General features: G+C 46.7%; 45 protein-coding genes. 34 read left to right on the plus strand and 11 right to left on the minus strand.

The genetic code is table 11. From position 1 onward, the window contains the following. Positions 1–27: 27 nt before the first annotated feature. The 10 genes from DXD02_RS11310 to DXD02_RS11360 all read left to right on the plus strand — a co-directional run bounded on the left by DXD02_RS11310 (position 28) and on the right by DXD02_RS11360 (position 10,893). Entirely contained in the window at positions 28–1,992 is a 1,965-nt protein-coding gene (locus DXD02_RS11310; protein ID WP_118666857.1) for an ABC-F family ATP-binding cassette domain-containing protein, read from the plus strand. A 449-nt stretch (positions 1,993–2,441) separates the two neighbouring features. Further along, a complete protein-coding gene (locus tag DXD02_RS11315) occupies positions 2,442–3,443 on the plus strand; it encodes a calcium/sodium antiporter (RefSeq protein ID WP_117510557.1) in 1,002 nt (333 codons plus the stop codon). 12 nt (positions 3,444–3,455) lie between these two features. Then, positions 3,456–4,145: a TMEM165/GDT1 family protein gene (locus tag DXD02_RS11320; RefSeq protein WP_055225810.1), complete on the plus strand. Its 690-nt coding sequence runs from the start codon at positions 3,456–3,458 to the stop codon at positions 4,143–4,145. 463 nt (positions 4,146–4,608) lie between these two features. Next, the gene (locus DXD02_RS11325) at positions 4,609–6,195 is read left to right on the plus strand and encodes an AAA family ATPase (protein ID WP_055225808.1); all 1,587 of its coding nucleotides are present in this window, start codon (positions 4,609–4,611) and stop codon (positions 6,193–6,195) included. Positions 6,196–6,233: 38 nt separating this feature from the next. Further along, positions 6,234–6,716 carry a prolyl-tRNA synthetase associated domain-containing protein gene (locus DXD02_RS11330; RefSeq protein ID WP_055268132.1) on the plus strand — a complete coding sequence of 161 codons (483 nt, stop codon included), beginning with the start codon at positions 6,234–6,236 and terminating at the stop codon, positions 6,714–6,716. Between the two features lie 250 nt (positions 6,717–6,966). Further along, positions 6,967–7,176, plus strand: a complete 210-nt coding sequence (locus DXD02_RS16425; protein WP_055225802.1) for a hypothetical protein — start codon at positions 6,967–6,969, stop codon at positions 7,174–7,176. 85 nt (positions 7,177–7,261) lie between these two features. After that, positions 7,262–8,011 (plus strand): nucleoside phosphorylase, encoded by a 750-nt coding sequence (locus DXD02_RS11340; protein ID WP_117802692.1) that lies wholly within the window; start codon positions 7,262–7,264, stop codon positions 8,009–8,011. 80 nt (positions 8,012–8,091) lie between these two features. Beyond that, a complete protein-coding gene (locus DXD02_RS11350) occupies positions 8,092–8,631 on the plus strand; it encodes a kinase (protein WP_226906354.1) in 540 nt (179 codons plus the stop codon). A 113-nt stretch (positions 8,632–8,744) separates the two neighbouring features. Next, positions 8,745–10,433, plus strand: coding sequence for an AAA family ATPase (locus DXD02_RS11355; protein ID WP_055225796.1), 1,689 nt, complete (start codon positions 8,745–8,747; stop codon positions 10,431–10,433). A 13-nt stretch (positions 10,434–10,446) separates the two neighbouring features. After that, positions 10,447–10,893 carry a GNAT family N-acetyltransferase gene (locus tag DXD02_RS11360; protein ID WP_118601473.1) on the plus strand — a complete coding sequence of 149 codons (447 nt, stop codon included), beginning with the start codon at positions 10,447–10,449 and terminating at the stop codon, positions 10,891–10,893. A 107-nt stretch (positions 10,894–11,000) separates the two neighbouring features. Here the strand turns inward: DXD02_RS11360 and DXD02_RS11365 are convergent, their stop codons facing one another. Then, complete coding sequence (locus DXD02_RS11365; protein ID WP_118666858.1) at positions 11,001–12,137, minus strand: glycerate kinase family protein; 1,137 nt, start codon at positions 12,135–12,137, stop codon at positions 11,001–11,003. Further along, positions 12,137–13,735, minus strand: a complete 1,599-nt coding sequence (locus tag DXD02_RS11370; protein ID WP_118666859.1) for an AAA family ATPase — start codon at positions 13,733–13,735, stop codon at positions 12,137–12,139. The genes DXD02_RS11365 and DXD02_RS11370 overlap by 1 nt, the downstream gene beginning before the upstream one ends. A 490-nt stretch (positions 13,736–14,225) precedes the next feature. Here DXD02_RS11370 and ileS point away from each other — a divergent pair, with 490 nt between their 5' ends. The 4 genes from ileS (at position 14,226) to rsmA (ending at position 23,906) form a co-directional block, all read left to right on the plus strand. Then, positions 14,226–17,345 (plus strand): isoleucine--tRNA ligase, encoded by a 3,120-nt coding sequence (gene ileS / locus DXD02_RS11375; protein ID WP_055222021.1) that lies wholly within the window; start codon positions 14,226–14,228, stop codon positions 17,343–17,345. Positions 17,346–17,453: 108 nt separating this feature from the next. Beyond that, positions 17,454–19,916 carry a glycogen/starch/alpha-glucan phosphorylase gene (locus DXD02_RS11380; protein ID WP_118666860.1) on the plus strand — a complete coding sequence of 821 codons (2,463 nt, stop codon included), beginning with the start codon at positions 17,454–17,456 and terminating at the stop codon, positions 19,914–19,916. 207 nt (positions 19,917–20,123) lie between these two features. After that, complete coding sequence (locus tag DXD02_RS11385; protein WP_118666861.1) at positions 20,124–23,018, plus strand: hypothetical protein; 2,895 nt, start codon at positions 20,124–20,126, stop codon at positions 23,016–23,018. A 15-nt stretch (positions 23,019–23,033) separates the two neighbouring features. Then, complete coding sequence (gene rsmA / locus DXD02_RS11390) at positions 23,034–23,906, plus strand: 16S rRNA (adenine(1518)-N(6)/adenine(1519)-N(6))-dimethyltransferase RsmA (protein WP_022461748.1); 873 nt, start codon at positions 23,034–23,036, stop codon at positions 23,904–23,906. 726 nt (positions 23,907–24,632) lie between these two features. Here rsmA and DXD02_RS11395 read toward each other — a convergent pair. Beyond that, on the minus strand, positions 24,633–25,784 hold the full coding sequence (locus DXD02_RS11395) for an ROK family transcriptional regulator (protein ID WP_118666862.1): 1,152 nt from the start codon (positions 25,782–25,784) through the stop codon (positions 24,633–24,635). Positions 25,785–26,297: 513 nt separating this feature from the next. Between DXD02_RS11395 and DXD02_RS11400 the strand changes: the two genes are divergently transcribed. The 3 genes from DXD02_RS11400 to DXD02_RS11410 all read left to right on the plus strand — a co-directional run bounded on the left by DXD02_RS11400 (position 26,298) and on the right by DXD02_RS11410 (position 28,086). Then, a complete protein-coding gene (locus DXD02_RS11400; RefSeq protein ID WP_022462913.1) occupies positions 26,298–26,696 on the plus strand; it encodes a Fur family transcriptional regulator in 399 nt (132 codons plus the stop codon). Positions 26,697–26,866: 170 nt separating this feature from the next. Then, positions 26,867–27,412 (plus strand): NADH peroxidase, encoded by a 546-nt coding sequence (locus DXD02_RS11405; RefSeq protein ID WP_022462914.1) that lies wholly within the window; start codon positions 26,867–26,869, stop codon positions 27,410–27,412. 140 nt (positions 27,413–27,552) lie between these two features. Continuing rightward, positions 27,553–28,086, plus strand: coding sequence for a cob(I)yrinic acid a,c-diamide adenosyltransferase (locus tag DXD02_RS11410; RefSeq protein ID WP_022462915.1), 534 nt, complete (start codon positions 27,553–27,555; stop codon positions 28,084–28,086). A 179-nt stretch (positions 28,087–28,265) separates the two neighbouring features. On the opposite strand, the gene DXD02_RS11415 is transcribed toward DXD02_RS11410, so the two are convergent. Genes DXD02_RS11415 through DXD02_RS11430 form a run of 4 tightly spaced genes read right to left on the minus strand, consistent with a single transcriptional unit; the run spans position 28,266 to position 31,296 of the window. Beyond that, a complete protein-coding gene (locus DXD02_RS11415; protein ID WP_118666863.1) occupies positions 28,266–29,618 on the minus strand; it encodes an MATE family efflux transporter in 1,353 nt (450 codons plus the stop codon). An 18-nt stretch (positions 29,619–29,636) separates the two neighbouring features. Next, complete coding sequence (locus tag DXD02_RS11420; protein WP_022462917.1) at positions 29,637–30,035, minus strand: DUF4234 domain-containing protein; 399 nt, start codon at positions 30,033–30,035, stop codon at positions 29,637–29,639. Between the two features lie 15 nt (positions 30,036–30,050). Next, positions 30,051–30,515 (minus strand): DUF2752 domain-containing protein, encoded by a 465-nt coding sequence (locus tag DXD02_RS11425; RefSeq protein WP_118595655.1) that lies wholly within the window; start codon positions 30,513–30,515, stop codon positions 30,051–30,053. Then, the gene (locus DXD02_RS11430) at positions 30,481–31,296 is read right to left on the minus strand and encodes a MurR/RpiR family transcriptional regulator (RefSeq protein ID WP_022462919.1); all 816 of its coding nucleotides are present in this window, start codon (positions 31,294–31,296) and stop codon (positions 30,481–30,483) included. Before DXD02_RS11430 ends, DXD02_RS11425 begins: the two co-directional genes overlap by 35 nt. A gap of 242 nt (positions 31,297–31,538) precedes the next feature. Between DXD02_RS11430 and nagA the strand changes: the two genes are divergently transcribed. The 10 genes from nagA to DXD02_RS11480 all read left to right on the plus strand — a co-directional run bounded on the left by nagA (position 31,539) and on the right by DXD02_RS11480 (position 44,064). Continuing rightward, entirely contained in the window at positions 31,539–32,648 is a 1,110-nt protein-coding gene (gene nagA / locus DXD02_RS11435) for an N-acetylglucosamine-6-phosphate deacetylase (RefSeq protein WP_055220960.1), read from the plus strand. A 34-nt stretch (positions 32,649–32,682) separates the two neighbouring features. Continuing rightward, complete coding sequence (gene nagB / locus DXD02_RS11440) at positions 32,683–33,423, plus strand: glucosamine-6-phosphate deaminase (RefSeq protein WP_118666864.1); 741 nt, start codon at positions 32,683–32,685, stop codon at positions 33,421–33,423. A gap of 539 nt (positions 33,424–33,962) precedes the next feature. Continuing rightward, on the plus strand, positions 33,963–35,945 hold the full coding sequence (gene metG, locus DXD02_RS11445; protein ID WP_117761350.1) for a methionine--tRNA ligase: 1,983 nt from the start codon (positions 33,963–33,965) through the stop codon (positions 35,943–35,945). A gap of 68 nt (positions 35,946–36,013) precedes the next feature. Continuing rightward, positions 36,014–36,799 carry a hypothetical protein gene (locus tag DXD02_RS11450; protein WP_147399115.1) on the plus strand — a complete coding sequence of 262 codons (786 nt, stop codon included), beginning with the start codon at positions 36,014–36,016 and terminating at the stop codon, positions 36,797–36,799. 614 nt (positions 36,800–37,413) lie between these two features. Beyond that, a complete protein-coding gene (locus tag DXD02_RS11455) occupies positions 37,414–38,061 on the plus strand; it encodes a helix-turn-helix domain-containing protein (RefSeq protein WP_022461187.1) in 648 nt (215 codons plus the stop codon). A gap of 224 nt (positions 38,062–38,285) precedes the next feature. Beyond that, positions 38,286–39,191: a hypothetical protein gene (locus DXD02_RS11460; protein ID WP_022461188.1), complete on the plus strand. Its 906-nt coding sequence runs from the start codon at positions 38,286–38,288 to the stop codon at positions 39,189–39,191. Positions 39,192–39,339: 148 nt separating this feature from the next. Continuing rightward, the gene (locus DXD02_RS11465) at positions 39,340–39,573 is read left to right on the plus strand and encodes a hypothetical protein (protein ID WP_022461189.1); all 234 of its coding nucleotides are present in this window, start codon (positions 39,340–39,342) and stop codon (positions 39,571–39,573) included. A gap of 573 nt (positions 39,574–40,146) precedes the next feature. Then, complete coding sequence (locus tag DXD02_RS11470) at positions 40,147–41,934, plus strand: helix-turn-helix domain-containing protein (RefSeq protein WP_158576357.1); 1,788 nt, start codon at positions 40,147–40,149, stop codon at positions 41,932–41,934. Positions 41,935–42,344: 410 nt separating this feature from the next. Beyond that, on the plus strand, positions 42,345–43,085 hold the full coding sequence (locus DXD02_RS11475; RefSeq protein WP_022461191.1) for a hypothetical protein: 741 nt from the start codon (positions 42,345–42,347) through the stop codon (positions 43,083–43,085). Positions 43,086–43,353: 268 nt separating this feature from the next. Beyond that, positions 43,354–44,064, plus strand: a complete 711-nt coding sequence (locus DXD02_RS11480) for a hypothetical protein (protein ID WP_118666867.1) — start codon at positions 43,354–43,356, stop codon at positions 44,062–44,064. Between the two features lie 488 nt (positions 44,065–44,552). Here DXD02_RS11480 and DXD02_RS11485 read toward each other — a convergent pair whose 3' ends face one another. Then, on the minus strand, positions 44,553–45,338 hold the full coding sequence (locus DXD02_RS11485) for a type III pantothenate kinase (protein WP_055220943.1): 786 nt from the start codon (positions 45,336–45,338) through the stop codon (positions 44,553–44,555). 166 nt (positions 45,339–45,504) lie between these two features. On the opposite strand from DXD02_RS11485, the gene coaBC reads away from it, so the two are divergent. The 3 genes from coaBC (at position 45,505) to DXD02_RS11500 (ending at position 49,769) form a co-directional block, all read left to right on the plus strand. Continuing rightward, positions 45,505–46,701, plus strand: coding sequence for a bifunctional phosphopantothenoylcysteine decarboxylase/phosphopantothenate--cysteine ligase CoaBC (coaBC, locus tag DXD02_RS11490; RefSeq protein ID WP_117813435.1), 1,197 nt, complete (start codon positions 45,505–45,507; stop codon positions 46,699–46,701). A gap of 205 nt (positions 46,702–46,906) precedes the next feature. Then, entirely contained in the window at positions 46,907–47,677 is a 771-nt protein-coding gene (locus tag DXD02_RS11495; RefSeq protein ID WP_117813433.1) for a TatD family hydrolase, read from the plus strand. Between the two features lie 88 nt (positions 47,678–47,765). Beyond that, positions 47,766–49,769: an NlpC/P60 family protein gene (locus DXD02_RS11500; protein WP_118666868.1), complete on the plus strand. Its 2,004-nt coding sequence runs from the start codon at positions 47,766–47,768 to the stop codon at positions 49,767–49,769. On the opposite strand, the gene DXD02_RS11505 is transcribed toward DXD02_RS11500, so the two are convergent. After that, the gene (locus tag DXD02_RS11505; RefSeq protein WP_118666869.1) at positions 49,751–50,599 is read right to left on the minus strand and encodes an LD-carboxypeptidase; all 849 of its coding nucleotides are present in this window, start codon (positions 50,597–50,599) and stop codon (positions 49,751–49,753) included. The genes DXD02_RS11500 and DXD02_RS11505 overlap by 19 nt on opposite strands. 132 nt (positions 50,600–50,731) lie before the next feature. Next, a complete protein-coding gene (locus DXD02_RS11510; protein WP_118666870.1) occupies positions 50,732–51,766 on the minus strand; it encodes a threonine aldolase family protein in 1,035 nt (344 codons plus the stop codon). 604 nt (positions 51,767–52,370) lie between these two features. Between DXD02_RS11510 and DXD02_RS11515 the strand changes: the two genes are divergently transcribed. From DXD02_RS11515 to DXD02_RS11530, 4 genes are all read left to right on the plus strand, one after another. Next, complete coding sequence (locus tag DXD02_RS11515) at positions 52,371–52,952, plus strand: TetR/AcrR family transcriptional regulator (RefSeq protein ID WP_022461597.1); 582 nt, start codon at positions 52,371–52,373, stop codon at positions 52,950–52,952. 25 nt (positions 52,953–52,977) lie between these two features. Further along, the gene (locus DXD02_RS11520; RefSeq protein WP_117761335.1) at positions 52,978–54,339 is read left to right on the plus strand and encodes an alpha-amylase family glycosyl hydrolase; all 1,362 of its coding nucleotides are present in this window, start codon (positions 52,978–52,980) and stop codon (positions 54,337–54,339) included. A 14-nt stretch (positions 54,340–54,353) separates the two neighbouring features. Continuing rightward, the gene (gene glgB, locus DXD02_RS11525; protein WP_117761333.1) at positions 54,354–56,324 is read left to right on the plus strand and encodes a 1,4-alpha-glucan branching protein GlgB; all 1,971 of its coding nucleotides are present in this window, start codon (positions 54,354–54,356) and stop codon (positions 56,322–56,324) included. 113 nt (positions 56,325–56,437) lie between these two features. Further along, on the plus strand, positions 56,438–57,103 hold the full coding sequence (locus DXD02_RS11530) for an MBL fold metallo-hydrolase (protein WP_179973072.1): 666 nt from the start codon (positions 56,438–56,440) through the stop codon (positions 57,101–57,103). Positions 57,104–57,125: 22 nt separating this feature from the next. On the opposite strand, the gene DXD02_RS11535 is transcribed toward DXD02_RS11530, so the two are convergent. Next, positions 57,126–57,587 (minus strand): hypothetical protein, encoded by a 462-nt coding sequence (locus DXD02_RS11535; protein WP_117761331.1) that lies wholly within the window; start codon positions 57,585–57,587, stop codon positions 57,126–57,128. Positions 57,588–57,671: the final 84 nt, after the last annotated feature.

Genomic DNA, 57,671 nt, shown 5'->3' on the forward strand with positions numbered 1-57,671 from the left:
GTTCACACAACAGAAAAGGTATAAAACATGAGATATCAGATCAGAAATGCAAAAGTACAGTTTGGCGCGGATACGATTTTAAACAGTGTGAATTTCGAAATTCACGATACAGAAAAAATTGCAATTGTCGGTAGAAACGGCTGTGGAAAAACGACGCTGCTGCGGCTGATTGCTGGGGATATTGAGATGAGTAATCTGGACAGCGACGAGACCTGCGGGATTACAATGAGCGGAAAACAGAACATCGGTTTTCTGCGCCAGATTAATTTTACCGATGGAGATGTGCCGGTAAAAGAGGAGCTGGAGAAGGCTTTCTCAGAAGTCTTTGCGTGCGAGGCACGAAAAAAGGAAATCGAAAAGCTGCTCGCCGAGACGGAAGATCACAAAAAGCTGCTGGCGGAGTACGATTTTCTGGAGCGGAGAATCGAGAGTCTGCACGGGTACAGCTGGAAAAAAGATATGGAAACGATGTTCCAGAAATTTGGTTTTGCGCTCGAAGATCTGGAAAAACCGATCGGTGAATTTTCGGGCGGACAGCAGACAAAAATTGCCCTAATTCAGCTCCTCTTACAGCGCCCGGACATCCTGCTTCTGGACGAGCCGACCAACCACCTCGACATCGCTGCAGTGGAGTGGTTGGAAAATTATCTGAAAAGCTACGAAAATGCCGTTATCATTGTATCACATGACCGCATGTTTCTGGACCGCGTGATTGATGTGACGTATGAAATCGAATACGGTGACATCAAACGGTATCCGGGAAATTATTCGGCATTTGTGAAACAAAAAGAAGAAGCACAGATCAAACAGGAAAAAGACTATGAAGCGCAGCAGAAGGAAATCGAGCGTCTGACGGCGTGGATTGAAAAATGGAAAAATACACCGACAAAAGTTGCGGCCACCCGTTCGAAACGAATGGCGATCGAGCACATGGTAAAAATTGAGAAACCGCGGCGGTTTGACACGAGGACATTCCACGCCTTATTCCATCCGGTACGCGAAAGCTATACGGATGTGCTCACGATGAAGAAACTGAAAATCGGATACGATACCGTCCTGAGCGAGGTTTCGGCCGTCATCAAAAAAGCAGAACGGATTGTGATCATCGGAGAAAACGGAAAAGGAAAATCGACGCTTCTGAAAACCGTTGTGGGCGAAATCAATCCACTGGGCGGAAGTTATCAATTTGGAAACCGCGTGGATTTTGCGTACTTTGATCAGCACAAAGCAGTCAACCAGAAATTCGACCCGGAGCAGACGGTGCTCGACTATTTCTGGAGTCTTTATCCGAACCTGCTTCGCAACGATGTCCGAAGTGCACTGGGAGCCTTTCTGTTTTCCGGTGAGGATGTCGAAAAGAAAATGGGGCAGCTCTCCGGCGGTGAAAAAGTGAGGCTGGAGCTCTGCCGGATTTTCTATACGAAACCGAATTTCCTGATCCTGGACGAGCCGACGAATCACATGGATCTGGCGGGAAAAGAAGCGCTGGAAAAAATGCTGACCAGCTACGAGGGAACCGTTCTGTTCGTATCGCACGACCGTTATTTCATCAACCAGGTGGCAACCGGCATTCTGGAGTTCGGCGAGAGCGACGTACAATTTTACGGAATGAATTATGCACAGTATCTCGAAGAAATCAAACGGCAGACGCCGGGCAGAGAAACGGGAAATGCGGGAGGAGCTGTACGAAAACCGGCCGACGTTCCGACACTGGATGATGTGTTTGACAAAAAGAAATATTATAACCCGGGAAAAATTCTGTCCCGCTTAAAACGGCAGCTCGAAAAATACGAGGAGCAGCTTGCGGAGAGTGAGAGCAGAATGTCAGAACTTCAACTGGAAATGATGGACCCGGAACTTTCCGCAAATTACGAACGGCTGATGGAGCTTCAGACGAAAATAGACGAAGAAAATCAGGCACAGGAATCCCTGCTGGAGCGCATGATGGAAACGGAACTGGAACTCGAAGAGATGGAAACACAGGACGAATAGAGAGGTGAGTACCATAGAAAAGATAGATCAGTTTAAAAATGGACTATCATGAAAATGAAGTTTTTCTCGTTTTAGGATATTCGGTTTGTTATATTTTGTAAAGTATTCTGCACCCATGACTGGTATGCATTCGTAAGCGGGGCTGAAATCTTTCGGATAAAAAAGTCAAATTTTGTTGACAACCCTGAAGACATTTGATAGTATTTATCAAGTAATGTAATATTCCATGAGGGAGTAGTTAGCACGAATGTGTGATTTGTCAACATTCTGATTATAAAAAAAGAGTATAATCTGGCAAATCTTAAATAATGAGACTCATGTATATCAATGAACAGCCTGCAAAAAAGCTGGCCGTTTATTGATATACATGGGTCTTTTTTTACGCGGGTAATGAGTAGGAACCCCCGCTTCTGCTAATGATACGATTATGGAAAACAAAGGAGGAAAACATGGAAAATTTCATCAACAACGCCCCGTTTGCTCTTGTGCTTGTCTGTCTCGTCATCGGTTTTGTCCTGCTGATCAAAGGTGCGGACTTTTTCGTAGAAGGAAGCTCAAGCGCGGCAAAGAGACTGCATGTTCCGTCGATCATCATCGGACTGACCATTGTTGCCATGGGAACATCACTTCCGGAGACCGCGGTCAGTGTATCAGCTTCACTTACCGGCAACAACGAGCTTGCCGTCAGTAATGTCATCGGTTCCAATATCTTTAACCTGATGGTTGTCATCGGTGTCTGTGCCGTACTGACTACCGTAGAAGTCGCAAAGGAAACCATCAAAAGAGACATCCCGCTGTCCCTGATCTGCGCCGGACTTTTAATGGTTTTAGGAATCAGCGGACTCGGCGATAAATCCGGTATGATGCTCGGTCACCTGGACGGTGTGATCTTAATTGGATTCTTTGCAGGTTACATTGTCTACATGGTTCAGATTGCCTTAAAGGCAAACCGCGAAGGAAAAAAAGTCGAAATTGAAGGCGGTTCCGACGAGGATATCAAGCTGCTTTCCGTTCCGAAGAGTATCGTGTTCATCGTCGGCGGAGCAGTCGCCATTGCAGTCGGCGGAGATGTGACCGTAGATGCCGCAGCAAGAATCGCGGGCGATCTTGGAATGAGCCAGACTCTGATCGGACTGACCATTGTTTCCATCGGAACTTCCCTTCCGGAACTCGTAACTTCTATCGTTGCTGCCAGAAAGAATGAAGTTGATATGGCACTTGGCAATGCGATCGGTTCTAATATCTTCAACATTCTTATGGTACTTGGCATTGCATCCGCAATCAGCCCGATGGCCATCATTACGGAAAATATAATTGATTTGTGTGTATTGATCGTATTCACGGTATGTGTATGGATTTTTGCAGGAACCAAAAAGAAAATCGGAAGAGTCGAAGGTTTCTGTATGGTCGCATTTTATGCCGCATATGCCATTTATATCATTATAAGATAAGGGGAATGGAAAATGGTGTTATTTCTAAAGGTGTTTCTTACCGAGTTCATCGCAGAGATGGGCGATAAGACGCAGCTCATGCTGATTGCGCTTACTTCGAAGTACAAGCTGAAAGACATTATCCTGGGAACCGCAGCCGCGATTCTGGTACTGAATGGAATGGCGGTTCTCGCAGGCGGCCTCGTCAGCGAATTCATTCCGGACTGGCTGATTAAGACGATTGCAGCACTCGCATTTCTTTACTTCGCAGCATCCACCATTTCCGGTGATGATGACGAGGAAGAGGAAGAAGGCGGCAAATCCAAAATTCGGTTCGCACCGCTCGCCGTTTTCTGTACGTTCTTCGTAGCAGAGCTCGGAGACAAAACACAGCTTACCGCAATCACCTTTGGTGCAAATGAAGGTATGGGATCCGCATTCGTTGTATGGATCGGATGTTCTCTCGGACTGTTCGCAGCGGATATTCTCGGAATGCTGGTCGGCTATCTCTTAAAGAGCAAGACACCGGATGGGCTGCTGAATACACTGGCGTTTGTCATCTTTTCAATTTTCGGTGTATACACACTTTACCAGGGACTGAAACTGATCAGCGCAAGCGTCTGTCCACTGCCGGTATGGCCGGTACTGATCGCTGCAACGGCTGTTTTTGTTGTTGCATGTGTCTGTCTTTTTGTGAAAAGAGAGAAGAAAAAAGCAAAATAAAAACTGCGTGCCGCATACTCATGATTTTGATGAAAACTGCGGTGCGCATTTTTTATGCGGCAAAATGAAAGTTTACCATTGAAGCATTTATAGGGTATAATATTTTGTAACTATTCAGAGCCCCATCTCGCCATATGAAATTCCAGAAAAATAGCTCATTCATGTAAACATGATTCGCGATTTTTCTTCCATTTCGCATGGCTCTGAATAGTTACAATATTTTCAAATCATTATTTACGAGGATGAAGGATAATAACATGTCTGATTTTAGTATCAACGAAATGCAGGAAATGCAGAAAGCGGGAAAAATGCGGACTGAAAAACAGAAGACCGGAATTGTATGGGATTCTCACAGGAGGACGAAAGTGAAAAACCGGAAGCTGCGTGGGAAAATCCTGTCCTTGTGATAGTCAGAGGGATCAAGTATAATGAGTCATATAAAATGTTGACGGGAGGGATTTGCATGGGAAGTTATCTGAATCCGGGAAATGAAGCATTTGCGGTTGCATTAAATTCTGAGATTTATGTTGATAAAACAGGACTGCTGACTTATACGAATAAAGTCATGAACACTCTGCAGGGATATATCTGCAACAGCCGCCCGCGGCGGTTTGGAAAATCAATTACGGCAAATATGCTCACCGCGTATTACAGCAAGGGCTGCAGTTCGAAAGAAATGTTTTCCGGGCTGGAAATCAGCAGGGCAAAGGATTTTGAAAAACATCTGAATCAGTATGATGTGCTCCACTGGGATATCCAATGGTGTATGGAACCGGCAGGCGGACCGGAGCGGATTGTTTCTTATATCTCAGAAAAAACGATTTCGGAGTTAAAAGAATATTATCCCCATATACTTCCAGAAGAAATCCGGTCACTGCCGGAGGCGCTGTCGCGGATCAACGCGGCATCCGGGACAAAATTTATTGTGATTATAGACGAATGGGATGTTCTGATTCGTGACGAGGCGGCGGATCTCAAAACACAGGAAGAATATATCAATTTTCTGCGGGCGATGTTCAAAGGGACGGAGCCGACAAAATATATTCAACTGGCATATCTGACAGGTATTTTGCCTGTAAAAAAAGAAAAGACACAGTCGGCGCTGAACAATTTCAAAGATTATTCGATGCTGTATGCCGGGCCGATTGCACCATATGTAGGTTTTACAGAAACAGAAGTTCAAAAACTATGTGAAGTATATGGTCAGAAGTTTGAAGAAGTCAAACGATGGTACGACGGTTATCAGATTGGGAAATATCATGTATACAATCCAAATGCCGTTGTGAACCTGATGCTCGAAGGCGAATTCCAGAGCTACTGGTCCGGAACCGCATCCTATGAGGCGATTGTTCCGCTGATCAATATGGATTTTGATGGCCTGAAAAGTGCCGTAATCGAAATGCTTTCAGGAGATCATGTTCCGGTTGATGTTACCTCTTTTCAGAACGATACCGTTAGCTTCGCCAATAAAGACGATGTGCTGACGTATCTGATTCACCTTGGATATCTGGCCTATGACCGGACATTTAGAACTGCTTTTATTCCGAATGAGGAAATCCGTCAGGAATTGATTCTGGCAACGAAAAGGAAAAAATGGAATGAGTTGATTGTATTTCAAAAAGAATCAGAGCAGCTTCTGAAAGATACAATTCAGATGAATGGAAACGCAGTAGCAAAAGAAATTGAAAAAATTCACAGGGAATATACTTCTGTGATTCAGTATAACAATGAAAACTCACTCAGCAGTGTTCTGTCCATTGCCTATTTGAGTTCCATGCAATACTATTTCAAACCAATCCGCGAATTTCCCGCGGGTCGTGGATTTGCAGACTTTGTGTTTATTCCAAAGCCGGAGTTTCAGAATTATTACCCGGCGCTTGTTGTGGAACTGAAATGGGACAAAAGCGTCAGAGCAGCATTAGATCAGATCAGAGACAGAAAATATCCGGAGTCTGTTGCATGCTATGCAGGGGAGCTTTTGCTGGTGGGAATTAACTACAATGAAAAAACAAAAGAACATGAATGCCGGATTGAAAAGTATGAAAAATAAGGGCATATTTCAATTTCAGTTTACAGAGATAAAAGAGTATGGATAAGATAGAGATATATCATTATTTAAAAAGGCAAAATATAGCGTATGAAATTACGGAACATAAGGCAGTTTTCAATATGGAAGAAGCAGATGCTGTTGATTTGCCGTATCCAGAGTGGGGCGCTAAAAATTTATTTGTTCGCGACGATAAAAAACGTAATTATTATTTGATAACGATGAAAGGGAACAAGCGAGTAGATTTGAAAGCGTTTCGCAGGCAACGTGGTCTGCGTGCACTTTCTTTTGCAGCTGCGGAGGAATTATTTGATATTATGAAACTGATACCCGGTGCCGTTACGCCGCTTGGTATTCTAAACGATGCCGAACACAGAGTTCAAGTCTTCATGGACGTGGAATTTGTCGGAAATAAAATTGGTGTTCATCCAAATGATAATACAGCAACCGTTTGGATGCAGGCTGATGATTTAATGAAAATAATTCAGAAGCATGGAAATACTGTGGAATACGCATGTATATAATCGAAAGGTATTGCTAAAAAGTCTGAAAAAAGAAAAGTTCACAAACAAAAATGGTTCTCATTCTGCACTAAATATATTTACCGAGTATTCCATGACAGATCCCGGTGATCTGGCGGAATATTTTGGCTTCACAGAGCAGGAGATATCTGCCCTCTGTGAAAAATATGAGATGAGTTTTGAAGAAGCAAAAACGTAGTACGATGGTTATCAGTTGATTGCGCATCGGCAGACTGGAGATGAAATTTATTCCATGTATAGCCCGAAATCTGTGGTAGAAGCCATGCTGCGCCACAAATTCGGAACCTATTGGAACCAGACGGAAACGTATGAGGCCTTAAAAATTTATATTCAAATGGATATGGATGGCCTGAAAGATTCTGTGGTTCGAATGCTTGCCGGTATCAATTATAATAAAAAAACGAAGAAACATGAATGTGTTATTGAAGTAATGCAAAAATAAAAACGGAAGTCTCATGTCTGCGCAGTAAGGGTGGTGGATATGGGACTTTTTGGTAAAGATAAATAAAATTTATGGAGGAAACAGAATGATTATTGATTCTTATGATATCAACAGCGAGCCGATTGTAAAGCTGGAGAATTTTTATGGGGAGAAGCAGCATCTGGTAAAAAAATGTATGGTAATTTTTTCAAAAGTAATATATGAATACATGCTTGAAAAATTCCCATGCCGACAGATTGCAGAAGTAAGAGCATGCAATGGAAATATACCGGTTTGGACTCTGCCATATGAGGAAGAAACGATTGCTTTCTACCTGACACCAATTGGTTCCGCTCTTGCAGCAGGAACGATTGCCGAAGTCAATCATTTAACAGGAGCATCCGTCTTTATCATGTTTGGCTCGTGCGGCAGTCTGGACAAAGAAGCAACCGATGGAAAGTTTATTCTCCCAACGGAGGCATACCGGGGAGAAGGACTGTCCTATTATTTTGCAGAACCGCAGGACTACATAAAAATAAAAAACACGGACAAACTGGCGGAATTTTTCAAAGAAAGGAAACTGCCATACGTTCAGGGGCGCGTATGGACGACAGACAGTATGCTTCGGGAAACGGTAAATCTTGTAAGAAAACGAAAAGAAGAAGGATGCATTGCCGTGGAAATGGAACTCGCAGGCGTTCAGGCGATCAGTGATTTTTATGGATTTGAACTGTATGATTTTCTTGTTGCGGGAGATGTGCTGATCGAAGGAAACTATGAAACGAATGGATTATCTGCCGCTAACCACGATCTGGACAAGCTGTTTCTGGCGCTGCAGATAGCGAAAAGTGTATAAAATTACAATGTTTGAGGAAAAAGAAATATTTCAGAGCCGTTTGCAGAAACTTTTAGATAATACGAAAGCGGGAATTATGTATGGAGAATGGAATGACAATGGGCGATTGCTTACGGACGAATAAATTAATCATTTTAAGAGGAAATTCCGGCAGTGGAAAAACAACTATTGCAAAGGAATTACAGCAAGTGTTCGGAAATAATACAATGCTGATCTCGCAGGATGTTATCCGAAGAGATATGCTCAAAGTCAAAGACGGAGAAAATACAAAGGCGCTGCCTCTTCTGGAAGAACTTCTGCGATATGGAAGAAAACACAGCGAGATTGTTATTCTGGAAGGAATACTGAATGCGGAATGGTATCGTGCATTATTTGAGCTGGCAGTAGCTTTATATGGAAAAAATATATACGCATATTACTTCGACATCCCCTTCGAGGAGACCGTGAAGCGCCACAAAACAAAGCCGAACTGCAATGATTTCAGTGCAGAAGATATGCAGAGATGGTGGAACGAAAAAGATTATACATCCGTTCTGTATGAAACCAGAATAACGGCGGATCAGGACAGAGAAAGCATAGTTCGTGACATCTGTCAAAACATAATATCCAATGGAAAATAATTGCTTCGGACAGGGAATGATCTTTGTTCTGCCAGAGAAATATGATAAAATAGAAACAGAAATAAATTTTTGCAAGCCTGTCGGTGGTAAAGGATTTAGGAAGGAGCAGACCCATGAAATCAGTAATTTCCATTGGAAATCAGGATTTTATATCCATCAGAAAGAATAACTGTTTTTATATCGATAAGACGGATTTTATCAGGGAATGGTGGGACAATCAGGACAGTGTTACTCTGATCACACGCCCAAGAAGATTCGGCAAGACCCTGAATATGAGTATGGTCGAATATTTCTTTTCCGTAAATCATTCCGAATGCAGCAAATATTTTGAAGACCTTGTCATCTGGAAAGAGGAAAGATTTCGTAAGCTGCAGGGAACGTATCCGGTGATTTCCCTCAGCTTTGCAGATATCAAGGCAACCACATATGAGACTGCAAGAAGAGCGGTAATTCGTAAGCTGGTAAAATTATATAGTACTTTTGAATTTGTCAAATCCAGCAAAGTATTAAATGAAAAAGACCGCGCCTATTTTGATTCCGTTGAAGAAAATATGTCGGATGATGCGGCAGCAGTAGCTGTCAATTATCTGTCCGATTATCTGAGCCGCTATTACGGAAAAAAGGTGATTATTCTTCTGGATGAGTATGATACTCCTTTGCAGGAATCGTATATTCATGGGTATTGGGAGAATCTTACTGCGTTTATCAGAAGCCTGTTCAATTCCACATTCAAAACGAATCCCTATATGGAACGGGGACTGCTGACAGGAATAACAAGAGTCAGTAAAGAATCTATCTTTTCCGATCTGAATAATCTTGAAGTTGTAACAACAACATCGGAAAAGTACAGCGGCTCGTTTGGCTTTACAGAAGAAGAAGTCTTTCATGCGCTGGAGGAAAATGGGCTGTCCGATGAAAAAGGAACCGTCCGCTATTGGTATGATGGATTTTCCTTTGGAAAACGGAAGGATATTTACAATCCGTGGTCCATTACAAAATATCTGGACACGGGAGAATATGGAACGTACTGGGCAGACACCAGCGGAAATATGCTGATCTCCAATCTGATCCGTCGAAGTCCTGCAAAGATCAAGACGGAAATGGAAGATTTATTAAACGGCAGAGTGATCTGCACAGAATTGGATGAGCAGGTTATTTTTGAACAGCTTGGCAGAAAGCGGGGAGCCATCTGGAGTCTTATGCTTGCGAGCGGATATCTGAAAGTGGATCGGTACGAAATGGATAACCGAACAGGAAAGCGCCAGTATGATTTGAAAGTGACAAATCATGAGACAATGCTGATGTTTGAACAAATGATAGAGGACTGGTTTACAGAAGAAGATTCTGCATATGGCAATTTTAAAGATGCTCTGCTTGCCGGAGATCTGGATTATATGAACCAGTTTATGAATCAGGTAGCACTTCAGACATTCAGCAGTTTCGACACGGGCGGAAAACCATCAGAGGAACTCGAACCAGAAAGATTTTACCATGGATTTGTCCTTGGGCTGATTGTTGATCTGGCCGGAAAATACAGAATCACTTCCAACAGAGAAAGTGGATTCGGAAGGTATGACGTAGTAATGGAGCCATTGAAAGAAAACCTGGATGCGATCGTAATGGAATTTAAGGTTCAGAACACATCAAAAGAAAAGTCGCTGGAAGAGACGGTGGAGCATGCACTTCGTCAGATTCAGGAAAAACAGTATGACACAGAATTGCTTGCCAGAGGAATCGCAAAGGAGCGGATCAGGTATTATGGATTTGCGTTTCGGGGGAAGAAAGTGTTGATTGGAAATTAAAATGAGAGAAAATATGAAAATCAGAAAAGCAGAACTGAAAGACCTGTCCAGAATTGCGGAAATTTTCGTGTTCAACAACCGAATCAATTATTTCCCGATTTTTCACGAGGAGGCCTATTCCTTCGGTGAAATGCAGGTAGTCCCGATGATCGACCAGTACTTTAAGAAAGAAGAAATCTTAAACCGCATCTATGTCTACGATGATGGAATTATAAGAGGTTTTACAGAAATCAACGGAACCGAAATCTGTAAACTATACGTAGATCCATGTCTGCAGAACAACGGAGTCGGCCACGCGCTGATTACCTTTGTAATTGAAAAGTTTGACGCAGACCATCTATGGGCATTGGAGAAAAATACGCGTGCCATTGCGTTTTACAACCGCCACGGATTTCGGTGGGCAGGAACGAAACAGCTGGAAGCAGGAACGACAGAATATCTGCTGGAATTAAGACGATGAGAGCGCGGCGTGCTTTCTGTCCTTCCTGCAAAAATTAAAGCAGGAGAAAACGGTCTTGTATTTTAACCGACTCAAGCAAGTAGCGAAGCGGATTGCGAATATCCGCTTTACTGAAGCAAAAATAGCCGAAAAGCCTGTTCCACGGTATCTGTCATATTTTCTGCCGCATTTTCTATGTCCATAGCTTCTTCGAGTGAAACGACGCTCCGCAGAATCGGGAAAAAGGCATCAATTCCGGCGGCGTTGCATGTGGATGCATCTTTTGTAACACAGCCTGAGAATGCAAGGACAGGTTTGCCGTATTCTTTTGACAGTTTTGCAACTCCGATCGGCGCTTTTCCCATCACGGTTTGCCCATCGAGCTGTCCCTCACCGGTGATGACAAGATCAGCGTCTCTCACATCATCACGAAGTCGGGTTTCATCCAGTATGATCTGAATGCCGGGTTCCAGTGAAGCAGAAAGAAACGTCTGAAAAGCAAATCCAAGTCCGCCTGCAGCACCCGTTCCGGGAAATTCCGCGTCGACGTTCGGGAATGTTTTCCGGCAGAGTGCGGCGTAGGAGGCAAGCGATGTGTCCATACGTTTGATCATGACAGCATCCGCGCCCTTCTGCGGTCCGAAAACGGCGCTGCAGCCGTTGGAACCGCAGAGCGGATTCGTTACATCGCAGGCAATACGGAAGGTGCATTCCGAAAGTTCCGGCAGAACGTGATCTGCCGTAATCGTGGTAAGAGATTCCAGTCCGACAGCACCAAAAGGAACCTGTTTTCCTTCTGCATCGAGCAGTCCGAAACCGAGTGCCTGTAGCATACCAATACCGCCGTCATTTGTGGCACTTCCGCCGATTCCAATGATAAAGCGGTGGCAGCCATTGCGGATGGCATCGCAGATAACCTCACCGACACCGTACGTTGTGGCGTACAGCGGATTTTTCTCATCGCCGTGTACCTGCGTAATACCGGCAGCCCCCGACATCTCGATAATGGCGGTCTGCGTTCGGTCGATGATGCCATACGGGCAGATAACCTGCTTTCCGGCAGGACCGGTCACCGAAACGGAGACAAGCCGTCCGCCAAGACCTTCGGTCAGTGCCTGAACGGTACCTTCACCGCCATCGGCAAGCGGGCGCACAACCGTCTCCACCTTCGGATCGACACGATAAATCCCGGTGGCGGCCGCTGTTCCAGCCTGCAGAGAGGAAAGGCTTCCTTTAAAAGAATCAATTGCAATCACAACTTTCATCATTTTTCTCCTGATTTCAAATATTTTTCAATCCGACACTCATGCACCTTCGTCTTCTTATCATAATTAACACCAACCAGCAGAATATCCCCTGTATAAGATGCAATGGAAGCCGGGTAATGCTGTCTTTTAATCTGATCCAGTGCCGTTTCCGCATTCTTGTTCCATTTCAGTTCTACTACAAGCGCCGGAAAATCGTATCGGTATTCCGGCTTTGGCAGAAAGACAAAATCGGAAAAACCGCGCCCGGTCGGAAGTTCACGAATGGGTTTGAAGTAATATTGTATGGAACTTAAATAAGCAATCGTGAGCACACAACTGAGTGAATTTTCATTATGATACTGAATCACAGAAGTATATTCCTCATGGATCTTTCCAATTCCTGCAGCAACCGCATTTTCATCCATAGCAAGTGTAGCATCCAGAAGCTCTGCAGATTCCTGCTGAAAGGTAAGAAGTTCATTCCAGCGGTTGGAAGTAACCGCCGTCAGAAATTCCCGGCGGATTTCTTCATTTGGAATGTATGCCATCTGCGTCTGCTGATTATAGGCAAGATACCCTAGATGAATCAGCAGCGTCAGAACATCATCTTTATTCACAAAGCTGACCATATCATTTTTAAAGGAAGTAACCAGTACGGGAACTGCGGCGCCGGAAAGCATCTCCAGAATTGCTGTTTTCAATCCGTCAAAATCCATATTGATAAAAGGAACCATCGAGTCGTATGTGCTCGTCTCCGACCAATAGCTTTGGAATGTCCCATCCAGAAGCAGACTTGTCACCGCGTTTGGATTGTATACATGGTAATTTCCAAGCAGATAGCCGTCGTACCATCGTCTGACTTCCTCAAAATTTTGTCCGTATTTCTGACAGAGAGCGGAAACTTCATCTTCTGTGAATCCAATATAGGAAGCCAGCGGGCCTGGATTCAGCATGGAATACTGATGAAAATTATTTAAGGCAGACTGCGTTTTCAATTTTTTGATCGGAAGAATACCCGTGAGAAACGCAAGCTGGATATATTTCGTCGGTTCCGTCCCTTTGAACATTCCACGAAGAAAATTAATGTAATCATCCTGAATTTTCTGGTTGGAGGCCTCATCACGAATCAGGACATCCCATTCATCAATAATAATCACAAATTTCTGTCCGGTCGCCTCTTTGATCCGGGACAGAGCGTCGGGAACGGTGGAAACTTCCGGCGGAAGCTGATCTGCATAGATGGTACGCAGCTCGGCCAGTGTACATTCTGTAATGTAGGCCACAATCTGTTCCGGATCGCTGACATTCGAAAGAAACCACTGGATGTCCAGATGAATCACATCGTACTGGTTCAGATGCTTCTCAAAGTCTGCCGTCTGGCTGATCGCAAGGCCAGAAAACATCTTTCTGGAATCACAGCCCTTGCTGTAATAGGCCGCCAGCATATTTGCAGCAAATGATTTTCCAAACCGCCGCGGGCGGCTGTTGCAGATATAGCCCTGTATGGTGTCCAGAACTTTGTTGGTATACGATAAAAGTCCTGTTTTGTCCACATAGATTTCAGAATTGAGAGCAACCTGAAATGCACTGTTGTCCGGATTCACAAATCTTCCCATGATTTCACTTCCTTTCCGTTTTTTGATTATACCCCGATTTTACCATTCCCCCATCCAAATAGCAACGCACACCCCCGAAAATCCCGTAAAATCGCGGAAAAGAACCGATAAAATATGCTTTCCACTCTTGACAACGCTTACAGCCCCTAGTTATAATAAGGCATGAAAAACGATGACGAAGACAGTAGTCTGCGCGTGAACGGTCTGTGGAAAGCGAGCCGGGGATGGTGGGAGTCCGGTACAAGTAGCGGCAGGTGAACATCACTTCCAAGTTGCAGTTCTGAATCTGCGTACCCGGCGCATAAAATATAGAAAACCGGAGAGCAGTGGTAAGAAGTTGCCGGTTGTTCCCCGTTACAGGAAATGCATATGATAGTATGTAACAGGTGGTTACGATAAGTACAGCTTTCGTCCTATTACAGGGCGGGAGCTTTTTCTTATTTTACGCGAGCAAATCAAACGAGAAACTTAAGTTTCAGGAGGTACAAGCATGTACAAGAAAGTTTCAACCGACATGAACTTTGTCGAGAGAGAAAAACAGGTTGAGAAGTTCTGGGAAGACAATCAGATCTTCGAAAAAAGTATGAAAGTGCGTGAAGGAAATCCGTCCTACGTGTTCTATGACGGACCGCCGACCGCAAACGGAAAACCGCACATCGGCCACGTAGAGACCCGTGTTATCAAGGATATGATCCCGAGATACCGTACCATGAAGGGTTATCAGGTGCCGAGAAAAGCAGGCTGGGATACCCACGGACTGCCGGTAGAGCTGGAAGTTGAGAAAAAACTCGGTCTGGACGGAAAAGATCAGATCGAAAAATACGGCGTAGAGCCATTCATCGAGCAGTGTAAAGAGAGCGTATGGAAATACGAGGGAATGTGGGAAGACTTCTCCCATACCGTTGGCTTCTGGGCTGATATGAAAAACCCATACGTTACGTATCATAACGATTACATCGAGTCCGAGTGGTGGGCATTAAAAGAGATCTGGAAGAAAGGTCTTCTGTACGAAGGACACAAAATCGTTCCTTACTGCCCGCGCTGCGGTACCCCGCTTTCTTCTCACGAAGTAGCGCAGGGATACAAAGATGTCAAAGAACGTTCTGCCGTTGTCCGCTTTAAAGTAAAAGGCGAGGACGCTTACATCCTGGCATGGACCACCACACCGTGGACCCTTCCGTCCAACGTTGCGCTCTGCGTCAACCCGGATGAGGATTATGTAAAAGTAACAAGCAAAGGATATACCTATTATATGGCAGCCGCTCTGGTAGACACCGTTCTCGGTGAGGGCGCTGAAATCCTGGAGCATTATCAGGGCAAAGATCTTGAGTTCAAAGAGTACGAGCCGCTGTTCCCGTACGCTGAGAAGAGAATCGGAAACAAAAAAGCATACTATGTAGTCTGCGATACCTACGTAACACTGACCGATGGTACCGGTGTTGTTCATATCGCCCCTGCATTTGGTGAGGACGACTCCAAGGTCGGTCACAGATACGATCTTCCTTTCGTACAGTTAGTAAACGAAAAAGGTGAGATGACCGAGGAAACTCCGTGGGCAGGCACTTTCTGCAAGAAAGCAGATATGGCCGTTCTGCAGGCACTCGAGGACAAGGACCTTCTGTTTGATGCGCCGCTGTTCGAGCACAGCTACCCGCACTGCTGGAGATGCGATACTCCGCTGATCTACTATGCACGTGAAACCTGGTTCATCCGCATGACTGCAGTAAAAGAGGATCTGATCCGCAACAACAACACCATTAACTGGATTCCGGAAAGCATCGGAAAAGGACGCTTTGGCGACTGGCTGGAAAATGTTCAGGACTGGGGACTTTCCAGAAACCGTTACTGGGGAACTCCGCTTCCGGTATGGCAGTGTGAATGTGGCCATCAGGACTGCATCGGCAGTATCGAAGAGCTGAAAGAAAAAGCCGACAACTGCCCGGATGACATCGAGCTTCACCGCCCATACATCGACGCAGTGACCATCAAGTGCCCGAAATGCGGTAAAGAGATGCACCGTGTACCGGAGGTTATCGACTGCTGGTTCGATTCCGGCTCCATGCCGTTCGCACAGCATCACTATCCATTCGAGAACAAAGAAACCTTCGAGAAACAGTTCCCGGCACAGTTTATTTCCGAGGCTGTAGACCAGACACGTGGATGGTTCTACTCCCTGCTTGCAATTTCCACTCTGCTGTTCAACAAAGCACCGTACGAGAACGTTATCGTTCTTGGTCTGGTACAGGATGAGAACGGACAGAAGATGAGTAAATCCAAAGGAAATGCGGTAGATCCGTTTGACGCACTGCAGACCTACGGTGCCGATGCGATCCGCTGGTACTTCTACACCAGCAGTGCTCCGTGGCTGCCGAGCCGTTTCGCAGGCAAGACGGTCGTGGAAGGACAGAGAAAGTTCATGGGAACCCTGTGGAACACCTACGCGTTCTTTGTCCTGTATGCAAACATCGACAACTTCGATGCAACAAAATACAGTCTGGAATATGACAAACTGGCTGTTATGGATAAATGGCTGCTGTCCCGTCTGGAATCCACTGTAAAAGCAGTAGACGACAACCTGGCAAATTACCGTATCCCGGAGGCAGCAAAAGCACTGCAGTCCTTCGTGGATGATATGAGTAACTGGTATGTACGCCGCTCCCGTGAGCGTTTCTGGGCAAAAGGCATGGAGCAGGATAAAATTAATGCTTACATGACTCTGTACACCGCACTGGTGACCGTTGCAAAAGCAGCAGCTCCGATGATTCCGTTCATGACAGAGGATATTTATCAGAACCTCGTAAAGAGCATCGATGCAAGTGCACCGGAAAGTATCCATCTGTGCGACTTCCCGGAGGTACATGAGAACTGGATCGATCCGAAGATGGAAGAGGATATGGCAGACCTGCTGGAGATCGTCGTTATGGGACGTGCCGCAAGAAATACCGCCAATATCAAAAACCGTCAGCCGATCGGAACCATGTACGTGAAGAGCGAGTTCCAGCTTTCCGAATTCTACAAAGAGATCATCGAGGACGAGCTGAATGTCAAAGAAGTTGTATTTAAAGATGACATCGCAGATTTCATCAGCTACAGCTTCAAACCGCAGATGCGTACCGTAGGACCAAAATACGGAAAACTCCTGAACAAGATCAAAACAACCCTGTCTGAGCTGGATGGAAACAAGGCTATGGCAGAGCTCAAGAGCACCGGCGAACTTAAACTTGACATCGATGGACAGGAAATTGTATTATTAGAGGAGGATTTGTTAATTGACATGGCACAGATGGAAGGCTATGTATCCGAATCCGACCATACAATCACCGTTGTTCTGGATACCAATCTGACTCCGGAACTGATCGAGGAAGGTTTTGTTCGTGAGCTGGTAAGTAAAATCCAGACCATGCGTAAAGAGGCCGGCTTTGAGGTTATGGACAAGATCAGAGTATATGCAAAAGACAACGACAAGATTGTAAGCATCATGAAAAACCATGGTGATGAAATTAAATCTGAAGTTCTGGCAGAAGAAATCGTGACTGGAGAGACAAAGGGCTATGAGAAGGAGTGGAATATCAACTCCGAAAAGGTTACCATGGCAGTAGAGCGTATCTAAGAATACTTCTGGATGCGTTTCCACGACGATCGTTAATATAAAAATCAGCCTGCGAGCGGGGATGCAGACAAGCTCTCCGCTCGCAGACTGCTATTGAGGAGGACGCAGATGTTAAACGCCGAGTTCAACAAAGAAACTTTTAAGAACAGTGTCAAAGAAAACGTAAAAATGCTGTACAGAAAAAATCTGGAAGAGGCTTCCCAGCAGGAAATTTACCAGGCAGTCTGCTACGCAGTAAAAGACGTTATTATTGACAACTGGCTGAAAACCCAGAAAGCAATGGATGAGCAGGATCCGAAGATTCTGTACTATATGTCCATGGAGTTCCTGATGGGACGTGCGCTGGGAAATAACCTGATTAACCTGACTGCATACAAACAGGTACAGGAAGCTCTTGATGAGATGGGACTGAACCTGAACCTTCTGGAGGACCAGGAGAGAGATCCTGCGCTTGGAAACGGCGGTCTTGGCCGTCTGGCAGCATGCTTCCTGGATTCCCTGGCTACACTGGGATATCCGGCATACGGCTGCGGTATCCGTTATAAATACGGTATGTTCAAACAGCAGATCCGCGACGGTTATCAGGTAGAAGTACCGGACAACTGGCTGAAACACGGCTATCCATTCGAGCTGAAACGCCCGGAATACGCAAAAGAAGTAAAATTTGGCGGATACGTAGCACAGGAGTATGATGAGGCTACCGGACGCGTAAACTTCGTACAGAAAGATTACCAGTCTGTAAACGCAATTCCTTACGATATGCCAATCGTAGGATACGACAACGATGTTGTAAACACGCTGACCATCTGGGATGCAGAGGCTATTCAGGACTTCTCATTGGATTCCTTCGACAAAGGTGATTACCACAAAGCGGTTGAGCAGGAAAACCTTGCAAAAACCATCGTAGAGGTTCTGTATCCGAACGACAACCATTACGAAGGAAAAGAGCTGCGTCTGAAACAGCAGTATTTCTTTATTTCTGCAAGCGTACAGAGAGCAGTTGCAAAATATAAAAAACATCACGATGATATCACAAAGCTGTATGAGAAGGTTACCTTCCAGCTGAACGATACTCACCCGACCGTAGCCGTTCCGGAGCTGATGCGAATCCTCATGGACGTAGAAGGCCTTGGCTGGGATGAGGCATGGGAGATCACCACAAAGACCTGCGCATACACCAACCACACCATCATGGCAGAGGCACTCGAGAAATGGCCGGTTGACCTGTTCTCCAGACTTCTTCCGCGTATCTATCAGATCGTAGAGGAGATCAACCGCCGCTTCCTGATCCAGGTAAGAGAGCAGTACCCGGGTGATGAAGAGAAAATCCGCCAGATGGCAGTCATCTACGACGGACAGGTTCATATGGCCCGTCTGGCTATCGTAGGCGGCTATTCTGTCAACGGTGTTGCACAGCTTCATACCGAGATTCTGAAAAAACAGACCTTAAAAGACTTTTACGAGATGACTCCGGAGAAGTTCAACAATAAGACGAACGGTATCACACAGCGTCGTTTCCTGCTTCACGGAAACCCGCTCCTGGCTGATTGGGTAACCGAGTACGCAGGAGACGGCTGGATCACCGATCTGCCGAAGATCGAAAAGATCGCTGAGCTGGCAGATGACACCCAGGCACAGAAGGAATTTATGGAAATCAAATATAAAAATAAAGTCCGCCTGGCAAAATACATCAAAGAGCATAACGGTATCGATGTAGACCCGAACTCCATTTTCGATGTTCAGGTAAAACGTCTGCATGAGTACAAACGTCAGTTTATGAACATTCTGCACATCATGTATCTGTATGACCGCCTGAAAAAGAACCCGGATATGCCGTTCTACCCGAGAACTTTCATCTTCGGAGCAAAAGCATCCGCAGGTTATGAGCGTGCAAAAGCGATTATCAAACTGATCAACTCCGTTGGTGATGTGGTAAACAACGATCCGACCATCAAAGGAAAGATCAAAGTCGTATTTATCGAGGATTATCGTGTCAGCAACGCAGAGCTGATCTTTGCAGCTGCCGATGTTTCCGAGCAGATCTCCACCGCAAGTAAAGAGGCTTCCGGTACCGGTAACATGAAGTTCATGCTGAACGGCGCCCTGACCCTTGGAACCATGGACGGAGCGAACGTAGAGATCGTAGAAGAAGTTGGAAAAGAGAATGCCTTCATCTTCGGACTTTCCGCAGATCAGGTTATCGAATATGAGAACAACTACACCTACGATCCGATGAGCTACTTCATCCACGATCAGGACATCCACAACGTAGTGATGGATCTGATCAGCGGAAGATACTCAAACGGCGACACCATGATGTTCCGTGATTTGTATGACTCTCTGCTCACACCGAAGAATGCTCCGCGCCCGGATATGTACTTTACCCTGGCAGACTTCAAGTCCTATGCGGCAGCACAGGAGCGTGTTGAGGATAAATACAGAAATACTTCTGCATGGGCAAGAAGCGCGATCCTGAATACCGCACACAGCGGCAAATTCACATCCGACCGTACCATCCAGCAGTATGTAGATGATATCTGGCATCTGGACAAGATTACTGTCAGAAAGTAATCAGAATCAAATATAAGTAGTTAGGGGACACCTGCTTTTCCGGGGAAAACCGGAGGGGCGGGTGTTCTTTTTTTGATGCCCGCTGGAAGGATCTGCATCCCGAAAAATGCCTGCAAAACAGGCATTCTTTTGACATTCTACGGGGAGTGTGGTACACTGTTCGTGTCTATGAACTAAAACAATCTGAAATGTATTGAGGTGAAAAGATTGGATAAAGCTGAATATCAAAGCCGGCTGGAAGAGCTGAACAGTCTGGTAAAAAAAGAGGACTATGAGGGGGCACTTGCAGTTGTAGAAGCCGTTGATTGGCAGCGTGTCAAGAGTCTGCGCACGCTCGGCATGGTAGCGGATGTCTATGAGGCGAACAAACGATATCCGGAGGCGAAGAAGATTCTGCTGATGGCGTATGACCGTTCCTCCATCGGAAAGGGCATTCTGTACCGCCTGGTAGAGGTCTCCGTAAAAATGAAAGACTTTGATGAGGCGATTGACTTTTACAACGAGTTTGAAGCAGTCGCACGTCACGATAATTCCCGGTATCTGCTGAAATACAAGATTTTAAGAGGACAGAAAGCGCCGCTTGAGGAGCAGATTTCCCTTCTGGAGGAATACAAAGAGCGGGAATTTACCGAGAGATGGGCATATGAACTGGCAAACCTTTACAGCAAAGCCGGAGAGACGCAGAAATGCATCGATGCCTGTGATGAGCTGATCCTGTGGTTCAGCGAGGGCAAATATGTGACAAAGGCAATGGATCTGAAAATGAAGTACGAGCCGCTGTCACCGTCCCAGCAGATCAAATACGAGCATCGTTTTGACTACAAAAAGAATGAAGAGCCGTCCGAGGATCCGGAAGCACTTGAAGTGCGGTTAGCCGGAGAGAGCGGAGCCGGTGAAATGGCTGCGACGAAAGAGCCGGCAGAGACACCGGAAGTAAAACCGGTAAACGGCGGTGTGATGAGCCAGTATGTGGCCGGTGAAGAAGAAAAAGAAGCCGGTTCGCCGTACGAAGCATATGAGAAAACACAGCAGGCCGAGGCAGATGCAGAGCAGGTGCAGGAGTACGAAGCACTGCAGCAGACAGAGGAGCCGATCGAGGAGATTCCGGAAGAGCAGGCGTATGCAGACAGCACGCCGACGTACCTTGGAAATACGATCGATCTTCACGCAGAGCTTGCAAAGAGCATCCGCGATGTCTTCTCCTTCCGCGGAAAGAAACAGGAAGAGACGGCAGTCGAGGAAGAGACAAGCGAAGAGCCGGTACAGTACGAAGTAAAAGATCTGGAGCCGGAGCAGCTTGATGTAAACGTAGAGGTATCCCCGGATGCCAACACGACAATCAAGACAAGACCGCAGCCAAAACCGAAGGAAAAAGCCGAGCCGGTAATGCCGAAAGCACCGAAGCCGGAGAAGAAATACGAAGAGCCGGACCTCGAAGCACTGTTCCAGGAGACCGCAGCAAACCTGTCGGAGGAAGTTGCGGAGGAAGAAGCAGAAGAGCCAGTGGAACCGGCAGCAGAAGCCGAAACCGCAGAGCAGCCGATGGATCCGGAGTCCGAGGCAGAGGCACGGGAAGCGGCTGAGGAGCCGCAGGCGGAAGCTGAGCCGGAAGAAGATGCAGAACCGGCAGATGAAGCGGAAACCGAAGAGATCACAGAACCGGCGGATGAGGCTGAAACCGAAGAAGCTACAGAGCCGATGGATGAAGCTGAGATCGAAGAGATTATAGAACCGGCAGCCGAGGCTGAAATCGAAGAAGCAGAAGTTACAGAACCAGCAGTGGAAGCTGAAACAGAAGCAGCCGAGAAGGCTCAGGCGGAAGCCGAAATTGAGGAAACCGTAGAACCGGCGGAGACACCGTCCATGGATGCAACGGTTGTCATCGCGGATCTGAAACCGGCAGAGGAGACACGGCCGACCATCGATTTTAGTGAGCTTCAGGCAGCGCTGAACGCAGAAGTGCAGGAAGCTGAAAAAGCATCGGAAATCGAACTGCCGGATGAGCCGGAAACTGCGGAAGCAGAACCTGCTGACGAGCCGGAAAGCGAAACAGAGCCGGAAACCCCGGCCGAGACTGAGCCAGCCGATCCGTTTGAGCCGGCAGGAACCCAGCCGATCGAGATTACCCCGGAGGAAATCGAAATCGAAGTTCCGACCGAGCCAAAGCGTGAGCGCGTATCCGATGCGACGATCAACATGAGCATCGAAAAAACAACGGATGCCACCGTTCAGCTGATCCGCGACAACATTCCGGAAGGAACTGTTGCGAAATCGATTGAAGAGGTGCTCCGCGAGGAGACGCCGGAGGAGGCAAGACTCCGCATCCTGAACGACACCCAGCCGGATAAGCTGAGTGATGAGCAGAAAGCGCTGTTTACTTACTTTGCGAAAGTTCCAGGCATGGATATCCAGATTCTGGATGCAATGCATGGTGTTTATCATTACGCAGGCGACCGTACTTCCCGTCATGGAAACATTGCCATTATGGGCGGATACGGTACTGGAAAAACGAAGCTGTCGGAGGATCTCGTCCGTGCAATCTGTGCTGACTTAAAACTTCCGGCAACGAAGATGGCCCGTCTGGATGCATCTGTTCTGAACAAAAAGGACTGTGCGCAGATTGTTTCAAAGCTGGCGGGAGGTTTCCTCCTGATCGAGCGTGCCGGTCTGATGTACCCGGAGACGATCGAGAAGCTGTCGCAGGCAATGGATTTCCGTACCGACAGTCTGGTTCTGATCATCGAGGATGAGAAGGTCAGCATGAGAGGTCTTCTGCGGAATTACCCTGATTTTGCGAAGAAGTTTGAGACGGTCATTTCGATTCCTGTTTTCACGAACGACGAGCTTGTTACGTTTGCCCGCACGTATGCGCGTGAGAATGGATACAAGATGGACGAGATGGGTGTGCTTGCTCTGTATACACAAATTGGCAATAATCAGAAGGAGGGCGAGCCGATGACGATTTCACAGGTCAAAGATATGGTGGATCGTGCCATCGCCCATGCAGAAAAGGGAACCCGTAAATTCGGAAGACGCATGTCCAGAAAGCATACCGATGCGGACGACCGCGTGATTCTTTACGAGAAAGACTTTGAGTTCTAAATACATGGAGAATTTATGGAGAAAGTAAAACCGTGGCTCGGGGAGCCGCAGAATACAATAGCCGTACTGCAGAAGTACGGCTTTGTATTTCAGAAAAAGTATGGTCAGAATTTTCTGATCGATCCACATGTGCTGGATAAGATTGTAGCCGCTGCAGGTATCGGACCGGACGATTTTGTTGTGGAAATCGGACCTGGTATCGGTACGCTGACGCAGTATCTTGCGTATGCTGCGCGGAGTGTGTGTGCGGTGGAAATTGACAAGAATCTGATCCCGATTCTGGAGGATACGCTGTCGGATTATGATAATGTTGAGGTTATCAACAATGATGTTTTGAAGGTGGATCTGGCGGCGCTGGCGAAGGAGAAGAACAACGGACGGCCGATCAAGGTTGTGGCGAATCTTCCGTATTATATTACGACGCCGATTATTATGGGATTATTTGAGAATCATGTGCCGGTGGATTCGATTACGGTTATGGTTCAGAAGGAGGTTGCGGACCGGATGCAGACGGGGCCGGGATCGAAGGATTACGGGGCGCTGTCGCTGGCGGTGCAGTATTATGCGGAGCCGTATATTGTGGCGAATGTGCCGCCGAACTGTTTTATGCCGCGGCCGAAGGTTGGAAGTGCGGTGATCCGGCTGACGCGTCATGAGGTGATGCCGGTGGAGACGAAGGATGAGAAGTTGATGTTTTCCATTATTCGGGCGTCGTTTAATCAGAGACGGAAGACGCTGGCGAACGGACTGAAAAATTCGGAGCTGCTGCATTTTTCGAAAGAGGAGATTGAGGCTGCAATCACAGCCTGCGGCTGGCCGCTTACGATTCGTGGGGAGGCATTGAATTTACAGGAGTTTGCGCGGTTGACGGATGAATTGTGTAAATAGAGGGGACGCCTCGCCGTCGCCCGTCCGCCCTTGCGTGATACGCATGGCAGCGGTGGAAAAGCGGGGGAAAAACGTAGAAAAAATGGAGGTCTTTCGACAGACACCGGCATTATTCGCCAGGAAAGCCTGATGCTTTCCCAGCTCAGAATGCCTTGAAATCTGGTGTTGAGCACCAGATTTCAGTCTCTCGAAAGGCCTCCATTTTTTCTGGTTTTTCCTGCCCGCTTTTCCAATGCTGCCATGCCGCATCACGCAAGGACGGACGGGCGGCGGCGAGGCTGGTAGTGGGGGCGGGAGGGGAGGTCTGGATCCGCCCGGATGGGCGGATCGGCGTGAGATTGTTGTGAGGAAGATGGGAGAAAATGAGAAAAAGGCATGAAAAAAAGCACCGTTGGCGAAACAGTGCTTTCTTTCATTTTTATTTTTAAAGGAAGGAGAGCCGATTTTCTAATCGGCAATATGAAAAAGAAAATTGTGTAAATAATGTTGGCATTCATTATTTATGCTTTTAGTATACGGGTAAATTATGTTGAAAGCGTGTTCATGTTGTAAAAAAATCATGAACAAATTGTGACTATTCAGAGCCATGCGAAATTTCAGAACAAATTGCGAATCATGCTTGCATGAATGAGCACTTTTTTCTGAAATTTCATATGGCGAGAAGCCACATCAAGATGCAGCGCAGCGGAATCGAGATGGGGCTCTGAACAGGGACTTATTTCTGAGTTACAGGTCCAGCAGCTTAAAGGTGGAAATTCCGAGGAAGTTCCGGGAGCAGAGGCTGATTCCGCCCATGAGGACGGAGACATCCTGCAGGTGAGCCGGGAGGACGTGGAGGTACCAGCGGAGGCGGTTCTGGATTCCGGAGGTGATTTCGTCGATCAGACCTGGGATGTAGTTGGTGAAGGAGCTGTTGATGACGATGACGTCCGGGTTGAAGGTGTGGAGAACCGTGTTCAGGCTGATTCCGATGTAGTGGGTGAAATCCTGCATTACTTTGCGGGCGTTGGGGTTGCCTTCCTGGTAATACTGGATGAAGCGTTCGACGGAGACGTTTTCTAAGCCTTCGGCGGCGGCAAAATCGTTCAGGACGGAGGCTTCGGAGATGTACTGTTCGAGGCAGCCGTGGTTGCCGCAGGGGCAGGGCCGGCCATCGGGGAAGAGGATGGTGTGGCCGAATTCGCCGGCGTAGCCGTTCTGGCCGGTGTAGAGTTCGCCGTCAATGAGGATTCCCATGCCGACGCCTTCGTGGATGTTCAGGAAGATCATATTTTTAAAGTGCTCTGCGCAGGCGGCTTCGCCGATGACGGAGAGGTTGGCTTCATTTTCTACGATGACAGGGACCTGAAATTCTTCTTCGAGGTAGTTTTTCAGGTTGGAGTGTTTCAGATCGTAGTAGGGTGTGAATAAAACGAGGTCGTCGCAGACGACGCCGTAGATTCCGATGGAGATTCCGACGAGGCCGCACGGGGTCTTGGGGAGGTCGGATTTGGTTTTGTGGAGGAGGGAAATCAGGTATTCCTCCAGGGAGAGGGATGGATCAATCGGGTATTCTTTTACAGTACATGATTTTCCCTTCAGATCTCCGGTGAGAATGGTGATCTTTTTTACGCCGAGATCGACGGCGATGATGGAACCGTAGCGATTATTAAAAGTAAGCAGAATCGGTTTTCGACCCATGGAAGTTTTTTCGGCGCTGCCGAGTTCTATGACGAGCTGGCGGTCGAGCAGTTCCTGGACGATGGTGGATACGGTTGCTTTTGTCAGATGCAGCATTTTCGCCAGATCTGCGCGGGAAAGCGGCGGATGGTTGGCGATTGCCTCGAGAACCAGGGCGCGGTTCATGTCTCGTATATATTCCTGATTTCCGGTACTCATAAAAAATCCTCCATTCTGCCGCATTGGCTGTACATCAATCTTAACATAAATGAGAGAGAAATGACAGGGAAAATCGGGGATGGGCAATACGAATAGAAAAATTAACGGAGAAAAACGATTTCTAGACAGAGTAGAGAGTAAGGGACAGAATTAGAAATAAAATATGTGATAAATACACAAATAAAGTATAAAATAATTCTAAAAAATGTACAGATTCACAGAAGATTCACTGCGTGTTCATAATCTGTTCATAATTAATTGGTATAGTTATCTCAGTTCCAAAGGAACAGCGTGTATGCAATCACTACACAATTAAGATTTTTTCATAATAATAGCCCAGGCGCCGAGAGGTTCCTGGGCACTCCTCGTTTTTGGGAAATTTTTGATCTTGGGACAGACGGAAATCTGTGTAGACAGGGTAGTGATCTTTTTCTTGACTTTTGCGAGAAGCAGCCTTATAGTATAAATATAATAACAATTACTGTTATCGAAAGACACGAAAGGAAAAGAACTATGTCAACACTCAAGTATAGCAGACAAAGAGAAAGCATCAAAGTCTGCCTTCAGGGACGAAAGGATCACCCGACCGCAGATATGCTCTATACCGATGTACGGAAAGAATTTCCCAATATCAGTCTTGGCACAGTATACCGGAACCTGTCTCTTCTTTCTGAATTAGGAGAGATCAAGCGTCTTACAACAGGAGATGGCCCGGACCGGTTTGATGGAGATACTTCCACGCATCACCATTTCATTTGCAGAAAATGTCACTGCGTGACAGACCTTACAATGCGTGACATCAGCGAAATCAAGAACGTAGCAGCGGAAAATTTCAGAGGTACGATCGAAGATTACTCTGTGAATTTTTACGGCATCTGCGAGAACTGCAAAAATCACCCGGGGAACGTATAGCATCCCTAGGAAGAAAGAAAAAATTAAAAATAGGTATTGACAAAAAGGGAAGCTTATGCTAAAGTAATATCAGTAACAGTTACTAATATCAAAAATAAAAAACTGTTATAAACCACAAAATTGGAAATGATAAAATTAAATACACAACAAAAAGAAAGGAAAGAAAGACTATGAAAAAATTTGTATGCAGCGTATGTGGATATGTTTATGAAGGAGCAGAAGCACCGGAAGTCTGTCCGATCTGTAAAGCACCGAAAGAGAAATTTATCGAGCAGGGCGAGGATCTGACCTGGGCAGCAGAGCATGTAGTTGGCGTAGCATCCGATGTTCCGGAAGATATCAAAAAAGACCTGAGAGCCAATTTCGAGGGCGAGTGCTCTGAGGTTGGTATGTACCTGGCAATGTCCAGAGTAGCATTCCGCGAGGGATATCCAGAAGTAGGTCTGTACTATGAAAAAGCAGCTTACGAAGAAGCAGAGCACGCAGCAAAATTCGCAGAGCTTCTCGGCGAAGTTGTAACCGACAGCACCAAGAAAAATCTGCAGATGCGTGTAGAAGCAGAGAACGGCGCAACCGCTGGTAAAACAGATCTTGCAAAACGTGCCAAAGCCCTGAATCTTGATGCAATCCATGACACCGTGCATGAGATGGCAAGAGACGAAGCTAGACACGGAAAAGCATTCGCTGGTCTGCTGGCTAGATATTTTGGTAAATAATCAGGAAACCTTTTTGGGGGGCGGAATAAAATCTGCCCTCCTTTTTCCGTTGTTTACAATTTTTACTTGGGATTGCGAACTTGTTTCGAATTACCTGTTGTTTACAAATGAACATAGAAAGAAAAAGCGAGGTTTTCACCATGGAAAAACAGACAGGCTGTGTCCACATCTACTGTGGGGATGGAAAAGGAAAGACGACTTGTGGTATGGGACTCTGCACGCGTGCGGCAGGGTATGGATACCGTGTTTTGATTTATCAGTTTATGAAAGATAACAGCACGAGCGAGCGGAAGGTGCTCTTACTGTCGCCGAATGTGACGTTTGTGCCGGGGCAGGACAAGATAAAGTTTTCGTTTCTGATGACACCGGAGGAGAAGGCAGAGCAGAAACGGTATTATGAAGAGCAGTTTCAGAAAGTGACAGAAAAAGCAGTTCAGGAAGAATACGATGTACTGTTTCTGGACGAGCTGGTTTATACGATTGGAAGCAAACTGTTTGATGAGCAGCTCCTTCTGGATTTTCTGGATCACAAGCCGGAGAAGCTGGAAGTGATTCTGACAGGGCAGGGACCATCGGAGGCGCTGATTGAGCGGGCGGACTATGTTTCGGAGCTGAAAAAAATCAAGCATCCGTTTGACAAGGGGCTTGCGGCAAGAGATGGAATCGAGCGGTAACGCTGAAAAAACAAGAAAAAAGATACTGTTTTGCGGGGAAGATGATTCCATGCAGAACAGTATCTTTTTTTTGATTTTGCGGGCAATGAACCAAAATCTGTGATGGAACAAGTTTCTGGTGATTGCCGCGATAACCTGAGAAGTATCTGGAAGCCGCTGTAAGACAGAAAATAACGTTATTATTTCGCACCGCGATCCGCAATCATTTTCGTGGATTTCTTCACGCAGTACAGACATGTCGGTGCGATATAGCAGCAGGCGGCGAGCCACGCAGCCTGATCCGCAAAGCAGATTGCGGTGAAGCCAAACGCACCGACAAATCCCAGGCAGACAATCGTCCGTGCCAGCATCTCCATTACGCCGGAGAAAACGGCTCTTCCCGAGTAGCCAAGTCCCTGCGTTACCATACGGCAGACATTCAAAATACCAAGCATCCAGTAGAAAAATCCGAGGCAGCGCAGATATTTTGCCGAAGCGTTGATTGCTTCGAAAGCAGAGCTGACAATAAAGAGCTTTGTCAGCGGCCGTCCGAACAGAATCATGATGACACCTGCAAACGCACCATAGCCGACACCGACAAGCACACCCTGGCGGAGTCCCTGACGGATTCGTTTTGCCTGGCCGGCTCCGAGATTCTGACTGCAGAAAACGGAAGCCGCGGTACTGATCGCATCAAACGGGCACATCATAAACTGTTTGATTTTCATAGCAGCTGTGAACGCCGAAACATAAACACTGCCAAGTCCATTATTCGCTGACTGCATTACCATACTGCCGATCGCCGTGATCGAAAACTGCAGTCCCGTCGGAATGCCCATTGCGAGGAGTTCCTGCGCGGCATCCTTTCGCAGAGTGCGGTTTTCTTTTGTCGGAAGCAGGAGCTTTACCTTACGGGAAATAAAAAACAGACATAAGAGTCCGCTGATCGCCTGGGCGGAAATCGTCGCAATCGCCGCGCCTGCGCACCCCAGATGCAGAATGATAATATAGAACAGGTCGAGGAAAATATTCAGGATTGCCGAAAATGCCAGAAACAGAAACGGCGTGCGGCTGTCCCCGACGGCACGCAGGATGCTGGAAAGATAATTGTACAGAATCGAAAACGGAATCCCGAGGAAAATCACAAGCTGATATGCGTAGGCATCCGCGAAGATATCGGACGGAACCGACAGCAGGTGCAGAATCGGTGCACAGAGTAAACTGCAGAGTGTGGTCAGAATGGCCGCAATCAGGACAGCAAGTGCAGCACCATTAAAAATATAATCGCGCATTTTATCAAGCTTTCCGGCGCCGAAATACTTGGCAACCGGGACACTGAATCCCGTGCAGCTTCCCATACAGAAGCCGAGCACCAGAAACTGTACACTGCTGCTTGCACCGACGCTGGCGAGCGCCTCCGGGCCAAGTGCCTGGCCGACAATCGCCGCATCGATGATGTTATACGTCTGCTGCAGCAGATTTCCGATGAGAAGCGGAAAGGCAAACGAGAGCATCAGCTTTACCGGATTTCCCTTTACCATAGATGTTGCCATAAAAAACGCCTCCCCTGCTTAATATGCACGTGAATTATAAACGAGTGCCGTCTTATTCAGGTTCTGGATCATGAAATAGTCGGCAACGAGCTGGCCGATGCCGCCGGTCAGGTAGCCAAGCAGCGTCCACAGAAGAATGGCAGAACCATTTTCCTCAATCATCACACCGTAGCGGTCGTAGGATTCGCGGTACATGCGGTTCGCCTGTTTGTAACGCCAGTAAACGCCGTAAATTCCACAGGTAACCCAGGACAGAAGCAGCACAATAATGTAGTTCGGGCTGTCTTCGCCGTCACCGTAAAAGATGGTGTTCAGGTCTTCCACATAAACATACCAGAAGTAGATCGAGTAGAGTCCGCACGTCAGAAATGTGAGCAGAAGATAGAACCAGAAACTGCGGTTGTCTTTTACATTCATTTGTAAATACCCCCTTTAATTAAGATAGAACCATTGTAGCACGCGCCCGAGAGAGGGGTCAATAGAAAGGAGCGGGTCGTGGTAATAAATGCGCCAGGCATAAACGGCGAGAAGCAGCACGACAATCACCGTAATGATCCCCTTTTTAAAACGCCGAAGTCCCGCCGTCTGTTCCGGCCCGAAGAAGAGCCATATCCCTGCGGGCAGTACGGCATAGACGAGCGGATGCATCCGAAATGCCGCCCGAAAATGACCCGAGAGCAGAAGCAGTACCGCGCGGCTCATTCCGCAGCCCGGGCAGGAAATGCCGGTGGAAAACCGGATCGGACAGCCGATGCCTGTGAGGGTGATGAAGGCGACGTAAACGCCGAGGAGCAGGCAGAAGAAAAAGAAATCACGGCAGCGTTTCTTCAGAAAAGAAAGATACGCGCTGCCGCGGCCGGGATCACGTTTCATGGAGTTTGGTGACGGCGTATTCATATAAAGCCTCCTTGCGCTCGCTGTCGGTCGTGAGAAAATGCGAGTACAGAACGTCGATCATAACGAGAATCGGGAACTGCGGAGAGATTGCGCCACCGTTTTTCAGATGCTCTTTGACTGCAAGCAGCAGGACTTCATCGCAGAAGGCATCGTAATCGCTGGAGCTGCGGGAAGTAAAGAGAATGGTAGAGGCTCCCTTTTCCTTTGCGGCTCCGAGCGCACGCAGCACCTCCGGTGTCTGTCCGCTGACGGTAATGCCGATTGCAGCGCAGCTCTCATTGAGCAGAACGGCATTCATTTTCATGATGTGAATGTCGGTAATTGCTTCAATATCCACGCCTGCAAGCATAAAACGCAGCTTCATTTCCTGGGCGGAAAGTCCGGAGCTTCCAAGACCGTAGACATACACCCGACGCTTCGAAGTGAGAATATGGCAGATGCGGTCAATCTGCGCGCGGTCGGCGAGCGAGTAGCTTTTATTCAGCAGCTCCTGATACGTATTCAGCACCTGTTTGATGTGATCGTCCGTACCGGGCAGTGCGGCGTTCAGACCTTCCTGGTAACGGTAGACAAATTCGCGGTAGCCCGTGTAGCCGCATTTTTTCGCAAAGCGGGAGAGCGAAGCCTCCGAAACATAGAGCAGTTCCGAAACGTGGCGCGCGGACAGATCCGACTCGTCGGTATTATGAATAAAAAAATCTGCTACCGTCCGTTCCAGGGGAGTGAACGAGGGATAGACAGACTCAATGACAGGAATAATTGATTTTTCAAAGTGTTCCATGGAACGTAAGTCCTCCTGGTATCTGTAAATATCTGAAAAAAATTCAGATCAGTTCTTGCTTTATTGTATCACAGGCAGAGTGGTGAATCAACTTTCAATTGTGTGTGAATTGTACGGGAAAGCGGGCGGAAAAATGGAAAGAACTTTAATGACGTGAAAGTAATTTCTAAAATATAAAAATAGTTGAAAATAAAATCAACATAAATTATAATCAGAACAGATCAAAGAAAGAAGGCAAGACAATGATTATCAAAAACGGACGTGTATTTCAGGAAGACGGAACGTTTGCGGAAAAAGATCTTTATATAGAAGGAAAACGTTTCGTTTCCACAAAAGAAGAAGTGATCGATCAGGAAGTGATCGATGCGAAAGGCATGATGGTTCTGCCGGGACTGGTTGACGTACACAGCCACGGCGCTGCCGGACATGATTTTTCAGACGGAGACGTGGAAGGTTTAAAAGAGATCCTGCGCTACGAGAAAGCGCACGGCATTACCTCTTACTGCCCGACATCCATGACACTGCCAAAAGACGATCTGCTGAAAATCTTCGGAACCATCGAAGCAATCAAAGATGAGCCGGAAGCAGAAGTGATCGCCGGCGTCAACATGGAAGGACCGTTCATCGATCCGATCAAAAAAGGCGCACAGGCAGAGGAGAACATCGTGGCTCCGAACGCTGAGTTCTTCCGCGCATGCAATGCGGCGAGCGGCGGAAAAATCCGTCTCGTAACCCTGGCCCCGAATATGCCTGGCTCACTGGAATTTATCAAAGAGGTTTCCGATGAAGTCATGGTTTCCATCGGCCATACAACAGCAGATTATGACACCGCGCTGGCTGCCATGAAAGCAGGAGCACACCATGTCACCCATCTGTACAACGCCATGCCGCCGTTCGCACACCGTAACCCTGGTGTCATCGGCGCCGCATTCGACGATCCGGAGTGCCGCATGGAGCTGATCTGTGACGGCTATCACATTCACGGTGCGGTTGTCCGCGCGACCTTCTCCATGATGGGAAGTGAGCGCATGGTTCTCATCAGCGATTCCATGATGGCAACGGGAATGCCGAACGGAACGTATTCCCTCGGGGGACAGGCTGTCTGGATGAAAGACGGAAAAGCAACCCTGACCGACGGTGAGACCATCGCGGGTTCCGCTACGAACCTGTACGACTGCATGAGAAAAGCAGTTTCGTTTGATATTCCGCTGGCAGATGCCATTTTTGCGGCAACAAGAAATCCGGCACAGAGCATCGGTATCTACGATGAAGTAGGATCCATTGCACCGGGCAAAAAAGCGCATGTACTTCTGGTGGACGACGAACTGAACCTGAAACAGGTTATTATGTAATTTATTATATAGAAGAAATTTGGAGGAAAAACAAATGTTATTAATTGAAGCAAAAGATTACAATGATATGAGCAGAAAAGCAGCAAACATCATTTCCGCGCAGGTGATCATGAAACCGCATGCAGTGCTCGGCCTTGCAACCGGATCTACCCCGGTCGGCGCTTACAAACAGCTCGTCGAGTGGTACAACAAAGGCGATCTCGACTTCGCAGGTGTAACCAGCGTAAATCTGGACGAGTACAAAGGACTCTCCCCGGAGAATGATCAGAGCTACCGTTATTTCATGAACACCAATCTGTTCAACCATGTCAACATCGACAAAGCGCATACCTACGTTCCGAACGGACTGGAACCGGACAGCGAAAAAGCATGTGAAGCTTACAATGAAATCATTCGCAGTGTCGGCGGCATTGACCTGCAGCTTCTCGGACTTGGAAACAACGGCCATATCGGATTCAACGAGCCGGGCGAAGCATTCGAGAAAGAAACACACTGTGTCGATCTGACGGAAAGTACCATTCAGGCCAACAAACGTTTCTTTGAAAAAGTAGAGGATGTTCCGACCCAGGCATACACCATGGGAATCAAAAATATTATGCAGGCAAGAAAGGTCCTGCTGATTGTCAGCGGCGAAGGAAAAGCAGAGATTCTTGACCAGGTTCTGTACGGACCGGTTACTCCGCAGGTTCCGGCTTCTATTCTGCAGCTCCACACGGACCTGACGGTTGTGGCAGATGAAGCGGCACTGTCCGTGATCAAAGCAAAACGCAGATAATCGCTACAGAGCAAAGCTTTTACGAGAAACAGGTAAGAAAAGTCTGTCGGAGGGAGAAACTGTGAAGGACACAATTTACAGAAAAAATCCCACCCGGCGGGCTTTTTTGCGGTTTACAAATTCAGGTAAATGTGTTAGCATAAAATTAGCGCACAAAATCAGTGCATAAAATAAAAACACAATGACGAAGAGAGTACATCTGCATTCGCAAATTTACAGAGAACATCCCCGAAAACCATTCCGGTTTTGCAGGCTGAGAGGGGAGGAGGAGCGGCAGATCGAACATGGCTTCCGAGAGGCGCACCGAACCAGGGAGCGTGCCGGGAAAAATTTCCGGTACGGCCTGAAACTGGCAAGGCTGCGACAGGTTCCGCCTGTTACAGCGGGAAGGTATAAAAAATCATGTACCTGCAGAGGTTTCTGCCGTGAGGCAGGGACGAAAAGAAGTGGTATCACGGGTAAACAAACCTGTCTTCTTCCGATGACAAGAGCGGAATAAGGCAGGTTTTTTGATTTATCAAAAAGGAGAAATGAAAGCAATGGAAAAAATCAGACCAAAATATTACATCACCACGGCGATTGCCTACACATCCGGCAAGCCGCACATTGGAAACACCTACGAGATCGTACTCGCAGACAGCATCGCCCGCTTCAAACGTCAGCAGGGCTACGATGTATTCTTCCAGACCGGAACCGATGAGCACGGCCAGAAGATCGAGCTGAAAGCAGAAGAGGCAGGCATTACGCCAAAAGAATTCGTAGACAACGTATCCACCGAGATTAAGAGAATCTGGGATCTGATGAATACGTCCTACGACAAATTCATCCGTACCACCGATGCGGATCATGAGGCGCAGGTACAGAAAATCTTCAAAAAACTGTACGATCAGGGAGATATCTACAAAGGATATTACGAAGGTCTTTACTGTACACCGTGTGAATCCTTCTTCACCGAGTCCCAGCTCGTAGACGGAAAATGTCCGGACTGCGGACGCCCGGTTACACCGGCAAAAGAAGAGGCATATTTCTTCAAAATGAGCAAATATGCACCGAGACTGATCGATTATATCAACACCCATCCGGAGTTCATCCAGCCGGTTTCCAGAAAGAACGAGATGATGAACAACTTCCTTCTTCCGGGACTGCAGGATCTCTGTGTATCCAGAACCTCCTTCACCTGGGGAATCCCGGTATCCTTCGATCCGAAGCACGTTACCTACGTATGGCTGGACGCACTGACCAACTACATCACCGGAATCGGTTATGACTGTGACGGAAACAGCTCCGAGCAGTTCAACAAGCTGTGGCCGGCAGACCTGCATCTGATCGGAAAAGACATCATCCGTTTCCATACCATTTACTGGCCGATCTTCCTGATGGCACTCGATCTGCCGCTTCCGAAACAGGTATTTGGTCATCCGTGGCTGCTGCAGGGCGACGGCAAGATGAGTAAATCCAAAGGAAACGTGATCTACGCAGACGATCTGGTAGACCTGTTCGGCGTAGACGCTGTCCGCTACTTCGTTCTGCACGAGATGCCGTTTGAGAACGACGGTGTCATTACCTGGGAGCTGCTGGTTGAGCGTATGAATTCCGACCTGGCCAATACTCTTGGAAACCTGGTAAACCGTACCATCTCCATGAGCAACAAATACTTCGGCGGTGTTGTGACAAAGACCGGCGCAGCAGAAGAGGTGGATGATGATCTGAAAGCAGTCGTTACCGCAACAAAAGCAAAAGTTGCTGCCAAGATGGAAGAGCTGCGTGTGGCAGATGCAATGACTGAGATCTTTGGTCTGTTCAAACGCTGCAACAAATACATCGACGAGACGATGCCGTGGGCACTGGCAAAGGATGAGGCAAAGAAAGACCGTCTGGAAGAAGTTCTGTACAACCTGGTAGAGAGCATCACCATCGGCGCATGCCTGCTCGAGTCCTTCATGCCGGAGACTACTGAGAAGATCCTGGCTCAGCTGAACGCAGAGAAACGCAGCTACGAAGAGCTCGATCAGTTCGGACTGTACGTATCGGGCAATAAAGTAACCGATCAGCCGCAGATCCTGTTCCAGAGACTCGATGTCAAAGAGGTAATGGAAAAAGTAGAAGTGATCCAGGCAAAACAGAAAGCTGCTATGGCTGCTGCATCCCAGGAAGAGGAAAAAGAAGAGGAAGCAGTGATTGACCTTGAGCCGAAGGAAGAAATCACTTTCGAAGACTTCGGAAAAATGCAGTTCCAGGTAGGTGAAATCATCTCCTGCGAGCCAGTCAAGAAATCCAAAAAACTCCTCTGCTTCCAGGTCAAAGTAGGAAGCCAGGTAAGACAGATCGTCTCCGGAATCAAAGCATATTACAAACCGGAAGACACCATCGGAATGAAGGTTATGGTTCTCACCAACCTGAAACCGGCCAAACTGGCAGGAATGATGTCCGAAGGAATGCTGCTCTGTGCAGAAGACGCCGAAGGCAACGTATGCCTCATGACCCCGGAAAAAGCAATGCCGGCGGGTGCGGAGATCTGCTAATTGATTAAAAGAAAAATAGAGTAAATAGAGAAATCCCTTTCCATGCGTGATGTGTGGGGAGGGATTTTTTGCGTTTTAAAAAGTTAAGGAAAACGTCATATAAAGATTCTGAATCTTATGATAATATAATGATAAAGAGAGAATATTTGAACGGGTTTATCGAATATGACAACAGGAAGGAGGAGCGTTGTATGAGAAAAATGCGGACGTTATTTCTGGTTTTACTTTGCTGCGGACTGTCATTGTATGCGGGGGTATCTTATGTGAAGGCAGAGGAAAAGGTTCCTTCTGATTACGATGCTTATTTGCAGGAAACAGGGATGCCAGAGAATGAGATACAAAAGCTGGATGAGCATGTGAAGCAGTTTATCGTCGATGATTTAAAAAATGGGGATGGAAAATTTGAGTATATGAAAATCGATGTAGGAAAACAGGCGATGAATGGAAGAGAGGAAGATTTCGAAGGGATTGAATTTTCTGCATCAGCCTTCAAAAATGGTTCGACGATTTATGTTTATCCAACGTATGAATTCACAGAGGATAAAAAGCCATGTGGAAACGACAGCTTTTCGTTTTTGCTGGGAGAGGCGATAAGACCGTATAAATTTGGCGGAACCTTATGGTACAAAAACAGCAAAATGAACGACTGGGAAGTCAGTGGAAATCTTGTCGCAAATAATCAACAGCTAAACGGCGCCAGCTATTCCGGAAGCCAGTTGGGAACATCAAATTCTGCAATGAAATTTATGGGAACCACATATTGCCATGCTACAGTGGGGACGGGGGATGATAACAGAATTTTGATGGGGTATTCGTATCAGCCGAAGAAAGCAAGGGTTGAGTTATTTGGATAGGAGCTTTCAGGAAGGCAGATGATTTTTGTGCTGGCGGGAGGAATTGTTGTGGGGATCGTATGGTGGTGGAAAGAGAAAGTTTTAAAATAAGTGTCGAACGTAAAATACAACCAAAAAGAAACACTATAATATAACCGAAGAGAGTAAATTTGTTGTTGAAAGCTGATTGTGAAGAGGATATAATAAAAATATGGGTGCTATCAAAACGGTAGGCGGTTAGTCCTTCGACAGAGGGTTGCTGAGTGCCGGTGGCACTCGTTTAGCAACGACCGAAACGAAGTGTAGACCTGTGACCCTCTGATTACATAGAAACTCGAAAGAGAATCTTTTGAAAGGAGGGCTAAGCCAATGAGTATTATGGACTTTCTTGCAGTAATGAGCTTCGGCTTAACCTGCTTTAGTATCGGATATACGCTTGGCAAGGATAACAATAAGACACAAAAATAACCGCCATACAGTCTGACAAACGTTGCGGTTATTTTTGCAAACTATATCGGACTAACCGTCTACCGGTAGCACTCTTTTTCAATATCATAGTATCACGCTTTTGTGAAAATGTCAAAAGTTCTTTTTGCTTTGTTTTGAAAAAAGTTTGGATGAGGAGATGAAACCAGATGATCTATGCTTACGATAAATTATATCTTTCTGTTGCTCAAAAAAATCTTGCCTGCATGCTGGATTATATGGTGAATAATTTAAAATATCCATTGGAAACGGCATGGCAGTGGTTTTGCATGAGTAATACAGCATCGCGGTTTGAAAGAGGTGACTGCTCTATAGTGGCTGGAAGATCGGGAGTTGAGATTGCATATGAAGTATTAAGGGAAACTGGAAAACCACATCCGAAACAAACACCTTCATATTCCTACAATCGAAGCCCTGAATACTGGATCGGCTGGGCACTGGCCTATTATCAGTGGAGTACTAGTTTATCCTTTGCGGAAATAAATCAGGCCATCCCTGTAACTGAAGTACGAATGCTTTACACACCATACCATGAAATGGATATACGCCAGTTTGTGGACAAAATGAATGAATTATATCGTGAAGCAAAACCGGAGACGAACCTGAAAGAATTGCGTACCTTTGCAAATTTAAGTCAGAGTGAACTGGCACAGCAATCAGGTGTTTCAGTTCGTACTATTCAGCAGTACGAACAGCGAAGAAAAGACATTAACAAGGCGCAGACAGAAACGTTGTTGAAGATTGCACGGGTGTTAGTATGCAAGGTAGAAGATCTGGTGGAAAAAGTTCCGATGTAAGAAGAAAAATGAAAAAAAGCAGAGGCCATTTCCAATGAGGAGGTGAGCCTCTGTTTTTGCGTGTTGGAACTGGTAATCATTTGAAGAAGATAACAAGTTGCAATTAAAATAGTAACAAAAAAGAAAAGGAAAATATAGGAAAAGTGCTGCATTGTCTGGGAAAAGCGGGATCAGATATAATAAAGAAAAAAGGGAAGAGATGAAAAGGGAAAGGAGGGCGTTGCATGAAAAGAAAATTGGGAATATTTTGGGGACTGGTTGGTGCTGTTGCAGTATCAGCAATGAGTGTTTCTGCATCAACATTCGAAACATTGCCGGATTCCGGAGACTATGAAAAAATTGTGGCGCTTGCAGATGAAATTGTGTCTTCTACGAATGGCGGGCCTGTTTACGACCCGTTTTCAGAAGGGGTGACGGTCGATGATATTGATTTCGACAATGCGCTGAAAGAGTATATTGACACGCCGCTTTTTACTTCCGAGCTGCTTTCTGTTTCGGAAGTCGAAACGGCACTGGAAGAGAGTGATTATATCTGGATTGTTCCGATCAAAGCTTATGGTCATTTGTATGAGGCGTGCGCAGTGAGAGCTGATGGAGAGGATGGAAAGCCGGGCGATGCGTGGCACATCAGCGGCACTCGAGGGTATGAAAATGACAATACACCTACCTATATCGAGCAGTTAAAGACTTCGCTTGCTGCAAATCCAGACGTTGCGTGGGAAGATTATCAGTTTCATCTGGTCGGTGGAGCAGATCCCATCCGTTTTCCGATCTGGATTGCAATGAATGAAAAAAGTGTAGAATATCTGATCCCGGGACGCGAAGATGCGGCAGGCTGTCTTACCGACAGTTCACGGGCGGAAAATAATACGAATGATATGTTTGTGAAGCAGACGGCATTTCCGGCATACAGCTATCCGTCGGTTGTAGCCGCTGTTGCAGATTCCACTTACATAGAGCTGGAAAATTCCCTCGGAGGAACTAGCTCGGTTCTTGATGTAGCGGCACAGCCGGGGAAATATCAGCATAAAATGATGTATCGTATGTTGATGACGGAGGGGGGAGTTTTAGCAGCGATCATAGTATTGGGAGTGGTAGTTAGAAGAAAAAGTAAGAGAGAAGATGCATGAAAATCCAACCTGCCTTGGCGTATGGAAAGAAGTCTTTTATATAAAGAAAAATGTAAGAAGAATTTTAAATAAAATCATAGATTTTCAGATAATTTAGGCGTAATATGAACTTACTAAAAGGTACGTGAACACAACAACAAGAGATAAATTGCCAGAAGAAACACAGAAGCAGAAAGAGGACGGCGATCTTTCCTATTTTGGAACAGGAGATACCTACACGGTAGACGATGACAACACAGAGGCTGGAATTTACATTTCCGCAGATGATAAGGCAGCGAAGGTAGACATCAACGTGCGGCAGTACATTTACCGTCCTATGATGGGAAATCATTCCGGTACGGTGGAAGTGTATGAGGAATCTGAGAGCCGAGAAGGGTATTAAAAGCAAAGGTTTTGCTAGAACATAGAAAAGTCTCAGTGAAAGTGAGGACAAAAAAACATAGAAGAGATGAAAAAATAAATGGGAAAAGGGAAATTATGAAATTGGTGTGATGATTCGGAAAAAAAGAGGGCATAGTTGCAGAGCAAAGGAAGGCTTCGGTTTACGCTGGGGCCTTTTTTACGCCTAAGATAATCTTATACGTTTAAAAGAATGAAAAATTACACTTTTATTGAAAAAAAATGAAATACGTTGTTTTGTACAAAGAAAAGCACACAAATATGTATATAATTTCTCTTGTTGTTGCAAGAAATGAGAATTTATAATAGAAGGAATGATAATATTTGTAGTTTTGTCAAAATAAATCAAAATGTAACCAAAAGTATTACGAGAAAATTATGAAATAGACAAAAAAATCGGGCAGTTGTTGTGGACGTTAAGAGAGAAGGAGTACGTACGCCAGATTTAGTTCAAGTTAGCAAAGAATTGATTAGTAAATATGTAGAAGAACGAGATATAATAAAAGTCAAAAAATATAACATATAAAAGAGGACTTATTGAGAAAAAATGAAACAAATGCAAGGAATTGGACAGCTACTGTGGAAACTACGAGAAAAAGAAGGAATACGCCAAAAACAATTATGCATGGGAATTTCTTCTTTGTCGAAATATGCAAGAATTGAAGCGGATCAGCAGGAAATAGATTTTTTCCTGATTGATCGAATTATGGGGCGATTAGGAAAATCAGTAGAGCGACTTACTTATATATTGCCGATGGATGTTTATAAAATTTATGAATTACGACAGGAAGTTCAACAAAAAATATGTCAAAGAAAATGGGAAGAAGCAGAACAATATCTGGATGAATATGAAAAGAACAAACGGGCAAAAGAACCATTGCATCGACAATTCATAGAACAGGAACGTGCGCAGATTGCGTGGCTGCGCGGAGAATCGGTAGAACTGGTTTGTGAGCATCTGGAAACGGCAATTCTACAAACAATGCCGGAGGCAGAAAACCAAAGAAAGACGGGAGTTTTAAGTGCTGAGGAATATAAATTACTTCTTTTTAGGTGGGAAGTCTGTCAAGAAACAGAACAAAAACGAGCCAAAGATGAAATTAAAGCGTTAGTAGAAGAAATTTTCCGAAAAAATTTTGAAAAGACAGAACGAGTAAAAATAATTCCGTACGCAGCACTTTTAATAAGTAAAGTGATAGAAGAGGGTGAAAATACTACATATATAAAAATGAGAACAGAAGAAGCGCTGGAAGCGTTAAGAGACGAAGGAAAGCTACTTTATATGCCGGAAATTTTAAGTCAGTATATACGAATTTTAGAGAAAGAACAGTCAAATGCGGATTTTATTGAAATATTACGTCAGGAACAAAAATGCATATTAGAGGTAGAACATGATTATAATGTGTCGTTTGAGAATTATCGTTTGTTTGAACATGTAATTCGGAATTTTGAGGTGGATGCCGAATTAATTCGAAGAACGAGAAGAGCATCCAAACTCACACAAGAATCGTTAAGTGAGGATATTTGCACACAGGAGACACTGGCGCGGATAGAAAACGGAAATCAGCAGCCGCGAAGTGAAAAGCTTTGGCAAATTATGGAAAAAATGGATAGAAATGGAAAAAGAATTGAGACAGGAATTCAGGTAGAAGAATATGAAATATTAGAATTAAAAATAGAATTTTCAAAATATATGCATCGTAAAGAATATGAGAAAGCGGAAAAAATACTTTTTGAGATTGAAAGTAAGGTAGATCGTAGTGAGCCAGAAAACAAACAGTATGTAGAAGTTGGAAAAATACAATTAAAATATCATAAACATCTAGGCAATTCAGAAGAACTTGTACAGCAACTAAAAGCATTGTTAGAGATAACATTGAAATTTGAAGATGTATATAGAACAGAATATGTATTGAATCGCCAGGAAATCAGTGTTTTGACAGAAATAGCACTTATTTATTGGGGGAAAAAAGATTATCAAATGGCGTTGGAAATCTATCACTTTATAGACGACAGATATAGTGATAGCTGTATAAAGCCAGTATTTCATATGTTAGATTGGAATATGAATATAGCGAATTATGCAAGAGCACTGGATGAATTAAAATATTTTAAGGAGGCTATGTGCACATGTCAAAAAGCTGTTCAGCAGATGCTGTATGCAGGCAAGGGTGCATCTTTAGGATATTGCTTGATGATTCAGGCGTGCATTATGGAAGAAGAAGGAAAAGAAGTATGTAAAAAATATTTTAAACAAAACTTGAATCTGCTCAAGCTGTATAAAATGGATGCAGATTACAAGGTAATGAAAAATTATGTAGAGGAAAGAAATTTGTTAAATTAATGATCATTATCATTTGGAGGGAGTGGAGCTGAAGTTGTTGAAAATGGTGGAAATTTGGGTGCAGGAATAGTAATAGTTATATGAGAAAATATTAGGAAGATAAGTAATAATTTTTTGAATGTTTTTTTCATAGAAGATCTCGCTTTCGTTAAGTAAAATAATATATCTATAAAATATATGAAAAAAAATAAAAAGTTTATGATGTTAGATGGTTTTTTTATTTTATAGAACATCATAAACTTTTTGGGCTTTTAAGTGTAATATAAGACTATAAAGAAATGTGAAAAACTGAATCCAGGCTTTAAATGAGCCTAGGCTAACAGGCAAAATGAAGGAAGGAGAAAAGTCCAATGCAGAAGAGAATTAATAGCAGTGATTAATTTTGCAAATCGAAAGAGAGGGAGTTATTTATGCAAGAAAGATTGAAAAATGCGTTAACAGCAATCGGCTTCTGTATGTTAGCTTTGGTGATGACTAGTGTATTTGCTACAACAGTAAAAGCAGAAACAAATGCAGAATTAAAAAACAGAGTGTATGAAGAGGTTTTAAACAATCACATCACGAATGAAAGTGACGTAATTAAGGTTGCAATTGAACAATATCAGGAAAAACAGATGAAGACCCGCGCCATTGATGCAAAGCCGGATGATTATTTGTCAATCACACAGGTAGTGGATGAAAATGGCAGCGAGCAGGATATTATTTCAACGGGTTTGTTGATTGTAGACGAGCATCAGCAAAGAGTAGCAATCACTGATATTGTAAGCAATACGGGGCAGCTTAGCCAGTACAGCATTTATGCAACCATGAAAGTATCCGTGACAAATGACCGTCAGGCATTAAAGGTACGAATTAATTGGTTTGAAACAACACTGAACTACGGAACCTCTATGAAAGCAAGTAGTTTAATGCAGACATCCAAATATTCACCAGAGGTGGGATTCCAGTATGATGATATTACAAAAACAATTTCAAATCCTGCTGGAGGAACCCCATATCACTATACTCCAAATAATACGCAGATGATTACATATTCGACTTTAGAGTGTGGACGGTCCTGTCGTTCGTATATTAAAGCTGGAACCTCAAGTTTGAATATTGCTTATTGTGTTATATCTTCAGCCCCGGGAGGCCGCTGGGAGAGAGCTTAAGCAAAACTCGATTATCAGAACAAGCGAACTAATTGAAAATAGACGCTCCCCTTGCGTTATAGATACTGGGGGAGCGTTTTTTTAATAGCGGTAGAGAATTTCTATAAGGGATGTTGTTGCTTTTTCTTTGATTTAAATCGAATGCATAAGAAAAATGTAAGAAAATTTTCACCAAACGTCATAGATTTTCAGAAGAATATATGGTAGTATAGGGCTAACAAAAAAAGTATGTGAAAAAAATAACAAAACGGAAAGGAGATGCAGGTGTATGAATAAAAAATTAGCAGGTATTTTTGCAATATGCGCTCTGTTGCTGACTGGATGTCAGGGAGCGAAAGAGAGCAGCAAGGAAATTACGCCGCCGGATACCGGATGGGGAAAAACAGTGGATGAAGTGCTTGCCGACTGGAATTTAGATCGGGATCAGGTGGAAATTTTCTCTGAGACCGAAAGTGCAGCCGCGATCGCAGTAGATACAGAAGCCACTGTTTTCGGCGAGAAAACTTCCAGAGTCATGTTTCAGTTTATCAACCTCGATCAGACCGGAGCGACGGGAAAACCGGTATTGTGCGAAGTAGACATCACCTACCCGGATGATGCCGATATGGATACCGTGAAAAAAGAAATGGAAAAATCCTACGGAAGTTCCAAAGACTCCATTACCCGCTACGAACTGTACCAGTCGCTGGGCGACGATCAGCTCCCGGAATACACTTACAAAAAAGCAGATCAGCTTGCCGTCTGGTCCGGCGAGAGCCTGAAAGATGCGATTCCTTCCGATAAGAGCACCGAATACGAAACCGCCTGGGAAGCATACCAGCCTGGCCTTACCGCCGACAACTGGGAGAGCTACACTGAACAGGCAAGCATGGCAACCGCCGTATGCGCATACGGCGCAGAAGCATTTCCAATGTTTGAAAAAAACGGTGTCAGCCTCGAAGCTTATCCGGGACTGGTATATGAGCAGGTGAAAAAGTAATATGAAATGTAACTATTCAGAGCCATGCGAAATGGAAGAAAATCGTGAATCATGCTTGCATGAATGAACGGTTTTCTGGAATTTCATATGGCGAGAAGCAACATCGAGATGCAGCGCAAGCGGAATCGAGATGGGGTTCTGAATAGTTACTATGAAATAAGAAAGTCATAAACTCCCGGCACTGCCGGGAGTTTTTCCGTGCATAGGGAGAAGGAAAAGAGTGTGTCCCGGAAAAATTCATGATATACTGAAAAGAGAAAATTCAACTTTTGGAAGGTTCCCGGAATGTCTGTTTTGGAAGAGAGGTGATTCGCCCGTGTATTTTAAACCTGAAAGAGGAGAATCAGGAAAAACTGAAAAGCGGAGAGGCAACACAAAGAAGGGTTGCGATTCCATAGAAAAATAGAGAAAAGCGTGCCTGGAGAACAGACACGCTTTTTAACGTCATGCAGAATGAAAGAGTCTGATGAATATTTGGAAGTACGATTTTAATTTGCACAATTCCGCTCACACAGGAACGCCAGCCCTTTCAGCAGAAGGTTCGGGTCATAGATATGAGGATGTAAAACGAGCGGTTCGACGAAGCGTGCCGCGCCGCCGGTGAGGATGAGGGTGGCGGGGGAGCCGAGTTCGGCTTCGATGCGCTGGACCATTCCGTCGAGCATCGCGGCCATGCCGACGATGGTGCCGGAGAGAATGCATTCTTCGGTGTTTCTGCCAATGATGCGTTTCGGGATCTGGAGGTCGAGCCGTGGGAGCTGGGCGGTCCGCTCGGAGAGGGCACCAAGTCCCATATCGAGTCCCGGTGCGATGGCGCCGCCGCAGAAGACGCTGTTTTCCCGGATGACATTGAAGGTCGTCGCTGTTCCAAGATCCACGGTGATGACCGGCAGCGGATAATGTGCGGCGGCCCAGGCTGCATCAACGAGGCGGTCGCGGCCTACTTTTTCCGGTTCCGGGATGGAAAATGTCATGCCGAGATCACTTTCGGATGTGACGAGCAGCGGTTCTGTGCCGAACAGATTACGGACACATTCCTGCAGAAGCGTCAGAACCGACGGAACAACGCTGGAAATGATGACGCCCCGAAAGTCGGACGGGGAAAGATTCTTGTCTTCAAAAAGCTGCTCGATCGCAGATTCATACTGGCTGGCAGACCAGGTGTGGTTGATGTCAATCCGGGCTGTGAATTCGAGGGAATACGCTTGCTGCGGTGCGGTCCGGACGCCGCCGAGCGTAACGGTTGTGTTCCCGATATCAATGGCTAAAATCATAAAAATACCTCGCGATTATTTTAAAAGTAGAGCTCTTTTGTCCTTTTATTATAAAGCCTTTTTGCATCAATGGCAAACAGGATTGGTTGTAATCTGTTTTTCTGTCTGCTATACTTAAAACTATCATAGGAAAAAAGTTGCTTCGAGGCAGCAGAACGGAGTTACAATGGAAAATCTTGACGGAAAATGTGTTGTACTTGGTGTGACAGGCGGAATTGCCGCCTATAAAATGGCAAATGTGGCGAGCGGTCTTCGGAAAGCCGGAGCAGACGTGCATGTCATCATGACCGAAAACGCGACGCAGTTCATCACCCCGCTGACGTTCGAGACGCTGACCAACAACCGCTGCGTGGTCGATACGTTTGCGCGTGATTTTAAATATGAGGTGACGCATATTTCGCTGGCAAAAGCGGCGGATCTGATTATGATTGCCCCGGCTACCGCCAATGTGATTGCAAAAATGGCACACGGCATTGCAGATGATATGCTGACAACGGTGGTGCTCGCAGCGAAGTGCAAAAAGCTGGTCTCTCCGGCGATGAATACGGCGATGCTGGAAAATCCGATTACGCAGGATAATCTGGCGACGCTGAAAAAATACGGTTTCGGCATCATCGAGCCGACCGTGGGAATGCTGGCGTGCAAGGACGTCGGAAAAGGAAAACTGCCGGACCCGGAGGTGCTGCTCGATTATATCGCGATGGAGCTTGCCCGCGAAAAGACGCTCGCTGGTGTGCGTGTCACCGTGACTGCAGGCCCGACGCAGGAATCCCTCGATCCGGTGCGGTATCTGACGAACCATAGCAGCGGCCGCATGGGATACGCGATTGCGCGGGAGGCGATGCTCCGCGGCGCGCAGGTAACGCTGATTTCCGGCCCGGTTTCATTAGCCCCGGTTCCAGGCGTTGCGATGCGACCGGTGACGACGGCGAAGGACATGCTGGAGGCGGTGCGGGAGACATTGCCGGAGACGGATATTCTGATTAAGGCGGCCGCGGTTGCTGATTACCGGCCTGTGACGGTGGCGGATCAGAAAATCAAAAAGAAGGACGGTGACATGAGCATTCCGCTGGAGCGCACCGACGATATTCTGGGATGGGTGGAAAAGAACCGTCATCCGGGGTTGTTTGTGTGCGGCTTCTCGATGGAAACCGAGAACATGGTGGAAAACTCGCGTGCAAAGCTGGAGAAGAAGCATCTGGACATGATCGCGGCAAACAATTTGAAGACAGAGGGTGCCGGCTTCGGTGTGGCGACGAATGTGGTGACGCTGATCACGAAGGACGGCATCAAGGAGCTTCCGCTGATGGGAAAAGACGAAGTGGCTGGCTGCCTGTTGGATGAGATTGCGGCACGGCGGTGATTTTATCGGAATCCGGCATATTTTTTCGTTTCCTGGTTGACGCGGGAAAAATGAATGCGTTATAATAAGCACAGGCGCAGCGGCGCACTTTACTTTTACGAAAACAACGAACGATAGGATGGATAAACGTGGAAACGGAAACAGGGGAAGGCTATGCAGAGCTTTCTTCCGTTTCTGTTTCGTTTTTTTAAGGAGAAATTCGGATATGATATTTGAAACACATGCACATTATGACGATGAGAAATTTGATGAAGACCGCGCAGAGCTGCTTTCCTCGATGCAGGAAAACGGGATCGGGCGTATCATCAATGTCTCGGCAAATCTGGAATCACTGGAAAATACAAGAAAACTGATGGAAGCGTATCCGTTCATCTACGGCGCGTTCGGTCTTCATCCGGATGAGGTGGGCGACCTGAACGAGGATGTGATGGAGCGGATGCGGGGACTCTGCCGTCTGGAAAAGGCGGTTGCGGTCGGAGAGATTGGCCTTGATTACTACTGGGACAAGGAAAATCACGAAAAACAGCAGTATTGGTTCCGCCGTCAGATTGCGCTTGCGCGCGAGGAAAAACTTCCGATGATCATCCACAGCAGGGAAGCGGCAGCTGATACGCTCCGTGTCATGAAAGAGGAAAAATCGGAGGAGATCGGCGGCGTAATTCATTGTTTTTCCTACTCCGCAGAAATGGCGGAGGAATACCTGAAAATGGGATTTTATCTTGGCATTGGCGGTGTGGTGACGTTCAAGAATGCGAAGAAGATCAAAGAAGTGGTTCAGATGGCTCCGATGGAGCGTATTCTGCTGGAAACAGACAGTCCGTATCTGGCACCGGTTCCGTACCGGGGAAAAAGAAATTCTTCTCTGTATCTGCCGTACGTTGTGCGGGAAATTGCAGAGATCAAGGGAATTTCCGAAGAAGAAGTCATTGAGATGACAGAAAAAAATGCGGTCAGACTGTTTCAAACAGAGGAATAGGGAGCGATACCATGGGTGTTTCTTCTATTTATGTATTTGTTCGGAACAGGTTTGTCTGACTGTACAAATTGAATAGGAGAAAGCGAAAATGGTTGATAAAACAATGATGGGCGACAAATGCGCCGAGCTGGTGCGCGCCGCGATGATCGGTGCGCTCGCAGTGACACTGGGAAACCCGACAGCCGTTTATGCAGCAGAAGAGGAAACGGCCGATCCGGGACAGATTGGAATTGAGATTGCAGGGGAAGCAGCCGTTGGGGCTGCTTCTTTTTGCGTGGAGGAAGATGCGGCGGAGGAGGCACCTGCGGAAGCGGAAGAGGTGACAGAACCGGAAGGTACGCAGAATGATGAGATGGAAGAGGAAAGTGGATCCGAGGGAAAAGAAGATGAGACAGTCCCGGAGGAACCGGAACCGCAGGAGCCTGACGGCGGAGAGAATGCAGGAATGACGGAACCGGGAAAAACGGGCGAGACAGAGCCAGAGGGGCCGGAAAATGCAGAACCGGGAGAGGCAGGCGAGACAGAGCCAGAGGAGCCGGAAAATCCAGAACCGGGAGATCAGGGAGACATGACGGAAACACCGGGAAACAGTGAAATGGATGGACCGTGGCCGGGCGAAGGGGAAGATATTTCCAACGATCCATGGCCGGGGCAGGAAGAAATCGGCGGCGGAGATGGGGAGCAGATGGAACCGCCGGAGGAAGAAAACGGATCTGCAGGAAGTGATGATGCAACTGGTGGAGACAAGACGGCAGAAGTCTCTTCGGATTCTGATTTATCACAGTCTGCGGAACCGCCAGCCGCCGAGGCTGAACCCGTCTTTTCGGCAGAGCAGGAAGCTGAGCGCACGCGGGAAAGCTACAGTGAGTGGCAGGCGGCAGAAGCTGAAAAAGTCACGATTTCCCGTATGCCGTGGCTGTTTCATACGGTTGAAAAAACATATGCTATCGCCGATGTGAATTCCTGGCTTCACGTCCGCGAAGGAAAAGGCACAAATCAGAAAATCGTCGGAATCCTGCCGAAGGGAAGCCTCTGTTATATTTTAGCGGATGCGGATTCTGACTGGGTTTATGTGGAATCCGGCGATGTCCGTGGATTTGTCTGCGCGCGGTATCTCCTGCGCGGAGAAGAGGCTGAAAAAGAGGTAAACCGTTGGCAGGAGGAAAGTTTTCCCATGGCGGAAATGTGGGTGAAGCCATGGAATAATAAGGCGTACACCTATACATATGCAACGACGAGAACACTTCTTTCTTCTGACGAAGCGCGCGGCGAGGTCCTGCAGTACGCGAAAAAATTCCTGGGAAATCCGTACGTCTGGGGCGGGACGAGTCTTACAAACGGCTGCGACTGTTCCGGCTTTGCCCAGCAGATTTTTGCTAATTTCGGGTATACCCTTCCGAGAACCTCACGCCAGCAGGCGAAAGCTGGAACACGCATTCCGGTGCAGGAGGCAAAGCCTGGTGATCTGCTGTTTTACCAGCGGGAGAGCGGGTTTATTTACCATGTCATGATTTATCTCGGTGATGGAAAAGTAATCCACGCTGGAAGCGAGGCGACGGGGATTCTGATTTCAGATTTTAACTATGAGAAATCGACAGAATTTGCTGTGCGGGTGATTTCGGAGGAAATACGTGAGAGCAAAATAGAAACGGGAGATGTGGATAATGGGAGAAAAGAAGGAAACTCTGTGGATAACCAGACAACAGAAAACGGGAATGGTGGAAAACAGAAGGCGGGAGCAGAAAATGTGCAGAATACAAGTGCAGAAAACAGTACCGCAGGTGATCGGTTGGAAAGCACTTCGGGAAAATATCTCGGCAATTTTAAACTGACCGCTTACTGCAACTGCGCCGTCTGCTGTGGCCGCTGGGCGGGCGGCCCGACCGCATCCGGAAAAATGCCGGTGCAGGGCCGGACCATTGCAACCGGCGTTCTGCCGTTTGGAACGAAGCTGAATATCGGCGGAAAAATTTACACGGTCGAGGACCGTGGCACGCCGTACGGCCACATTGATATCTATATGGAACGCCATGCAGACGCAGAGGAGTTCGGCGTGCGCTACGCGGATGTATATCAGTCAGAAGAAATCTGATAAAATTTGCCGATCACGGCGGCATGTGCATCCGTGCCGTGGCCGATATACGGAGTCCTTGCAATCGGGAGATCCGGTCCGGCCGCCTGGCGGACAAGCTGCGGCATATCCGGCGTCAGCTGGTCGCGTTCCATCTGGGAAAATGTTCCGAGGAGAATACCATTGATCTGTTCAAAGGCATGCATCATTTTCAGCTGGGACAGAAACGTAACCATCTGCGGAACGCCGCCGCCCATGGCTTCGAGGAGCAGGATTTTTCCGCGGAAATCCGGCTGAAAATCCGTTCCGGTGAGCTTCAGAAAACAGCGGATATTTCCGCCGATCATCACACCTTCCATGTGATCGCCCTGCAGAAATGTGCAAGGGAGGTCGAAGAGGCTGGGAGACTGCCCGGAAAAAGCGTTTTGGAACAGAGTGATCTGTTCGGCGCTGTGGTCGTACAGCAGATTTCGAACCTGATACAGCATTGACTCATTTCCAGTCGCAGTCGTGACAGCATTGACAATCGTCGTGAGATCACTGTATCCCCAGAAGCGCTTGCCGGAGGCGGCGATGACAGAAAAATCCAGATACGGCAGAACTTCATTCGCCATATCGCCGCCGGAAACATCAAAAATATCCGTGATTTCTGGGTCACAGTAAAGGTTCATCAATGCATCCGCCCGCTCCGCGCCCGTGCCGGAAAAGCCGGAACCGTTGTCGAAGAGGCAGGGGCTTAAAACAGGATCGAAGCCCAGCTCCCGCAGAATCTGACAGAGACGCGCCAGATCGGCGGAAAAGGAAGGATGCATGGGGTTGGAGCAGGCGGTAATACCAATTTTATGAGACATAAAGATTCCTTTCTCGGAGTAAAACAAGGCAAAATCTGCATTTTCGTGGCACACCGGTACAGCTTTTTCTTTGAATTTGCAAAGCAGATTTAGAGATCGCCGGTGTTTGCAGAATGCCGTTTTGGACAAAAATTATAAAGCTTTGAGGTCGTCAATCAGTGTCTGCACTTCCTCTTCCGTCGTTGCCCAGCTGGTGCAGAACCGCGCAATATTTCCGCCGTCCGTGGATTTCCCCATTGGCTCGAAAATATAGCGTTTTTCCAGAGTTTCCTTCTGCGCATCGGTGAGAATCACAAACTGCTGATTCGTAAAACTCTCCACCCAGAATGGAATCCCCTGCGCCGCAAATGCTTTGCGGAGTTTCATGGCAAGTTCATCGGCGCGGCGTGTCGCAGTAAAATAAAGATCATGCCCCAGCAGGCAGTGGAACTGCAGTCCGAGCAGCCATCCCTTTGCGAGGACAGCGCCGTTCTGTTTCATGTAGGCTTTGAACCGCTTTTTCAGCGAGTCAGCTGTAAGCACAACGGCCTCACCAAACAGCGCACCGCATTTCGTTCCGCCGAAATAGAAAACATCTGTGAGAGCAGTGAGATCCTCGAGAGAAACATCATTCTTCTCTGATCCAAGCCCGTATCCAAGCCGTGCCCCGTCCACAAACAGATACATATCATACTTCCGGCAGACCTCGTGAATCTTCGTCAGCTCCTGCAGCGAATACAGCGTTCCCTGCTCAGTCGGAAATGAAAGATATACCATCTTCGGCTCCGTCAGATACTCCGGCTCACCGCCTTCATAATAAGCCGCCGCACACGCCGCAATCTGTTCCGCCGAAATTTTACCATCCGTATTCGGCAGCTCCAGAATCTTATGCCCGGTATTTTCAATCGAAGCCGCCTCATGGCAGTTAATATGTCCGGTATCCGCCGCAATCACACTCTGCACCGGCGAAAGCGCTGCCGCCGTCACAATAAAATTCGCCTGCGTCGCCCCCGGAAAAAAATGAACCGCCGCGTCCGCGCTATGAATTTTCTCTCGAATCAGTTCCGCCGCTTTTTCGCACCATTCATCCTCGCCATATCCGCCATAACTGTTCCCGTTAATCGAAGCCAGTGCCTCCAGAATTTCCGGGTGTGCACCGTGATTGTAGTCGTTATTAAATCGTATCATAAATTTATGGTCTCCTTAAAATAAAATTTTACAAAATACTGCTTTTATTATACGTCATCCAGGCGAAAACAGCAATTGGAGAACGAAGAGAGAAAACGCAGAAAAACATTCATTATATATTTTGCATTGACTTTTTATATACCGATTGGTATAATGACAACAGAAACACACATAAGAAGCCTGCAAAATCCAACAAAATTCGTCAAAATTGCCAATCATTCACGCAATCCGACCATCACACACAAATGCAGACTTCTTACAACAATAACCAACAAAAGCATTTCAAAACAAATGCAAACTCACACGTAACCAACCAACCCAACAACCACACCGCGGCCAGGTTCAGCCCTTCGGGGTCTGCCGGGGATTCCTTGCGGGGAAACGCATTTGCAGGAAGCGTAGTAACTCTTAGCAGTTGAAAATTTGCGTTATTCCCCCAAATTCAACTGTCTGAGCTTTAGCGAGTTTTGAATTTGGGGGAATGCTTTTAGCAAATTTCCAATCGCTTAGAGTTCCTAGCTTCCGAAACCGCGTTTCCCCGCAAGGAATCCCCGGCAGTCCCCGGAGGGCGTCCGTCACCGCTCCCCAATCAAGAGGAATCAAAATGGACAATCGTCAGCTAATCATGAACTCAGCTCTGACCCTCTTCTACGAAAGCGGGTACGACGCCGTCGGTGTTCAGCAGATCGTAGACTCCGCCGGAGTATCCAAACCAACCCTGTACTATTACTTCGGCAGCAAACAAGGCCTCCTCGAAGCCCTGCTAAACGAGCACTTTCAGCCCATGGAACAAAAACTCATCGAAGCCTCCGAAACCGGGAAAAACATCCCCGAAAAACTGTACCGCATCGCGCGTGCCTTCTTCAACGGAGCCTCCGAAGACCCGAAATTCCATATGCTGATGATGGCACTGTTCTATTCCGGAAGAAAAAGCGAAGGCTTCCGCACCGTATACCCAATGATTGACCGGTTCTATCACCTGTGCGTCGACGTCTTCGACAACGCCAGCGCCGAACTCGGCAACATGAACGGCCGTCAGGAACAATTCGCCGTAGGCTTCTCCGGAATCCTGATGCACTACCTGATGATGACAGCAGGAGATCAATCCGATCTTTCCAACCTCGTCGTCCGGGACGAAGAAGTCTACCGTCTGGTACACCAGTTCATGTATGGAATTTACTCATAACCCAAAAACAAGGAGGACAAACAAAATGGCACCATGGTATGAAGAGGCAGAATTTTATCACATCTATCCGATCGGACTGACCGGTGCGCCGAGGAAAAATGAATCGGAAGAAACCGTACACCGCTTTTCCACACTGGAACAGTGGCTTCCGCACATCGCAGATCTCGGTTGTACCGCAATCTATATCGGCCCCTTGTTTGAATCAACCACACATGGATACGACACAAAAGATTACAAACAGGTAGACCGCCGCTTAGGCGACAACGCGGACTTTGCCGCATACGTAAAAAAAGCCCACGAACTCGGCATCAAAGTCGTCGTAGACGGTGTCTTCAACCACACCGGCCGCGAATTCTTTGCCTTCCGCGACATTCAGGAAAAAAGAGAACAGTCCCCGTACTGCGGATGGTACAAAGGAATCTGGTTCGGCGGAAACACCTGCTATAACGACGGATTCTCCTACGAAGCATGGAGAAACTGCTTCGAACTCGTCAACCTGAATCTCCAGAACCAGCAGGTCCGCGACTATCTCCTTGATGTCATCGACTTCTGGATCGACGAATTCGATATCGACGGCATCCGTCTCGACTGCGCCGACTGCCTGGATTTCGGCTTCATGGAGCAGATGCGCGCACGCACATCCGCCAAAAAACAGGACTTCTGGCTGATGGGCGAAGTCATCCACGGCGACTATGCGCGCTACATCGGAGACGGCCAGCATCTGCTGCACAGTGTCACAAACTACGAGCTTCACAAAGGACTTTATTCGGGACATAACGATCATAACTACTTCGAAATTGCACATACGATCCGCCGCGAATTTGACGAAAACGGCGGCATTTACAAAGGAAAGAAACTGTACAGCTTCGTTGACAACCACGACGTAGACCGTCTGGCCAGCAAGCTGAACGTAAAAGAAAACATGATTCCAATTTATGCGCTGCTGTACTTCCTGCCGGGCATCCCGTCCATCTATTACGGATCGGAATTCGGCATCGAGGGAAGAAAAGAAGGCGGAAACGACGATCCGCTGCGTCCGGCGCTGAATCTGGAAGAACTGGAGAAAAATCCGCCGGCAGAAAAACTTCCGGCATGGATCAAAACATTATCAGACGTCAGAAAAAAACATCCTGCAGCACGAACGGGAAGATACCGCGAACTCATGCTGACCAACCGCCAGTATGCCTTTGCACGCCTGGATGAGACAGACGCTCTGATCACAGCAGTAAATAATGATGAAAACCAGAGTGCGGGAGTCTGGTTTCCTGCACCTTGCGACGGAACATGGAAAAACGCGGTAACCGGAGAAGCCATTTCTCCGGAAAATGGAAAACTTTTTGTTGAAGTACCTCCGTGCGGCTGTGTTCTGATTGAAAAAGAAGCATAAAGGGGATTTTTTCTATGAAGGAAACTGCGAAAACAACGGCAAAAACAACAGCGAAAACCAGAAAAGCGCCAAAAAAACCGGCGGGCTATCAGCCAAGATTTTCTGAACTGGATCAGTACTTATTTGGCCAGGCAACCCATTACGATATTTTCCGGAAAATGGGTGCGCACCTGGACAAAAAAGACGGCAAAGTAGGAGCCTGGTTCACCGTATGGGCTCCGCATGCGGCGGAAGTATCTGTCATCGGCGAATTCAACGGCTGGGATGCCCATGCCAATGTGATGCGGAAAGTCGGCGAGGACGGCGTTTATGAAGTGTTCGTTCCGGGCGTGACCGAGGGAATGATGTATAAATATTACATCCGCACACCGGACGGAAGAGAACTGTACAAAGCAGATCCATACGCATTTGCATCCGAAAAACGGCCGGGTACCGCGTCAAAAGTAGCGGAAATCGAAGGCTACCGCTGGGGTGACAGCGAATGGCTGACGAACCGCAAAAAATTTGACGTTCAGAAATCCGCGCTCTCCATCTACGAAGTGCACCCGGGCTCCTGGATGAAACATCCGTGGTCCGAATCCAACCCGGACGGATTTTACAATTACGTTCAGTTCGCACATTCGCTTGCCGATTACGTAAAAAAAATGGGCTATACCCACGTAGAGCTGATGGGAATTGCAGAGCATCCGTTTGACGGTTCCTGGGGCTATCAGGTAACGGGCTATTACGCACCGACCTCCCGCTACGGAACACCGAAAGAGTTTAAATATCTTGTTGATTATCTGCATAAAAATAAAATCGGTGTTATTCTGGACTGGGTACCGGCACACTTCCCGAAAGATGCGCACGGCCTTGCTGATTTTGATGGTCAGCCGCTGTATGAGTACGCCGACCCGAGAAAGGGCGAGCACCCGGAGTGGGGAACGAAGATCTTTGATTACGGCAAAAATGAAGTGAAAAACTTTATGCTGGCAAATGCGCTTTACTGGGTAGAAGAGTACCACGTAGACGGTCTCCGTGTCGATGCTGTTGCTTCGATGCTGTATCTCGACTACGGAAAAGAGCCGGGCCAGTGGGTGCCGAACAAGAACGGCGGAAATGAAAATCTTGAAGCCGTCGAGTTCTTCAAACACCTGAATACCCTGGTGCGCGGACGAAACAAAGGTGTCATCATGATTGCCGAGGAGTCCACAACGTGGCCGAAGGTAACGGGAAGCGTAGAGGACGGCGGCCTGCATTTCTCCTACAAATGGAACATGGGATGGATGCATGACTTCCTCGATTACATGAAGCTCGATCCATACTTCCGCAAATACAACCATAACAAGATGACCTTCGGCATGACCTATGCATTTTCCGAGAACTACATTCTGGTGCTCTCGCACGATGAGGTTGTCCACTTGAAATGCTCGATGATCAACAAAATGCCGGGCGATCTGGAGGAAAAATTCCAGAACCTGATGGTAGGCTATGCTTTCATGTTCGGGCACCCGGGCAAAAAACTTCTGTTCATGGGACAGGATTTCGGACAGCTCCGCGAGTGGAGCGAGGAACGCGAGATCGACTGGTTCCTGCTGGCAGATGAGGGGCATCAGCATCTGCAGACCTTCTTCAGTGACCTGCTGAAAATGTACCGCAAGTACCCGGCACTCTACGCGAACGACTGCGGCTACGAAGGCTTCCAGTGGATCAATGCCAACGACGGCGACCGCAGCATTTACAGCTTCGTCCGCTGGTCACCGACAGGAAAAAACAACCTGTTGTTCGTCTGCAATTTCACACCGGTCGAGCGTCCGGATTATATGTGTGGCGTACCGCGCAAAAAACAGTACCGCCTGATACTCGACAGCTCCGATATGAAATACGGCGGCCCGACCGAAAAACGCCAGGTAGCCTACCGTGCCAAAGAGGGAGAATGCGATGGCCAGCCATATCGGATTGCATATGCACTTCCGGCGTATGGTGTGGCGGTGTTCAGCTTCTAAAATAAGATAGCTACTAATTTTCATTAATATCATGACCGGCAGAGAACGAAAGAGATTTCTTAAATCTGTCGGTCATTGTGTTTTGTGTTCGAAGGAAAAGAGGTGTTGATTTGATGAAAGAAGAAAGAAAAGAGCCGATACAGATTCCGCACATCCAGACAATCAACGATCACATTTCCTATCTTACACCGACAGAACATCCACTTTCGGCAAATGTTGTGATCATCGAGGGTGATGCATTTTTCTGGGTATATGACGTAGGAAATCATCCTGCGGTTTCAGAAATTCTGCAGAAAAAGTCAGAACAGACAGGAAAAGAAATTCGGGTGATTTTATCCCATTTTCATCCCGACCATATCGGGAATCTGTCGGAGATTTCGTGCGAAGCGGTTTACCAGGGGAAAAATACGTTTCGTTATACAAAAACAGGAACTGTGATAGAAGAAGATACGTGGTTTCAGGACGGTGACGTGCGGTTACATTTATTTCCGATTCCATCGAGTCATGCCAAAGGATCGCTTGCATTGGAAGTGGATGAGACGTGGTGCTTTCTCGGGGATGCGGCATATGCGACGCAGAAAAACGGACAGACCATTTATAATGCCGAGCGCCTGCTGGCAGAAATCCGAGTTCTGAAAAACGTGCGTGCGCCGTATTTTCTCCTGAGCCACAGTGAACCGTTTCAGCAGAACAAAGAGGATGTGCTGGAATGGATGGAAGCGATTTATGAGAAACGGAAACGAGATGAATCATATATAAAAACACCCCAGCGCGTATGACAGGGAGTCCTTCGAGGCTGAATCAGGTATGCCACTTCGGCAATTCACTTTCTTTCACTGGAACTGATTCAAGATCCATATTTGACCAATATGAGCCGATATCTGAACTTGTGAAGTATTCAAAATTGCCCGTGGAAGATTTCAGCTTTCCGTTCTTGACTCCATTGCAGACATAAACCAGTTCGTAGTTTGTCCCATCCGAAAGGTTAAATCGAAAACTGGTCACATCTGCGCCTGTGATTTCCTCGACTTGTTTGTCTGTCAATGATAAGTTTTCAAACATATGATACAAGTCTGTTATATCAGTTTTTGCAACGACTATTTTCTTTTCTGCTGATACCGGTGCTCCCGCATAGTGGTACATTTCGACATTTTCAACATCTCCAACTTCAAAAGGAAAGTCGATATGGACCGTTTCTTTGCTACAGCCGACCAGTACCATCATTAAAATCAGAAAGGATATCAAATTTGTCGCTTTTTTCATATCATTGCACTCCTCGTCATGTTTTTGACAGGTCAAGAGTTCAAAAATCCTCTTGCAAGCGAGCTTGCATTAGCTTTTTGAGCC

This window comes from Blautia sp. TF10-30 (assembly GCF_003481245.1).
Taxonomy (GTDB): Bacteria; Bacillota; Clostridia; order Lachnospirales; family Lachnospiraceae; genus Fusicatenibacter; species Fusicatenibacter saccharivorans.

What these genes read in the sequence shown, in the direction of transcription:
- DXD02_RS11310 (WP_118666857.1), top strand. Translation starts at nt 28, where the DNA reads ATGAGATATCAGATCAGAAATGCAAAAGTACAGTTTGGCGCGGATACG.
- DXD02_RS11315 (WP_117510557.1), top strand. Translation starts at nt 2,442, where the DNA reads ATGGAAAATTTCATCAACAACGCCCCGTTTGCTCTTGTGCTTGTCTGT.
- DXD02_RS11320 (WP_055225810.1), top strand. Translation starts at nt 3,456, where the DNA reads ATGGTGTTATTTCTAAAGGTGTTTCTTACCGAGTTCATCGCAGAGATG.
- DXD02_RS11325 (WP_055225808.1), top strand. Translation starts at nt 4,609, where the DNA reads ATGGGAAGTTATCTGAATCCGGGAAATGAAGCATTTGCGGTTGCATTA.
- DXD02_RS11330 (WP_055268132.1), top strand. Translation starts at nt 6,234, where the DNA reads ATGGATAAGATAGAGATATATCATTATTTAAAAAGGCAAAATATAGCG.
- DXD02_RS16425 (WP_055225802.1), top strand. Translation starts at nt 6,967, where the DNA reads ATGTATAGCCCGAAATCTGTGGTAGAAGCCATGCTGCGCCACAAATTC.
- DXD02_RS11340 (WP_117802692.1), top strand. Translation starts at nt 7,262, where the DNA reads ATGATTATTGATTCTTATGATATCAACAGCGAGCCGATTGTAAAGCTG.
- DXD02_RS11350 (WP_226906354.1), top strand. Translation starts at nt 8,092, where the DNA reads ATGGAGAATGGAATGACAATGGGCGATTGCTTACGGACGAATAAATTA.
- DXD02_RS11355 (WP_055225796.1), top strand. Translation starts at nt 8,745, where the DNA reads ATGAAATCAGTAATTTCCATTGGAAATCAGGATTTTATATCCATCAGA.
- DXD02_RS11360 (WP_118601473.1), top strand. Translation starts at nt 10,447, where the DNA reads ATGAAAATCAGAAAAGCAGAACTGAAAGACCTGTCCAGAATTGCGGAA.
- DXD02_RS11365 (WP_118666858.1), bottom strand. Translation starts at nt 12,137, where the DNA reads ATGAAAGTTGTGATTGCAATTGATTCTTTTAAAGGAAGCCTTTCCTCT.
- DXD02_RS11370 (WP_118666859.1), bottom strand. Translation starts at nt 13,735, where the DNA reads ATGGGAAGATTTGTGAATCCGGACAACAGTGCATTTCAGGTTGCTCTC.
- ileS (WP_055222021.1), top strand. Translation starts at nt 14,226, where the DNA reads ATGTACAAGAAAGTTTCAACCGACATGAACTTTGTCGAGAGAGAAAAA.
- DXD02_RS11380 (WP_118666860.1), top strand. Translation starts at nt 17,454, where the DNA reads ATGTTAAACGCCGAGTTCAACAAAGAAACTTTTAAGAACAGTGTCAAA.
- rsmA (WP_022461748.1), top strand. Translation starts at nt 23,034, where the DNA reads ATGGAGAAAGTAAAACCGTGGCTCGGGGAGCCGCAGAATACAATAGCC.
- DXD02_RS11395 (WP_118666862.1), bottom strand. Translation starts at nt 25,784, where the DNA reads ATGAGTACCGGAAATCAGGAATATATACGAGACATGAACCGCGCCCTG.
- DXD02_RS11400 (WP_022462913.1), top strand. Translation starts at nt 26,298, where the DNA reads ATGTCAACACTCAAGTATAGCAGACAAAGAGAAAGCATCAAAGTCTGC.
- DXD02_RS11405 (WP_022462914.1), top strand. Translation starts at nt 26,867, where the DNA reads ATGAAAAAATTTGTATGCAGCGTATGTGGATATGTTTATGAAGGAGCA.
- DXD02_RS11410 (WP_022462915.1), top strand. Translation starts at nt 27,553, where the DNA reads ATGGAAAAACAGACAGGCTGTGTCCACATCTACTGTGGGGATGGAAAA.
- DXD02_RS11415 (WP_118666863.1), bottom strand. Translation starts at nt 29,618, where the DNA reads ATGGCAACATCTATGGTAAAGGGAAATCCGGTAAAGCTGATGCTCTCG.
- DXD02_RS11420 (WP_022462917.1), bottom strand. Translation starts at nt 30,035, where the DNA reads ATGAATGTAAAAGACAACCGCAGTTTCTGGTTCTATCTTCTGCTCACA.
- DXD02_RS11425 (WP_118595655.1), bottom strand. Translation starts at nt 30,515, where the DNA reads ATGAATACGCCGTCACCAAACTCCATGAAACGTGATCCCGGCCGCGGC.
- DXD02_RS11430 (WP_022462919.1), bottom strand. Translation starts at nt 31,296, where the DNA reads ATGGAACACTTTGAAAAATCAATTATTCCTGTCATTGAGTCTGTCTAT.
- nagA (WP_055220960.1), top strand. Translation starts at nt 31,539, where the DNA reads ATGATTATCAAAAACGGACGTGTATTTCAGGAAGACGGAACGTTTGCG.
- nagB (WP_118666864.1), top strand. Translation starts at nt 32,683, where the DNA reads ATGTTATTAATTGAAGCAAAAGATTACAATGATATGAGCAGAAAAGCA.
- metG (WP_117761350.1), top strand. Translation starts at nt 33,963, where the DNA reads ATGGAAAAAATCAGACCAAAATATTACATCACCACGGCGATTGCCTAC.
- DXD02_RS11455 (WP_022461187.1), top strand. Translation starts at nt 37,414, where the DNA reads ATGATCTATGCTTACGATAAATTATATCTTTCTGTTGCTCAAAAAAAT.
- DXD02_RS11460 (WP_022461188.1), top strand. Translation starts at nt 38,286, where the DNA reads ATGAAAAGAAAATTGGGAATATTTTGGGGACTGGTTGGTGCTGTTGCA.
- DXD02_RS11470 (WP_158576357.1), top strand. Translation starts at nt 40,147, where the DNA reads ATGCAAGGAATTGGACAGCTACTGTGGAAACTACGAGAAAAAGAAGGA.
- DXD02_RS11475 (WP_022461191.1), top strand. Translation starts at nt 42,345, where the DNA reads ATGCAAGAAAGATTGAAAAATGCGTTAACAGCAATCGGCTTCTGTATG.
- DXD02_RS11480 (WP_118666867.1), top strand. Translation starts at nt 43,354, where the DNA reads ATGAATAAAAAATTAGCAGGTATTTTTGCAATATGCGCTCTGTTGCTG.
- DXD02_RS11485 (WP_055220943.1), bottom strand. Translation starts at nt 45,338, where the DNA reads ATGATTTTAGCCATTGATATCGGGAACACAACCGTTACGCTCGGCGGC.
- coaBC (WP_117813435.1), top strand. Translation starts at nt 45,505, where the DNA reads ATGGAAAATCTTGACGGAAAATGTGTTGTACTTGGTGTGACAGGCGGA.
- DXD02_RS11495 (WP_117813433.1), top strand. Translation starts at nt 46,907, where the DNA reads ATGATATTTGAAACACATGCACATTATGACGATGAGAAATTTGATGAA.
- DXD02_RS11500 (WP_118666868.1), top strand. Translation starts at nt 47,766, where the DNA reads ATGGTTGATAAAACAATGATGGGCGACAAATGCGCCGAGCTGGTGCGC.
- DXD02_RS11505 (WP_118666869.1), bottom strand. Translation starts at nt 50,599, where the DNA reads ATGTCTCATAAAATTGGTATTACCGCCTGCTCCAACCCCATGCATCCT.
- DXD02_RS11510 (WP_118666870.1), bottom strand. Translation starts at nt 51,766, where the DNA reads ATGATACGATTTAATAACGACTACAATCACGGTGCACACCCGGAAATT.
- DXD02_RS11515 (WP_022461597.1), top strand. Translation starts at nt 52,371, where the DNA reads ATGGACAATCGTCAGCTAATCATGAACTCAGCTCTGACCCTCTTCTAC.
- DXD02_RS11520 (WP_117761335.1), top strand. Translation starts at nt 52,978, where the DNA reads ATGGCACCATGGTATGAAGAGGCAGAATTTTATCACATCTATCCGATC.
- glgB (WP_117761333.1), top strand. Translation starts at nt 54,354, where the DNA reads ATGAAGGAAACTGCGAAAACAACGGCAAAAACAACAGCGAAAACCAGA.
- DXD02_RS11530 (WP_179973072.1), top strand. Translation starts at nt 56,438, where the DNA reads ATGAAAGAAGAAAGAAAAGAGCCGATACAGATTCCGCACATCCAGACA.
- DXD02_RS11535 (WP_117761331.1), bottom strand. Translation starts at nt 57,587, where the DNA reads ATGAAAAAAGCGACAAATTTGATATCCTTTCTGATTTTAATGATGGTA.